Consider the following 55,404-nt stretch of genomic DNA (forward strand, 5'->3'; position numbering starts at 1 on the left):
CGACTGGGTTGATAGGCCGGATGTGGAAGACAGGACTAAAGACTGTCGGAGCTGACCGGTACTAATAAGCCGATAACTTGATAATCACTACACTCATACCGTTGTAAAGGCTGGTAGGAGTGGCCAGAGATTGCTTGCGTCCACTTTGTGGTTCCCAGAAGACGGGCACCCCGCATCCTCCTTCGGGAGGACCGGAACAATTGAATACACGCACGGCGTGTAACCCAGATTTGACCATGTGCCCTCGGGTGCGTGTGTCGCCAGGGTTACGGCGGCCATAGCGAGAGGGAAACGCCCGGTCACATTCCGAACCCGGAAGCTAAGACTCTCAGCGCCGATGGTACTGCAGGGGGGACCCTGTGGGAGAGTAGGACACCGCCGGACACCATTCACGATGGCCACCCAGAAATGGGTGGCCATCGCTGTTTAACCGGTCGGTCTCTGTTCGAGGAGGAACAGGGCCGGCTGGAGCGACGATGACCGTCGTCGCCCGACTCCGGAACGAGGAGCAGCGATGACTCAGCACGACCCGACGCCCTCTCCGGAATCGAGGCCGCTCCAGAACGGCTTCGACGTCGTGGAGGAACACGTCCTGTCAGACGAGCTCCTCCGGATCGAGCAGGCTGCGCTCAATGAGAGGGCAGCCGGATACGTTCAGCTGCAGGAGCAGCTGCGCATCCGACTCGAGAACGCGGACCGCGACCGATGACCGACGACTCGCGACTCGACTCGGCTCTCGCCGAGCGGGGCATCGCCCGGTCCCGCACCCATGCCGCTCGGATGATCGCCGACGGTCTGGTGACGGTGGACGGTGTCCCTGCACTGAAGCCCTCGATCCGCGTCCGCGACGATCAGGACGTCGCGGTCGCCGGCCTCGACCACTACGTCAGCCGGGCCGCCCACAAGCTGCTCGCCGCCCTCGACACCTTCGTGACGGTGCGAGTCGGCGGCCGGAACGCTCTCGACGTCGGGGCGTCGACGGGCGGGTTCTCGCAGGTCCTGCTCGAGCGCGGCGCCGCCTCGGTGATCGCCCTCGACGTCGGGCACGCGCAGCTCGCTCCCCGGATCCGGTCCGACGATCGCGTCCACGTGGTGGAGGGGTTCAATGCGCGGGATCTCACCGCCGCCCGGCTCGCCGAAGCCGCCAGGACCGAGATCGTGCCGGACCTGGTCGTGTCCGACGTGTCCTTCATCTCCCTGCGGATGGTTCTGCCTCCGGTCGCCGCCTCTGTGGATCCGCTCGCCGACTTCGTGGTGCTGGTGAAGCCGCAGTTCGAGGTCGGCCGCTTGGGAGTGCGGGAGGGGATCGTCCGGGATCCCGAGCTGCGTCGCGAGGCCCTCTCGGACGTCCTGTGGTCGGCGTGGGACCTGGGGCTCGGCGTCGTCGGGCTGGCCGAGTCGCCACTCCCGGGGGGCGCTGGGAATCGCGAGTATCTGGCGCACCTCCACCGCGACCGCGGAACGATTCCGACAGAATGGAGGGACGCGGTCACCGCGCTCACCACCGGGTGACGCGATCGTGTCCGCCGCTGTCGACCGACCAGAAGGACACACCCTCGATGCAGTCCCCTCGTGACGAGCGCAACATCCTCGTCGTCGCCCACACCGGACGGACGGACTCCCTCGATGCGGCGGTCCTCGTCGTCGAGCGTCTCCGGAACTCCGGCGCCCACCCGGTCCTCTGCGCCGACGACAAGGGCGACATCGTCGCGGTCGCTCCGGATCTGAGCGACGTCGCCGTGCTCGGGTCCGACGTGCCGCTCGAGTCCATCGAGCTCGTGTTCGTGCTCGGCGGGGACGGGACCATCCTCCGCGCGGCGGAGATCGTCCGGTCCGGGACGGCCCCTCTGCTCGGCGTGAACCTCGGCCACGTCGGGTTCCTCGCCGAGAGCGAGCGGGACGATCTCGACGACGCGGTCGCCCGTGCGCTCGACGGCGACTACGCGGTCGAGGAGCGGATGACCTTGCAGGTGCGCGTCAAGATCGACGAGGCCGTCGTCTACGAGACCTGGGCGCTCAACGAGGCCACCGTCGAGAAGGGCAGTCGCGAGCGGATGCTCGAGGTCATGGTGGGCGTCGACGGACGTCCGCTGTCGAGCTTCGGCTGCGACGGCATCGTCGTGTCCACTCCGACCGGTTCCACCGCTTACGCCTTCTCCGGGGGCGGCCCCGTCGTGTGGCCGACCGTCGAGGCGATGCTCCTCGTTCCGCTCAGTGCCCATGCGCTCTTCGCACGGCCCCTCGTCGTGGGTCCGTCGTCGAGCCTCGCCGTCGAGGTCAAGGAGAGGACCGACGGCGTCGGCGTCCTCTGGGCCGACGGCCGGCGCGCCTACGAGCTGCCGCCGGGAGCGCGCGTCGTCTACCGTCGCTCGCCCGTGCCCGTGCGCTTCGCGCGCCTGCACGACGCCCCCTTCACCGATCGACTCGTGCACAAGTTCGGTCTCCCCATCCGCGGATGGCGGGGGTCGGCGGAGACGGAGTAAGGCCCGATGCTCGAAGAGCTGCAGATCCGCGACCTCGGAGTGATCGCCGAGGCGACGCTCCCGCTCGGACCGGGCTTCACCGCGGTCACCGGCGAGACCGGCGCCGGCAAGACGATGGTGGTCACGGCGCTCGGCCTCGTGCTGGGCGCGCGCTCTGACGCGTCCGCGGTGCGCTCGGGAGCGAAGCAGGCCTGGGTGTCGGGGCGCTGGCTGGTCCCAGAGCAGGGCCCGGTCGCCGAGCGGGTCCACGACGCCGGCGGCGATCTCGACGGCCCGGAGCTGCTCCTCGCGCGCTCGGTCTCGGCGGAGGGACGCGGGCGAGCCGTCGTCGGCGGCCGGAGCGCACCGGTCAGCGTGCTGAGCGAGCTCGCCGATCAGCTGGTCGTCGTGCACGGGCAGTCGGACCAGATCCGCCTCCGCTCCGCCGCGGCGCAGCGTGAGGCGCTCGACCGGTTCGGCGGACCCGGTCTCGCCGACGCCCTCCGCGACTACGCGAGCGCCTTCGAGCGCTGGCGGGCCAACCGGGAGGAGCTCGACTCGCTCACCGAGGCCCGGGAGACGCGCGCCCGCGAAGCCGAACGGCTCCGCTCCGCCCTCGCCGAGATCGAGGTGGTCGCCCCCCAGCGCGGGGAGGACGTCGAGCTCGCGGCGCAGTCCGCCCGGCTCGGGAGCATCGAGCAGCTGCGGCTCGCCGCCGGCGAGGCCCGCGAGGCGATCTCGTCCGAGGAGCTGGACGGGCGGGACGCGCTCGGGCTCCTCGAGACGGCGCGGCGCGTGCTGGAGCGGGCGGCCGAGCACGACGCCGCGCTGCAGCCGACGGTCCAGACGCTCGGCGAGGCGGCGGTGCTCCTCGTCGACGCCGCCGGCGGGCTCTCCTCGTACCTGGCGGAGCTCGACCTCGACGGCGCGCACGACCTGGAGCTGATCGAGAACCGGCGGGCGGAGCTGTCTCTGCTCGCCCGCACCTACGGACCGACGCTGGACGACGTGCTCGACCTGGTGGACTCCTCCGGACTCCGCCTGCTCGAGCTCGACGGCGACGACGAGAGGATCGCGGCTCTCGAGGCCGACACCGCGGCCGACGCGGACCTCGTCGACCGCCTCGCGACCCGGCTGACCGAGCTGCGGACCGCGGCGGCCGCCGAGCTGGGGGAGCGGGTCAGCGACGAGCTCACCGCGCTGGCCATGGCGGATGCGCGCCTGCACGTGAAGGTGACGGCCGCGGGGGAGCCGAGCGTCCACGGGCGCGACTCCGTCGAGATGCTGCTCCAGCCGCACACCGGGGCCGCACCCCGGCCCCTCGCCCGCGGAGCCTCGGGCGGCGAGCTCTCGCGGGTGATGCTCGCGATCGAGGTCGTGGTCGCCGCCAACGACCCCGTGCCGACGTTCGTCTTCGACGAGGTCGACGCAGGGGTCGGCGGAGCAGCGGCGATCGAGATCGGCCGACGGCTCGCGCGGCTCGCCGAGACGTCGCAGGTCATCGTGGTGACCCACCTGGCGCAGGTCGCCGCATTCGCCACGAACCACCTCCGCGTCGAGAAGGGCTCGGACGGCGCGGTGACCTCGAGCGCCGTGACGCAGCTCGACTCCGAGGAGCGGGTGTCCGAGATGGCGCGCCTGCTCTCGGGGCTCACCGACTCGGCCAATGCTCTCGCTCATGCGCGGGAGCTCCTCGAATCGAGCCGGCGGGGCTGATAGCGAGCGGCCCGGGACGACATCGATCCGTCCCGGGCGGTCCGCCGCCGCCGTTCTGCTGTTACGGTGGAACCCCGTGGTGGACTTTACGAACGCGGGCCTTTCCTCTTCTTCTCCCTCGGATCCCGAGGGCTCCTCCGGGTCCTCGACCCGGAGCGCTTCGACGGCCGGGCAGGACGCCCCCTCGAAGATCACGAAGCACATCTTCGTCACCGGCGGTGTCGTCTCCTCGCTCGGCAAGGGACTCACGGCCGCGAGCCTGGGCAACCTGCTGACCGCGCGCGGGCTGCGCGTCGTCATGCAGAAGCTCGACCCGTACCTCAACGTGGACCCGGGGACGATGAACCCGTTCCAGCACGGCGAGGTCTTCGTGACCGACGACGGCGCAGAGACCGACCTCGACATCGGCCACTACGAGCGCTTCCTCGACATCAACCTGAACCAGGCCGCGAACGTCACGACCGGCCAGATCTACTCGAGGGTCATCGCGCGCGAGCGCGCCGGCGAGTACCTCGGCGACACGGTCCAGGTCATCCCGCACATCACGGACGAGATCAAGCGGCGCATGCGCCTCCAGTCGGAGGACGACCCGCAGCCGGACGTCATCATCACCGAGATCGGCGGCACCGTCGGCGACATCGAGAGCCAGCCGTTCATCGAGTCGGCCCGCCAGGTCCGCCACGAGCTCGGCCGCCGCAACGTCTTCTTCGTGCACGTCTCGCTGGTGCCCTTCATGGGCGCCTCCGGCGAGCAGAAGACCAAGCCCACCCAGCACTCCGTCGCGGCGCTGCGCTCGATCGGCATCCAGCCGGACGCCCTGGTGCTGCGGAGCGACCGGCCCGTCTCGGAGTCGAACAAGCGCAAGATCGCGCTGATGTGCGACGTCGACGAGCAGGCCGTGGTCAACGCCAAGGACGTCGCGTCGATCTACGAGATCCCGCAGATGCTCAACGAGCAGGGCCTCGACGCCTACATCATCGACCAGCTGGGCCTCCCGGCCGGCGAGGTCGTCTGGGACGGCTGGTCGCGACTGCTCGAGGCCGTGCACGAGCCCAAGCACGAGGTCACCATCGGCCTGGTCGGGAAGTACATCGACCTGCCCGACGCCTACCTCTCCGTGACGGAGGCTCTGCGAGCCGGCGGCTTCGCGCAGCAGACGAAGGTCGCCATCCGCTGGATCGCCTCCGACGGGCTCGAGGACCCCGAGGCTGCGGCCAAGGCGCTCTCCGAGCTCGACGGCATCTGCGTGCCCGGCGGCTTCGGCATCCGCGGCATCGAGGGCAAGCTCGGCGCGCTGCGCTTCGCGCGGGAGAACGGGATACCGACCCTCGGGCTCTGCCTCGGCCTGCAGTGCATGGTCATCGAGTACGCCCGCAACGAGGCCGGCCTCGAGGGGGCCTCGTCGTCGGAGTTCGACCCGGAGACGGAGTTCCCCGTCATCGCGACGATGGCCGAGCAGGTCGAGATCCTCGCGTCCGGGGACATGGGCGGCACGATGCGCCTCGGCCTCTACACGGCCGAGCTCGCCGAGGGCTCGATCGTCGCCGAGGTGTACGGCGCACCTGAGGCGGCCGAGCGCCACCGCCACCGCTACGAGGTCAACAACCGCTACCGCGACCGGATCGCCGAGGCGGGGCTCTGGTTCTCGGGCCTCTCGCCCGACGGCCACCTCGTGGAGTACGTCGAGCTGCCCCGCGAGAAGCACCCCTATTACGTGGGCACGCAGGCGCACCCGGAGCTCCGCTCGCGCCCGAACGCCGCGCACCCGCTCTTCCGCGGCCTCGTGACCGCCGCCCTCGAGCGCCAGGAGGCCTCGCGCCTCTTCCCGGCATCGGAGGCGGGCGCCGATGAGTGAGCCGCTGTCGGACGAGCTCGTCGAGCCGGAGGTCCTGACCAGTGAGCGCGTCTTCGACGGGATGGTCTGGGGCGTCCGCGCGGAGACGTTCCGCTACGGCGGCGGCGAGCTGCGCCGGGAGTTCCTCGATCACACGGGAGCCGTCGCGGTGCTGGCCCTCGACGACGAGGACCGCGTCGCCCTGATCAAGCAGTACCGGCACCCGGTCCGCACCCGCGAGTGGGAGATCCCGGCCGGCCTGCTCGACGTGGAGGGCGAGGATCCGCTGGTCGCCGCTCAGCGGGAGCTGGGCGAGGAGACGGACCTGCAGGCCGAGCGCTGGGACCTGCTCTCGGAGTTCGCCACCTCGCCGGGCGGCAGCGACGAGGTCATCCGGATCTACCTGGCCCGCGGGCTCTCGTCCACCGGCTCCGCCTTCGACCGCGAGGCGGAGGAGGCCGACATGGAGCTGCGGTGGGTGCCGCTGGACGAGGCGGTCGAGGCGGTCCTCGCCCGCCGGGTGCAGAACCCCTCGCTGACGATCGCGGTGCTCGCGGCGCACGCGTTCCGCTCGCGCGACTGGGACGGGCTGGGCGACGCGTCCTCGCCGTGGACGCGCCACCCGCTGGTCCGCCACCCCCGGGGGTGAGCCCCCGCGCCTGCGCCGAGGCGTACCTCCGGCAGGCGAGCGTGGAGCGCGGGCTCTCGGCGCACACGCTCGCGGCCTACCGGCGCGACCTGGAGCTCTACCTCGGCTGGCTCGAGGAGCGCGGGACCGTCGAACTGGCGCAGCTCGGACGCGTCGACGTGGGGGAGTTCTCCTCTTGGCTGGCCGCGTGCCCGGAGCGGCCGCTCGCGGCGAGCTCGCGCGCACGGATCCTCTCGAGCGTCCGAGGGCTGCACCGCTTCGCCCTCGAGGAGGGGGTCGTCGCGGACGACGTGGCCCGGGACGTGGTGCCGCCGAAGATCCCGATGACCCTGCCGAAGGCGGTCACGGTCGAGCAGATGGCGGCACTGCTCGACGCGGCGCGCGGCGAGGAGCTCGCGGACCTGCGGGACCGGGCCCTGCTGGAGCTGCTCTACGCGACGGGCGCGCGCATCTCGGAGGCGGTGGACCTGAACGTCGACGACGTGGTCGCCGCGGAGGTGGTGCGGCTGACGGGCAAGGGGTCCAAGCAGCGGATGGTGCCGCTCGGCCGCTTCGCCCGCGAGGCGGTCGACGAGTACCTCGTGCGTGCGCGGCCCGAGCTCTCGCGGAGGGGGCGCGCGACGCCGGCGCTCTTCCTGGGGGTCCGCGGGAGCCGCCTGTCGCGGCAGAGCGCCTGGCTGGTCATCCGCGCCGTCGCCGAGAAGGCCGGGCTGGACCGGGAGATCTCGCCGCACACCTTCCGGCACTCCTTCGCGACCCACCTGCTCGCGGGCGGCGCCGACGTCCGCGTGGTGCAGGAGCTCCTCGGGCACGCCTCGGTGGCGACGACGCAGATCTACACGCTGGTGACCGCGGACACGCTCCGGGACGTCTACACGTCCGCGCACCCGCGAGCGCGGCGCTAGAGCCGCGGACCCGCGCGGCGGGGCGCGGCGGCCGGGGAGCGGGGCGCCGGTACACTCGTCGGAGGCCGCGCGGGAGCGCACGCCGCCACGGAAGCGAGGACGACGCAGGTGACACGCAAGACGGACGACAAGGCCGAGCTCACCGGTCTCGAAGCCCCGACGCTCGGCCCGACCGGCCGCCCCCTGCGCGACTTCCCGCTGCCGGTGGAGCTCACCGGTCACGGCCCCGCTCGGATCATCTCCCTCTGCAACCAGAAGGGCGGCGTCGGCAAGACGACGACGACCATCAACCTGGGCGCGACCCTCGCCGAGTACGGCCGCCGCGTGCTGGCCATCGACTTCGACCCGCAGGGCGCCCTCTCGGCCGGCCTCGGGGTCACGACCTACGACGCCATCACGATCTACGACCTGCTCCTCGGCACCGTGAAGGACCCGGCCGAGGCGATCCGGAAGACCCGCGTGCCGGGCCTGGACGTCATCCCGGCCAACATCGACCTCTCCGCCGCCGAGGTCCACCTCGTCAACGAGGTCGCGCGCGAGCAGATCCTCGCCCGCGTGCTCCGCAAGGTGAGCGCGGACTACGACGTCATCCTGATCGACTGCCAGCCCTCGCTGGGCCTGCTCACGGTCAACGCGCTCACCGCGAGCCACGGCGTGCTCATCCCGCTCGAGTGCGAGTTCTTCGCGCTGCGCGGCGTCGCCCTGCTGATCGAGACGATCGACAAGGTCCGCGACCGGCTCAACCCGGTGATCGAGCTCGACGGCATCCTGCCCACGATGTACGACTCCCGCACCCTGCACTCGCGGGAGGTGCTCGACCGGGTGGTCGACGCCTTCGGCGACAGCGTGCTCGAGACGGTGATCGGCCGCACGGTGAAGTTCCCGGACGCCAGCGTGTCCGGCGTCCCGATCACCCAGTTCGCGCCCGAGCACAACGCCGCGAAGGCGTACCGCAAGCTCGCCAGGGAGCTGATCTCGCGTGGCGCGGTCGCCTGAGGTCCTCCTCGAGGAGCGCACCGCTCCCACCGGGTTCCACCTCGCGCTGACCAACTTCGAGGGTCCGTTCGACCTCCTGCTGAGCCTCATCGCGAAGCAGCAGGTCGACATCACCGAGATCGCCCTGAGCGCCGTGACGGACGAGTTCCTCTCGTACCTGCACGGGATCGACTCGCTCGAGGGGCTGGACCGCGCGTCGGAGTTCCTCGTCGTCGCCGCGACGCTCCTCGACCTGAAGATCGCCGGACTCCTGCCCCAGGGCGAGCTCGTGGACGCGGAGGACGCGGCGCTGCTGGAGGCGCGAGACCTGCTCTTCGCCCGGCTCCTGCAGTACCGGGCCTTCAAGCAGGTGTCGTCGTGGTTCGCCGAGCGGATCGCGATCGAGACCGCCCGTCATGTGCGCGACGTGCCTCTGGAGGAGGAGTACCGGTCCGCGAAGCCGGAGCTCGTCTGGACCCTGTCGCCCGCCGACTTCGCCGCCCTCGCGACCGTCGCCCTCGCTCCGCGCGAGCTGCCGACGGTGGGCCTGGACCACCTGCACGCCCCGCAGATCAGCATCCGGGAGCAGGCCGCCCACGTCGTGGCGATGCTGCGCGCCCGCGGGAGGGCCACCTTCGGCGAGCTGATCGCGGACGCCGACGAGAAGGGCGTGATCGTCGCGCGCTTCCTGGCCGTGCTCGAGCTCTACCGGCACGCTGCGATCTCGTTCGACCAGCCGGAGCCGCTCGGCGAGCTCACGCTGCGCTGGGTCGCCGAGCAGTGGAGCGATGCGAGCCTCGCCGCGCTCGGAGCGGACTATGACTCCTGACGCCGGACCCGGCACGGTCGCGTTCGAGATCGACCGGGCGATCGAGGCGATCCTGATGGTCGCGGACGAGCCGCAGCCGCTCGCCTCCCTCGCGACCGCGCTGTCGAGGCCGATCGCCGTGGTCCGCCAGTCGATCGAGCGCCTGGTCGCCGACTACGACGGCGCCGACGGGGCGACCCGACGGGGCTTCGAGCTGCGCGAGGTCGGTGCCGGCTGGCGGATCTACGTCCGCCGCGAGTACGACCCGGTGGTCAAGGACTTCGTCCTGACGCAGAACCCGACGCGGCTCTCGCAGGCGGCGCTCGAGACGCTCGCCGTGATCGCCTACAAGCAGCCGGTCTCGCGCGGTCAGGTCGCGCAGATCCGCGCGGTCAACGTCGACTCCGTCGCGCGCACCCTCCTCGGCCGCGGCCTCATCGCGGAGGTCGGCCACGACCCCGAGACGGGCGCGGTCCTCTACGGCACCACCGAGCAGCTGCTCGTGCACCTCGGCCTCACCTCGCTCGACGAGCTGCCGAAGATCTCCCCCCTACTGAGCGACGGAAGAGACGGATTCGATGAGCGCGCCTGACAGCGGCCCCGACGGCGAACGACTGCAGAAGGTCCTCGCGGCAGCGGGGGTCGCCTCCCGACGAGTGGTCGAGGAGATGATCGTGGCGCGGCGGATCCGCGTCAACGGCGAGGTGGCGGACGAGCTCGGCCGCCGCATCGATCCGGCGACCGACCGGATCGAGGTCGACGGGGTCGCGGTGCAGCTGGACACCTCGCGCCGCTACGTGATGCTCAACAAGCCGATCGGCGTCGTCAGCTCGCTGGCGGACGAGAACGGACGCACCGACCTCAGCCTCTACACGAAGAACTTCGAGGAGCGGCTGTTCAACGTCGGGCGCCTCGACGCCGAGACCTCGGGCCTGCTGGTTCTGACCAACGACGGCGAGCTCGCCCACGTCCTCGCGCACCCGTCGTTCGGAGTGACGAAGACCTACATCGCGAAGGTGCACGGGCAGGTCCTCCCGCAGACGATCGCGACGCTGACCTCCGGGATCGAGCTCGACGACGGACCGGTGGCCGCCGACAAGGCGCGTCTCCTCGGCCGGCCGGAGGGCCGCTCGAACGCCTCGCTCGTCGAGATCACCCTGCACTCCGGGCGCAACCGGGTCGTCCGCCGGATGATGGCGGCGGTCGGCCACCCCGTCATCGAGCTCGTCCGCCGCCAGTTCGGGCCGCTGCACCTGGGCACCCTGCGCTCGGGCGATCTGCGCGACCTGACCCGGGAGGAGCTGGGCGCGCTGCTGACGATCGCGCGGCAGGGCGGCGAGGCAGTGGCGGCCGCTCCCGCGGTCCCCTCGAAGAAGGCGAGCGCGGGGGCGCGGCGGCCCCGGCCGGACAGCGGCGAGCGCGGCGCCCCGGCGGAGCGCGGCTCGGCCGGGCGATCCTCCGACCGCGGCGGCTCGGCGGGACGGTCGTCCGATCGCGGCGGCTCCTCCGCCGGCGGCGGGCGGAGCGACGGTCCTCCGCGCCGGTCCGGCGCCGACAAGCAGCGCCGCGCCGATCGCTAGGCTGTCGGGGTGAACGAGCTCCTGCACCCCGCGCCGCCCGCGATGCGGACGACCGGGACGGTGCGGGTGGTCGGCTCCGGACTGCTCGGCGCCTCCATCGGCCTCGGCCTCGCCTCCCGCGGCATCGACGTCGTCCTCGACGACGCCTCGCCCGCGAGCCTCTCCCTCGCCATCGACTACGGGGCCGGCCGCGCCGCCTCCGCCGACGACCGGCCCTCCGTCGTCGTCGTCTGCGTCCCCCCTGACGTCACCGCGAGCGTCGTCGAGCGCGAGCTCGCGGCGCACCCCGGAGCCGTCGTCACCGACGTGGCGAGCGTCAAGACCCAGCCGCTGCGCGAGCTGCGCTCCCGCGGCGTCGACCTCGCCCGCTACATCGGCTCGCACCCGATGGCCGGCCGCGAGCGCGGCGGACCGGTCGCCGCGCGGGGGGACCTCTTCGTCGGCCGGCCCTGGGTGATCTGCCGCGACGGCGAGACCGCGCCCGACGCGCTCGCGCGGGTGGAGGGCCTCGCTCTCGACCTCGGCGGCACCATCGTCGAGATGGACCCGGAGGAGCACGACCTCTCGGTCGGCCTCGTCTCGCACGCCCCGCAGGTGATCTCGTCACTGCTCGGCCAGCGCCTCCTCGACGCCCCGAACGCGGCGCTCCGCCTCGCCGGGCAGGGCGTCCGCGACGTCTCGCGCCTGGCGGCCTCGGCCCCCGAGCTCTGGATGCAGATCCTGGCCGCGAACCGCGAGCACGTCGTCGCGGTGCTCGACGCCTTCCGCGACGACGTCGCCGCGGTGGCCGACGCGCTTCGCGACCTCGAGGCGCCCGGCTCGCGCCGCGTGCTCGCCGAGCACCTCGCCGCGGGCAACGCCGGAGTGGCGCGCCTGCCCGGCAAGCACGGCCAGGACCAGCGCTTCTCGACCCTGATCGTCCTCGTCGACGACTCTCCCGGAACCCTCGCGCGGCTCCTGGTGGAGATCGGCGAGGCTGGCGTCAACCTCGAGGACGTGCGCCTCGAGCACGCGCAGGGGCGCCGAGTGGGTCTCGCCGAGATCTCGGTCGTGCCCGAAGCGGTCGCGCCGCTGACCGAAGAACTGACCCTACGCGGCTGGAGGATCGCCGGATGAGCACCGAGCAGAACAGGCAGGAGGGCGGCCTGAACAGGATGACGCCCGCCCGCCGGGCACAGCAGAGCATCCCGGAGGACGGGGGCGCGGCTCCCGAGCGCGAGGCGCGCTCCGAGGCCGCCGAGCAGGGCGACTTCGGCGAGGCCGTCGTGGTCGCCATCGACGGCCCGGCCGGCAGCGGCAAGTCCAGCGTGTCGAGGGCTGCCGCCCGCCGCCTCGACTTCGAGTTCCTCGACACGGGAGCGGCCTACCGCGCGCTCGCCTGGCACGGGCTCGACCGCGGCCTCGACTTCGAGGACCAGGACGCGATCGTCGACGCGCTCGACGGCTTCGACTACTCCATCGGCACCGACCCCGAGTCGTACTCGGTGTGGGTCGGTCCGACCGAGGTGACCGCCGCCATCCGCGAGCCCCGGGTGACCGCGCGGGTCTCGGCCGTGGCGAAGGTCCCCGAGGTCCGTCGGAGGATCACCCTGCTGTTCCGGAGGATCATCGGCGAGACGCGCCGGGAGGGCATCATCGTCGAGGGCCGCGACATCACGACGGTCGTCGCACCGACCGCTCCGGTCCGGATCCTGCTGACGGCGAGCGAAGAGGCTAGAATGGCCAGGCGTTCGCGCGAGGTCACCACGGAATCCGCCGAGGCGACGGGTCAGGCGCTGCGGTCGAGGGACCGCGCCGACTCGCAGGTGGTCGACTTCATGAACGCCGCAGAAGGAGTCACTCTTCTCGACTCCACTCATCTCGACTTCGAGCAGACCGTCGACGCGGTCGTCGCCGAGGTCCGAACTTCGAGAGCAAGGGCCGGTCATGGCACAGGACACGCACGTCGGTGACGACGAGCTGAACTTCGGAGACGACGACCTCGTCGAGCGCCTCGGCGACCTCGACGAGCAGCTCGCCTCCTCGCGCGCGCAGGCGCTCCGCAGCGGACTCGAGGACTACGACCTCGACGAGGAGGACCTCGACCTCCTCGAGTTCGCCGGGGAGGACTCGGACGAGGTCCGCTACCTCCCCGCCCTCCCGGTCGTGGCGATCGTGGGCCGCCCCAACGTCGGCAAGTCCGCGCTGGTGAACCGCATCCTCGGCCGCCGCGAGGCCGTCGTCGAGGACACCCCGGGCGTCACGCGCGACCGCGTGTCCTACAAGGCGGAGTGGATCGACAGGGCGTTCACCATCGTCGACACCGGCGGCTGGGAGCCCGACGCCCGCGGCATCGACGCCTCCGTCGCCATGCAGGCCGAGATCGCCATCGACCTCGCCGACGCCGTCATCTTCGTCGTCGACGCGAACGTGGGCGCGACCGCGACCGACGAGCACGTCGTGAAGCTGCTGCGCAAGACGAGGAAGCCGGTCTTCCTCGCCGCCAACAAGGTGGACGACGCCCGCCAGGAGCCGAACGCCGCCTCGCTGTGGTCGCTCGGCCTGGGCGAGCCCCGCCCCGTCTCGGCGGTCCACGGCCGCGGCGTCGCCGACCTGCTCGACGCGGTGCTCGAGAAGCTCCCTCTGGAGTCGGCCGTCGCCAAGCGCGAGGTCGGCGGACCGCGCCGCGTCGCGATCCTCGGCCGCCCGAACGTCGGCAAGTCCAGCCTGCTCAACAAGGCGGCGGGGGAGGAGCGGGTCGTCGTCAACGAGCTCGCCGGCACCACGCGCGACCCGGTCGACGAGCAGGTCGAGATCGCCGGCAAGGTCTGGCGCTTCGTCGACACCGCGGGCATCCGCCGCCGCGTGCACCTCCAGCAGGGCGCCGACTTCTACGCGTCGCTGCGCACCTCGACCGCGCTCGAGAAGGCCGAGGTCGCCGTCGTCGTCCTCGACGTCTCGCAGCCGATCTCGGAGCAGGACGTCCGCATCATCGACCTGGTGCTGGAGTCGGGCCGGGCGCTCGTGCTCGCCTTCAACAAGTGGGACCTCCTCGACGACGAGCGCCGCCGCTACCTCGAGCGCGAGATCGAGACCGACCTCGCTCACGTGGCGTGGGCGCCCCGCGTCAACATCTCGGCCCGCACCGGCCGCCACCTCGAGAAGCTCGTGCCGGCGCTCGAGCTCGCCCTCGAGTCGTGGGACACGCGCATCCCGACGGGCAAGTTCAACGCCTTCCTCGCCGAGCTCACCGCGGCGCACCCGCACCCCCTCCGCGGAGGCAAGCAGCCCCGCGTGCTCTTCGGCACGCAGGCCTCGTCGCGCCCGCCGACATTCGTCCTCTTCACGACCGGGTTCCTCGACCCGGGCTACCGCCGCTACATCGCGCGCCGCCTGCGCGAGATCTACGGCTTCCAGGGGTCGCCGGTGAACGTCAACATGCGCGTTCGCGAGAAGCGCGCGCGCTGAGCGCAGCCGTACCGTGTCCGGCCCGTGGGAGCTCCTCCCGCGGGCCGTCCGCGTCTCCGGGAGGAGCGGTCGTCGAGTCGAGGGGGCGGATGCCGCTCCGATGCGTCTCGATCGAGCAGGTCGACCTCGTCGCGAGCGGGAGTGACGGGCGGCGCGGTGCTGCCGAAGGCTCAGCGGCCTCCTCTGGAACCGGGCGGTCGTCTCTCCGAGCGGGCGTCGGCAGGGCCGGGAGGCCGGTCAGTCGCCGGTGGCGAAGGGCCACCACGGCGGCAGGAGCCGTCGGTAGGCGGCGAGGTAGCTGCCGGGATCGCGGGGCGCGGGCAGGCGGAGCCACTGCTCCATCAGGCCGACGGAGCCCGCCGCGAGGAACGAGGCCGTCGCGTCCTCGAGGAACCCGAGCGGTGCGTCCGCGGCCGGGACGTCGAGGATCCCGGTGTCGAGCGTCGCGGAGACGGCGGTGCGGAAGTGCCCCGCGAGCATCGCGCGGAGGCCCGAGTCGCCGCCGGGGGCGTCGAAGGCGCGGAGGTAGAGGTCGCGGTGACCGTCCAGGTGGCCGAGGACGCGCGAGGTGCCCTCGCGGATGCTCGCGTCGGTCGCGGCGCCGCTCCGGAGCTGCTGGAGGTAGCCCTCGCGGATCGCGTCGAGCTCTTCCCGCAGGGCGGCGCAGAGCAGTTCTGCGGCGGAGGAGGCGTGGGCGTAGAAAGTGGAGCGGTTCACGCCGGCGAGATCCGTGATCTCGGAGACGGTGAGGGTGGCGACGTCGCGGCCGGTCGCGAGTTCGATGATGGCCCGGTGCAGGGCCACCTGTGATCGCTTCTGCCGCGCATCCACTGCTGACGCCTCCCGAGCTGCCGACGGCGCGTCGACCCGTGCCGACGCGTTCCGCGCAGCGAGTCTACGGGGCCCGCTCGTTTTCACTTCCGGCGTCGGCATCCGCTAAGGTAGTCGAGTTGCCCGGGCCTCGGCCCGGTCTGCCACGGGCTGTGGCGCAGCTTGGTAGCGCACTTGACTGGGGGTCAAGGGGTCGCAGGTTCAAATCCTGTCAGCCCGACGGAAAGCCCTGATGAGACCACTGGTCGTCGTCAGGGCTTCCGTCGTTTCCGGGCCTCGTCGTGACGCTGCGGACCGCTCACCGGAGCGCTGCGGCGACCTCGGCGAAGGCCTCGCGACGTCGAGCGGAGCGCGCCTCCCGCTCGGCGGGATCCCGTGCCCAGAGCGCCTGTCGCGACGGATGGAAGGTGCGGATCACCGTGAGGCCGCGCTCGCGCTCGATCGCCGGGTGCCGCCTGAGGAGGCGCCGCCAGCCGTGATCGGCGTCGCCGCCCTGAAGGAGGACCACCTCGACGTCGGGGGCGAGCGCGAGCAGATGCAGGACGGTCTCGACGCCGGCGTCGAGCTGCTCGGCGTTCGGCGCCGCTGCGATGTACCAGGGGTAGGCGTTCCACGGCAGCAGGTCGACGGGGGCGAGGCCCACCTCGTCCATCAGCCCGGCCATGAGCTCCGCCGTCGGGTCGTCGTTCTCGGTGCAGAGGAAGCCGCTTCCGATGCCGTCCTGAGTGGCGGGGCCGGGATCGCGGAGGACGCTGAGGACGCGCGCCTCCACTCCGCCGTGCAGGGGCGCGACGTAGGGCAGCCAGCCGCGTCCGTAGGGGTTCCGCAGCTCGTCGACCCAGCGGTTCACGGGAGCCACGTGCGGTGAGTAGCGCTGCTCCCACTGGGCGCGGCGGAAGGAGAGGTCGGCCATGGAGCGGGGCATGTCCGCACCCTAGAGGGTGACCCGGGCGGCGCGGCACCCTTCCTGGTCGTCGGCCGTGCCGGCGGCGTCCGGACTGAGAGGCCGGAGCGGCATGCACGGCGTCTCCCCGACCGCCCGCAAGGGCGGCGGCAGGCCGGCTCCCTAGCGTCGGTGGACGTGACCCACTCCGCTCCGCTCGCCCGCTGGTGGCGCGAACCCCGGTGGGCGCGGCTCACCCTCCTCGCGATCCTGTGCGGTTCGACGGTCCTCACCGGCTGGAATCTCGCCCGAGGCGGAGACGCCGTCTTCTACGAGGCGGCGGCACGGTCGATGTCGGAGTCGTGGCACGCGCTGGCGTTCGGAGCCTTCGATCCCGCCGCCACGGTGACGCTGGACAAGCTGGCGGGGTTCGCGGTGCCGCAGGCGCTGAGCATCCGGCTGTTCGGGATGTCGACGTCGTCGATCGCGCTGCCGCAGCTGCTCGAGGGGCTGATCACCGTCGCGGCGTGCTCGGTCGTCGGGCTCCGATGGGGCGGCCGGGGGCTCGGGCTGGTCGCGGCGGCCGCGGCGGCGAGCACGCCGATCTTCGTGTCGATGTTCGGGCACCCGATGGAGGACGGCCTGCTGACGGCAGCGCTCGCCGTCGCGCTGGTGTGGTGGCAGCGCGCGGTGCTGACGGAGCGGTGGTGGCCTCTCCTGTTGGCCGGAGCGTTCATCGGGATCGGCTTCCAGGCGAAGATGATGCAGGCCTGGTTCGTCCTGCCCGCCCTCGTAGTGGCGACTCTCGTCGGGGTGCGCGGGTGGCGCCGAGCGCTCGCCTGGGCGGGCGGGCTCCTGGCCGTCGCGGTGGGCGCCTCGGTGGCGTGGATGGTCGCGATGCAGGCGGTGCCGGCAGGGGACCGGCCCTACATCGACGGGTCGACGGGGAACGACGTCTTCGCGATGGTGTTCGGGTTCAACGGGCTCGACCGGCTGATCCCGGGAGCGGTGCCCGGCGCCGTCGTCGCTTCCGCCCACGTGGCGACGATGGGCGGAGCAGCGGGGTCTTCGCCGGCCAAGCTGCTGCTGGCGCAGTACGCGACGCAGGTCGGCTGGCTGTATCCCACGGCGCTCGCCGGGCTGGTGCTCGGCGCCGTGCGCTGGTGGCCGCGGCGGGGGAGGCGGGGAGGTGCCCGCGGTGCCTTCGCCCTCCTGGTCTGCCTCGCGGTGTGGCTGGTGACAGCGGCGGGCGTGCTCTCGGTGGCGACGGTGCCGCACATGGCGTACGTCGCGGCGATCGGCGTGCAGCTGGCGCTCCTCGCCGCGCTGGGCTGGGCGGAGGGGGTGCGGCTGCTCGCGTCGCCCCGGGTCGGCGCGCGGCTGGTGCTGCCGCTCCTCCTGGTCGGGCAGACGGCGTGGAGCGCGGCGCTCGCCGTGGGCGGGCAGCTGCCGTCGGTGCTGGGCCTGCCGCTCGCGGCGCTCGCCGGAGCAGGGCTCGTCGTGGTCGCGGTGGCGGCCCGGTGGAGTAGGGGCGGTGCGGCGGCGAGCAGAGGCGCGGCCCGGCATCGTTCGATCGCGCTCGCAGCGGCCGTCGTGATCCTGGCAGGGCCGATCGCGTTCAGCCTCCAGGTGCTCGACGCGTCCCTCGACGGGTCGGGCGGGGACGCGCTCGTCGGCCTGCGCTTCCCGCAGAGGGCCGAGACCTCGGCTCCGTTCGCGGTCTCGTCGCCGGACGCGGTCGGCGGGCACGACTCGATGACCGCCGACGAGACCGCACTGGTCGCCGCTGCTCGTGCCGCCGGCGGCGGGGTGGACGGAGCGCCCCTGTTCCTCACCGACTCCTGGGCGATCTCGGCGCCGATCATCACGGCGACCGGCGCGAGCGTGCTCACCGACGGCGGCTACTCCGGCCAGGCGCGGGTCTTCACCGAGCAGGACGTCGCCGGGATGATCGCGGCAGGACGCACGCCTCTGCTGGTTCTGAAGAACTCGGCGCCACCGACCGAGTCGGTGCGGAAGGCCGTGGTGGCGGACGGATGCACACAGCTGCAGGAGTGGGGGCCGGCGGCGACGGAGTCGGGAGAGCGCGCCTCCGCGGTCACCGGGTTCTCGTTGTGGCGGTGCGTGGCGATGCCGCACGGCTCGGCGGGCGGGGTGTCGGGTGCCGGCCAGTGACGCCGTAGGGCAGTTCTCGCCTGGACGAGATCGGCTCCCGCCGGAACGATCGCCCTCGTCCTTGCGCTCGACGGGTCAGGCCAGGCCGAGGAGGTCGAGCGTCCAGGCGTGAGCGAGGACGTTCTCCTGGTGGGACTCCTCGGGCGTCAGTCCGCTGAGGTGACCGCCCGAGGTCGCACGGAGGACGACGTGCGCGGGATCGTCGCGCTCAGCCACTGCCCGGTAGGCGCTTGCGAATTCCGCGATCGCCGACGCGTCGACTCGGGCATCGCGGAGACCGGCTCGAATCCACGCGCGCGGAAGCGGTCGGCTCCGCCCCACCATTGTGGCGATCGTCGCGAGTGGAGAGAGCCCGCTCGCGAGGATCCAGTCAGGGTCACCGAACTCCTCACGGTCGGACGCCGCCGCGGCTGCGGAGCGATCATCGAGCGCGCCGACGGGATCGAGGAAGGGATGCACGAGGTGGAGGCCACGGAGTTCTGCGGGGCGACGGAGGCAGACCGTCGCAGCGACCAGCGCGCCCGCGCTCGCCGCGGTGAGAAGGAGCCGGTGCGAGTCGATCCCTGGAAGCTCACGAAGCAACGCCAGGCAGGCGAGGAGGTCCTCGATCGGGCGCTCGCGGCCGAGGCCGGTCGCCTGCCGATGCCACTCCGGGCCGTTCTCTCCGCCCCCGCGGACATGGCAGTAGGCGATCGCGGCTCCGCGCGCGAGGAGGTCGTCCGTGAAGGGATCGAACGGCCCCTCGAGGCTGATGCCGTAGGCGCCGTAGACGTGGACGACGACGGGACAGCTGTCGGCGCCGTCAGGAGTCATCAGGGTGAGCGGGACGAGGGTGCCGTCCCGGCTCGGCGCAGTGAGTGACGTGACCTTCATCCGTTCTGTGACCTCGGTGGCGAGTGCCTTACCCGGTACAGGGGTGACGCAGTGGACGCGGTGAGCAGGGGAGGAGACGAGCATGATCGGGTGGCGGGTGATCGGATCGACGGCGGGAACAAGGGTCCCGGCCGCCGGCGCGAGCCAGAGCGCGTCTGCCCCGCCGCCGGGCAGCCACACCGCTCTCCTGCCGGACGACCGACCGAGTACGAAGAGCTCACCCTGGGCCTCCTGCAGGTGCTCCGCCTGAAGGGCCTTCGGAACGGGAACCTCGAGAGGACGCGTCGAGCCGGTCATCCGGACGACTCCGTGCCGTCGATACAGGACCGCGAGGCCGCCCCTGCAGGCGGAGACATCCGCGTTCTCCGTGCCGAGGTCGAGGCGACGGCACGTCGGGGCACTGCTCTCCTCTCCGGTCAGCACCCAGTACCGGGAGTCGCGCGCCCCTCTCGATGCGAGTACGGCGATCGCCCCGGCGACGCTGCGCAGATCGAGCCTCCGAGCCTGATCGGGCTCTTCGAGCGGCACGTGGGGAGTCGTCAGGCTGCGATGCCACCAGACCGCCTGCCAGGGCCGACCCGCGTCGTTCCGCCTTATCCAGAGGAATCCGTCCGAGAACGATCGGATGCGCGGGGAGACGGGGCGCTCGTCCTGAACGATCTCGACGGCTCCGCTCCTGGTCGCGACGGCGACGCGGATGCGGTGATGCTCATCACCGTCCTGATCGCTCACAAGTGCGAAAGCGGCGGCGCCCGGCGAGAGCACCAGAGACTCCTGCGGTGCGATGACGAGGGTGTGCTGCACGGGGCGCCCGTCGGGATCCCGGAGGAGCACCTGCCGGGGGCCTGTCGGCTCCGCGGCTGCGCTCGACGGCTGCAGAGCTGCGAGATGTCGCAGCCGTCCGGCGATCGCAGAAACCCGAGGCGGCAGTGCGTCGCGACCCGTGATCACGTCAGACACCCTGCTCACGCAACCTCGGTCCAGGGGGACGGCGAAGCCGAGCCTGCGCGGGAATCAGGAGGATCAGCGAGAGCACGATCCACGAGCCGATGAGGCCGAGAACGACGCTCGGGACCGGCCAGATCACTACCCCTTCGCCCAGTGCTGCGCGACTGACGAGCCAGCAGACCGCGCCGGTGGCGGCGACGGGTGCGGCAGCTGCTGTGGAAGCGGCGAGGGACATCGCGAGGCTCTCGGAGACGACGAGCCCGATGATCTGTCGGCGCTGCAGGCCCGCTGCCTGGAGCAGGGCGATCTCGCGCTCGCGGTTCTGCGCAGAGAGAGCGACGACAGTGGCGCTGGTGGCGAGCATCGACACGGCTACGACTGCGACGATCGTCAGAACATCGGTGAGATCGGCGCGGGTCCCGGGCCGGACCGCCGTCGTCATGGCGACGACGGACTCCACCGCGCACAGGAGCACGGCGATCGCCCCCAGCCCTGCCGTGAGCGGCGCGATCGTGGCGGTGCTGACCTGCACCCGGGCTGCTGCCGCGCGGATTCCGAGAGCCGCGACGACGAGACCCGATCGGGCGGAGAGCGCGTGCAGAGCCCGGAAGACGAGCGCGATCACCTCCGGGCAGAGGAGGTAGACGGCCACGAGGACGCTGCCTCCTACGTCGACGGCCAGGTTGAACATCGGCGCCGGTCCGGTCGCTCCGAGTTCTCGAGCAGAGGCGGATGCCGTGACAAGGCCGGAGGCGATGAGGAGGAGGGCGATGCCGCAGCCGATCCGCACCGCGCGCATCGCCGTACCCGGTCGACCGCTCCCGACTTCACGCAGCGCGGCGCTCGGCGGCGTGCGGGCGGCGCGGCGCGCGGGCAGGACTCCGCCCGCCAGAGCGGTGAGCGTGCCGAGCGCCAGCGTGACCACCGGAGCCCAGGGCGCGAGCGAGAAGCTCGGAAGATCGACCTCGGACGAGACGGCACCGTTGAATGCGGGAACCGCCCAGAACGCCAGCAGTGTCGAGAGGAGCGCTCCGATGCCGGCGCCGAGGAGACTCACGATGCCGAGCACGAGGAGAGTGACGACGAACACCTGGGCTCGGGAGGCGCCCAGCAGGAGCCAGAGCGCGTGCGTGCGTCCTGTGGCCAGAACGCTCGCTCGGCCGACGATCGTCAGGGCGACCCAGCCGACGAGCGCCACGACAGTGTAGATCGTGATCGAGAGGATCCGGAACTCCCCGAGCGCGACGCCGGCCTCCGTGACAGCGGCGGTGAATGCGGGGTCGCCGGTAAAGGCGAACTGCTGAACGCACAACCCGATCAGCGTCGCCATCAGGGCGACCACAGCGATCGCGGGAGACCATCGGCGCCACTCGTCGGCGAACAGGCGTACGACGTAACGGGACACGAGTCAGGCCCCGGCCTCTTCGAGGATGCTCAGCAGCTCATGGCTGGTGCAGCGTCCGGTCGTCCGCACGGTCCGACCATCGTGCATCACCACGACCGTGTCCGCGAGGGCTGCGGCGTCGAGATCGTGCGTGACCATCACGATCATCTGGCCCTCGTCCGCCATCGTCCTCAGAGTCGACAGGACGACCCGCGAGCTCTGCGAGTCGAGGGCGCCGGTCGGCTCGTCGGCGAAGACGATGCCGGGCCGCCGTGCAAGGGCGCGGCAGAGAGCGGTCCTCTGCTGCTCACCTCCCGAGAGCGTTCGCGCCGGCGCACGGCGCCGGTCGCGCAGGCCGAACGATTCCACGAGTCCACCGATCAGGTCGTGCGGCACGGGTGATCGGTCGAGCCTGAAGGGGAGCGCGATGTTCTCCTCGACATCGAGGAAGGGCACGAGGTTGTACTGCTGGAACACGAACCCGATCTGGGCGCGGAGCATGCGAGCGCGATCGGCCGCTGACAGCCTGTTCACGTCCCGGCCGTTGACCTCGACGACGCCGGACGTCGGCCGGTCCAGTCCGCTGAGGCACATCAGGAGAGAGGACTTGCCGGAGCCGGAGCGGCCGACGACAGCGGTGAGCCCGCCCCCTTCCAGATCGATGTCGCAGCCCCGCAGGACGGTCGTCCGCTGCCGGCCTACGGTGATGACCTGCTCGACGGCTCGAGCCTGGAGGGTGGGGATCATGAGCGTTTCTCCTCGACGAAGGTGGGGACGTCTTACTCGTGAGACGCCCGCGATCCACGTCATGCTGGATCGCGGGCGCCCGGTAGCGACTGTCAGCAGTTGCCCCACGTGATCGAGCTGGGCCAGCCCGGGCACGGCGAGATGACGCTGAAGGTGCTGACGCGCGCGGCGTCGTGCGCGTCGGCCTCACCTTCGAGGGTCTGGAAATCGAGGATCCGGTTCATGTGATCACCTCCTCTCCTCGTCTCGGGCCGACTCGGTCAGAGTCCGAACGGCAGGGCGGAGCGTCCGGTCTCGAGCTCGTCGAGCGCTGCGAGCACTCCGAGCGAGCCGGTCAGGTAGTCCGACGAGAGTCGGAGGTTCTGGTTGCCGCGGAAGAAGACGCCGGTGTCGTCGAGCACGGCGTGCAGGCGCAGCGACCGGACGTGCGAGCGGAGGATCTCCTCGAGTTCCGCGCTCGGGCGGTGCAGTACGCGGCGGCGGAGGTAGACGAGGAATCCGGACAGACCGTGGGCGAGTGAGGCCTGCGCGCACTGCTGGTAGGACGCGGCGGCGTCGATGGACGCGAGGGGATCGGCGAAGAGCTCCTCGCCCGTGACCCGCCGCAGCTCCAGGATCGCCAGGCCGGGCCCGGTCGAGCCGATCCCCAGGTAAGGAAGAGTCCTCCATCCCTCATCGAACTCGAGAGTGTTGTTCCGGGTGATCGCACAGCGCGCAAGATCGGCGTCGACGGCTCGTATCGCGAGCGTGATGTACAAGTCGTCGCCAGTGGCTTCGTGGAGTCGGGCGAACAGGATCGCGGCCGCAGACCATCCGTGCAGGAGGCCGACGGAGGCTCCTCGGACGTCCTCATCGAGCAGCGTGGTGAGATGGTGGGCCGCCTCCGACGGGTCCCCTCCGTCTGCGAGCTCGGCGAGCCCTGCACCGGCCCACCCCGACCACAGCGTCGGACCTGAAGGGGCGGCCGAGAGCCTGCGGTCGAGGACCTCGAGTGTGCGCGCGAGTCCTGCCTGGCGAGCCGCGTAGCGAATTCCCTCGCGTCCGCAGAGACCACGCGACCGCACCTGGGCCACGCGAGCGGCGAGCCAGTGATCGGCGGCCTCGAGGTCGACATCTCCGGATCGTCCTAAGACAGCGGCGACTCCAGCCGCGCCGTAGGGGAATCCGGCACGGTCGTCCGCGCTGTCGCGGGCGAGGACAGGGATGTCTCCGGGAACGACCGGCGAGTCGTCCGTCCACTGAAGCACCGATGCGACACCGCGGGCGATCTGGCCGCGCAGCTGGTCGTCCGAGAGGGCGGCGAGTCGACCGACGTCTTCGTCGATCGACCTCTGACCGGAGGCGGGGAGTACGTCGAGGGTGGAGGTCCTGATCGACCGCAGCACGGCGGGCGGAACTGCGAGATCGTCTGCGGCTGCTCGGAGGAGCTGCTCGATCTTCGCGACGTTGCCCTGGTCGGCGATCGTCGCTTGGGGGAAGAGGAGATCGAGTTCGAGGATGCCGAGCGACCACTCGTCCGCTTCCGTCCCCTTCAGGCCTTCCAGGGGCTCGTAGCCGGGCGCTCCCTGGCGACAACGCCACTCCGGATCCATTCGATGCGCGAACTCGAAGTCGAGGAAGCACGGGTGCGTGCCGTTCCGCATGATGACGTTCTTCGGGTGGATGTCGCCGAGCAGCCATCCTGCGCGGTGCACGGAGGCGAGAGCGGCGTCGAGGCGAGCGACGGTCGTGGTCAGCCAGGAGGTGTATGCAGGGTCACCGACGCGCCACGGTGCTGGTCGGAGCAGCGGAGTCCTCGTCATCCATTCGCGCTTCAGATCGTTCCCCTCGATGTGCTCCATGACCAGGTATCGGTGCTCCCAGGCCGTGAAGGATCCGTAGAAGACGGGTACGCAGTCCAGGGACTGCAGATCGACGAGCACCTCCTCCTCATGAGCCAGGCGAGTCACGGCGTCGACTCCGTCGGCGTCCAACCCGGCGTGCGGGCGCGCCTCCTCGAGGACCACGATCGTCCCGATCGGCACGAATTCGTCGGTCGTCGCTTCAGCGAGATAGACACCACCACCGTTCGAGAAGTGCAGCGCTGAGAGCATCGTGAAGCCGAAGGCGACCTCTTCCTCGTTCTCCGCCCCGACAGTGACGGACTCCGGTAGTGAAGCCCACGGGGGAGGTGTGAACGTCGGCCGCCGGACGTCCTCCACCTCGTTCCCGTCCGGGTCGAGCACCGTCGAGACGAAGCCGCTCTCCGTCTCGGACGGGACGAAGGCGCCGTAACGGAAGTGCACAGGCCCGGACTTCCACCGCCGGTCGGACAGTACGTACGGGCCTCTGAACCCGCGAAGACGGACGTCGAGGTCCTCCAGCGTTCGGGCGAACTCGTCGTCCGAACCGGGATACACGGTGATGAACTTCCCAGCTCCCGCTCGATCGGCGTACTTGCCGTTCTGCATCAGAAGGTGAGAGGTGGTCGAGAGATGCTTGAAAGGCAGTCGGGAGGCTAAGCAGTAGCGTGCAGCAGCGGCGAGGACCTTCTCCGCGTCATCGAGTGTCGACGAGAGGTGGAGCTTCCATCCCTGACGAGGGAGGAGGCGACCGTCCGGCATCCAGTTCCGCCACGGCCGCGACTCCCTCACCTGCCAGTCCTCCGGAGCGAAGGACGCGACGTCGAAGGCGTCGCCATCGATGTCGTCCCCCTCCTCGGCGACCGCGTAGAACGGGTTGCCCGGGCGGCAGTACCGGAGATATTCGAGGTCGAGCGGCATCGCTTCCCTTTCCTGTCCGACTTGTCTCGCGGTGCGGGATGCGGCTCCCGGCGCTGACTTCGAGGCTAGGAAGGTCCGCAGTCGACCACCTCCCGCCGAAGTCACGGATGAGGATGACCGGAGTCACGGTGAGGGCGTGACTGCGGTCACGGGTCGGCATCCCGGAGTCGGAGCTACAGTTGTCGACATGGGCTCAACTCCGGAGACGGCGGCGGAGATCTCCGCGCCGTCAGCGGCAGGACACGAGCGGGTCGCGGTCGCGCCGTCCCCGTCGAGCACCGTGGACATGACCGTCATCGCACTTCAGGCGATCGCCCTGTGCTGCCTCGTCCTGGCAGGGATCCTGGGCGTCGTGGACTCCGCGCAGAGAGGCACGGGTGCAGCGGTCGCGGTCACATGGCTCGCGCTGGTGCCTGTGATCGCCGGGCTCTGGGCCGTCCGGCCCCGACTGATCCGAGCGGGACACGGGGTCGCCGTGACGACGGTGTCCATCGTCGCGGCGACGCCGGTCGTCGTCTTCGGCCGGCTCGATTTCACGATCCCGGTCCTCCTCCTCGTCGTGGCGTTCGCGGTGGTCGACGTCTCGCTCCGCGCAGGGGCGCACGCGATGATCTGGATCGCCTCCGTCGGACTGGCCCTCCATGTCGGGGGCGCCGTCGGCTCGGGGAGGGCGCTGCTCTCCGGAGTGCTCGACGGTCTGCTCAACGTGGTGCCCGTGGCCGTGCTGATGTGCTTCGGGATCGCCCTGGGACTCTCTCTTCGCGGCTTCGAGAGCGAGCGATCCGCCGACCAGCGTGTGATCAGGCGGTTGCATCGCGCCTCCGAGACGGAGAAGGAGCTGCTGCTGTCGGACGAGCGCGCCCGGAGCGCACGCGAGCTCCACGACGGCCTCGGGTACAAGCTGACCCTCGTCTCGATGAGTCTCGAGCTCGCTGATCGCCTGCGCTCCGCCGATGCCGAGCAGGCGTGGGCCGAGGTCCGCACCGCCCGATCCACGTCGAGCGAGGCTCTCGCGGACATGCGGATGTGGGTACGAGCGCTCAGTCCCTTCCGGGACGCGGGCGCCCGCGGCCTGGCTGCGCTGGAGTTGATCGCGGAGTCCTTCCGCGGCACGGGCGTGACCGTGGATGTGGTCGGCGACGAGGCGTCGGACCGTGTGCTCACCAGCGACGATGAGACCGCGCTCGTCGTCTACCGAGGCGTGCAGGAAGGGCTGACGAACGCTCTGCGGCACGGCGCTGCCCGCAGAGTCCGCATCGATATCGAGACGGACGACGTCCGGCTCGAGCTCTCGCTGCTCAGCGACATCGGCGCGGGAAGGAGCAACGGGATCAGCGACGGCGAGCCTGTGCTGGGGTTCGGGCTGCGCGGCCTCGACGATCGCGCGACGGCTCGCGGAGGTCGGTTGACGGCGCGGCGCATCGGCGACCGGTTCCTCCTGCGCCTCTCGATCCCTCTCGGAGGCGCCGACGGGGAACGGGAGAGCCGCGCCTCGTGACGGAGACGACACCGAGGCGAGTGCTGCTGGTGGAGGACCAGCAGATGATCCGCCGTGGGCTGGTCATGCTCCTCTCGACGGTCGAGGGTGTCGTGGTCTCGGCCCAGGCCGAGAACGGACAGGCTGCTCTGCACATTCTGCGCACGACGGAGGTGGACGTCGTCGTCACCGACGCGCGGATGCCGGTCATGGGCGGCGTGGAGCTCGCCGCCGAGTGTGCGCAGCTCCATCCGCGTCTGCCCGTCCTCCTTCTGACGACCTTCGACGACGACGCGCTCGTGCAGGCGGCCCTCTCGGCCGGCGCTTCCGGATTCCTCCTGAAGGACACCTCGGTGGAGGGTCTCGTCGTGGCCCTCGACGCGGTGATCGCCGGCGGGATGGTGATCGATCCGCGCGTCGCCCGGCCGGCCGTCCAGCCGGGTCGCACCGGCGAGAGCCCGCTGACGCTGCTCACGCGGAGCGAGCGGGTGGTCGCCGAGCTGGTGGCCGAAGGGCGGAACAACAGGGAGATCGCGGCCGCCCTCGTGCTCGCCGAGGGCACCGTGAAGAACCACGTCTCGGCGCTGCTGCGCAAGCTCGGCCTCCGCGACCGCACCGCCCTCGCGCTCACGCTCTACAAAGGCTTCCGCCCCGACGGCGCCTGAAGGCGCTGGTCGGATTGCGGCCCAGGCGCGGCCGTCCTCGGGCGCCCGACCCGCCGCCTATCCTTGAGGGCGATGTCGAACTCCCGCGCCGAGGCCGCCTACCTGCGCTCCCTCGGCGCCTTCCGGACGCCGACCCTCGATCTCCTCCACGGCCGCTACGCGCCGTTCGTCGTCGCCGCCCTGTCGCTCGTGTTCACCGTCGACCGGCAGGCCGTGGCGGTCGCCGACGCGCACGCCGAGGTGGGGGAGCTGCTCGAGGAGCTGCGCTCGGCCGGGTACGACGAGGGCGAGCGCGCTCTGCCGAGCGGCACGGCGCGCGAGGTGTGCCGCTACTGGGTCCGCGTCGGCTGGCTCGTGCCGCAGATCGAGGGCGAGGCCGAGGTCTACCGGCTGAGCGCCCACGCCGTGAGCGCCCTCGAGATCACCGGGCGCACCGGAGGTGGACGCACGCGCGTCTCGAACTCGCGGGTGCGCACCCTGCTGGAGGCGGTCGAGCGGCTGGCCGCGGACGTCGATCCCGACCCGGAGGCCCGCCTCTCGCGGCTCCGCGAGGAGCGGGCGCGCCTGGACGCCGAGATCGCCGCCCTCGAGGAGGGCGCCGGTCTCGAGCCGGCCGACGACGAGCAGCTCCTGGAGGAGGCCGAGAACGTGGTGCACCTCGCCCGCGAGCTGCCGGCCGACTTCGCGCGGGTGGCGGAGTCGATCAAGGCGATGCAGCGCGACGTGGTCGCGGACCTGCGCCGCGACGTCCGCCCGACCGGCGAGGTGCTGCGGGAGTACCTCGAGCGAGGTCAGCACGTGATGCAGGCCACCAGCGAGGGCCGTGCGTTCGCCGGAGCCCTCCGCCTCCTGGGCGACCCCGAGCGGATCGATGCGCTCGCCGATCAGCTGCACACCGTGCTCGTGCAGCCGTTCTCCCGCCTGATGGACCCGGCCCAGCGCGGGGAGCTGGCCGCGATCGGCCGCCGGGTGGAGCTGGGCGTGCAGGAGGTCCTGACCGCGCAGCGCCGCGCGTCCCACGTCATCACGGGCCAGGTCCGCACCCACGACCCGGCTCGCGACCGCCAGGTGGACGAGCTGCTGCGCGACGTGATGGCGGGGCTCCAGGAGTGGACGGGCGGGATCTCGCCGGACGCGCCGGTCGCGCCGCTGCGGCACCTGCCCGTCGCCGGGATCGGCCACCTGCGCCAGACCCTGGGAGACGTGCGTCCGGCCGGCGGGCCGGCGCCCCTGGCCGGAGACGACGGCGACGCCGAGTTCGTCGGCGACGACAGCCGGGCCTGGGGCGGTCCCCGCTACGCGGAGCTGGAGGCCTACGTGGCGGAGCTCGGCGACGAGTTCGATCTGGCGGACGCGTTCAGCGCGGCTCCGGAGGACACGCGACGGCCCGTCGACCTGCTCGGGCTGCTCGAGATCGCGCACCGGACGGGCCTCGTCGACCGCGACGGCTACTCCGTCGTGAGTACGCGCCGACCCGACGGGACCGTGCGCCGCTTCGCCTTCGGATCCGTGACCGCCCGCACCGAGGAGGAGACCGACGATGAGTGACACCCTGGCGACCGACGGGACCGCCGCCGATCCGTTCATCGCGCCCGTGTCGATGGAGGAGGACCCCGACGAGCTCTTCCCCGGCGACCGCGGCGTCCTCGACACCGAGGTGCGCCGGGTGCTCGTGCACGTGCTGCAGCGCCGCTTCCTCCTCGCCGACCGCCACCGCGAGCAGTGGGCCGTGCTCCAGGAGCACCGGCAGCTGATCGAGTCGCGGCTGAACGACCTGTTCGTGCGGCTCGTCGTCGACCACGAGCGCGGGGTCGCCTACAAGCAGCAGGTGCGCTCCGACGAGGTGGAGATGCCGGTGCTGCTGCGCGACCTCCCCTACACCCGCGCCGAGACGCTGGTCCTGGTGCACCTGCGAACGGTCCATCAGCGGGAGTCGGCGGCCGGCGAGGCGTCGGCGCGCGTGGACGTCGAGGAGGTCGAGCAGACGGTGCTCAGCTACTTCGCCGACGCCGAGCGCGACACCGCCCGCCGGCAGCGCATGGTCCGCAAGGCGCTGGAGCGGCTCGGGCGCGACGGCATCGTCGACGAGGAGTCCGCAGGGCGGTACCGGATCAGCCCGATCGTGGAGATCGTGCTGAGCGCGCCGAAGCTGCGGGAGCTGAGCGACTGGCTGCGCGGGCGGGCGGGCGAAGACGCTTCCTCGGTGGTCGCAGAAGCGGCGCCCGCCGAGGAGCCCGGCTCCGACGATCCGGAGCAGGTGGACGACGACGCGCTCGAGGACGACGGCCTCGACGAGGAGGCGGACCCGCCCACGGACGGCGTCCTGCCCGGAGCCGATGTCGCGGACGACGAGCCGCTGGACGACGAGCCGACCGACGACGACACCCCCGACCCGGAGGACGACCCCCGATGACGATGCTCGACACCCTCTTCGGCCTGATCCCCGCCGCCTCCCGCGGTCAGCAGTGGCTCGCCGAGGACCTGCAGCTGGTCAACTGGGGCGGCTACGACGGCGCGCACCGGGTCCGCTTCTCGCCCGGCGCCACGCTCCTCTGCGGCGGCTCCGGCTCCGGCAAGTCCACGCTGATGGACGCCTACATCGCCCTGATGATGCCGCACACCACGCCGTTCAACGGCGCCTCGAACGGCGGAGTGACGGGCCGTCCGCGCGGCGAGGACCAGCGCAACATCCTCTCCTACGCGCGCGGCAAGCTCGACGAGTCGCGCACGGACGAGGGCACGACCATGCGCGTCCTGCGCGGCGACGGAGTCGACACCTGGACCGCCGTCGCGATGACCTGGGTCGACCACGACGGCTCGCGCTTCAGCGCGGTCCGCGCCTGGTACGTCCCGGCCGGCTCCCGGGTGCTCGAGGAGACCGTGCGGATCCGCGCGAGCGCCGAGGGCCCGGTCGACCTCGCCGCGCTCGACCGGGCGGCGGCGCACCGCTTCTCCGACGCGTCGCTGCGCGCGGCGGGCCTGGATCCGCTCGGCACCGATCGCGAGTTCTCGGCGCGTCTGCACGCGGTGCTCGGCATCGGAGCGGCGGGAGCCGGATCGAAGGCGATGAGCCTGCTCGCCCGCATCCAGGCCGGTCAGCAGATCACGACCGTCGACGACCTCTACAAGCGGCTCGTGCTCGAGGAGCCCGAGACCCTGGCCTCCGCCGACGCGGTCGTCGCCCACTTCGACGAGCTCGAGAGCACCCGGCAGCGGATGCTCACCGCGCGCCAGCAGGTCGCGGCACTCGAGCCGTTGCGGGGCCTGCGCCTGCGCATCGCCGCGTCCGCGGAGCGCGTGCGCCTCATCGACGCACTCGGGGAGTTCGATGCCCCGGTGTCGCCGGCGGCCCTGTGGCGCGCTGAGCAGCGCCTCGGCCTGCTGCGCGACGTCGAGGCCGAGCTGCGCGAGCGCACCCGCGCCGTCGACGCCGTGCTCCGCGAGAAGCGGGCCCTCGCCGAGGCGGCGGAGTCGGAGCGGGACGGGCTCGCCGAGGTGCTGCGGGCCTCCGGCGGCGACCGCCTCGAGACGGCCCAGCGCGAGCTCCGCGAGGTGGAGCGGCGGCTGGGCGCGGCGCGCGAGAACCGCGCCCGGCTCGAGGAGGACCTGCGCGCTCTCGGCGAGCCGGAGACCACCCGCGAGCGGTTCGAGGCGGTGCTCGCCCGGGCTGCGAGCGCGGCCGACGCCAAGCGCAGCACCCGTGCGGCCTGGTCGGACGCAGTCGCCGAGCGGAAGGCCGCGGCGCGCGATCTCGCCGAGCTCGAGGCGGAGCAGCGCTCGGCCTCGGACCGTCGGGACAGCATCCCCCGGCCTCTGCACGAGGCGCGCGAGCGGATCGCGGAGGCAGCCGGCCTCACCGCCGACGACCTGCCCTTCGTCGGCGAGCTGGTCGAGGTGCGTGCCGAGTTCGAGCCCTGGCGCGAGGCGTTCACGCTCGCCCTCGGCGGCTTCGCGATGACGCTGATGATCGACTCCGCCCACCTCGACCGCTTCCGCCGCGCCATCGACTCCCTCCGGCTCCCGGTCCGGCTCCGCTACGAGGGCGTGGAGACCGGGCTCGAGGAGGTGCGGGGCCTCGACCCGCAGACGCTGCCCGGGCGCCTCGACTACCGAGCCACCGCCTTCACCGGCTGGCTGCAGGACCGGCTCGAGGACCGCTTCGGCTACGTGTGCGTCGACAGCGCTGCGGAGCTCGGGCGCCACCGGCTCGCCCTGACCCTCACCGGTCAGCTCTCGCAGGGGCAGCGCGGTGCGCACGGCGGCCACGGCGCCGCGAACGTCCTCGGCTTCTCCAACACCCGTCGTCTCCGCGAGCTGAACGCCCTGGTCGAGGCGGCCCGGGCCCGCAGCGCGGCGGCCGTCTCGGCGGCGTCGGCGGCGGAGGAGGCCCTCGATGCGCTCGACGACCGGATGACGCGCCACGCCCGCCTCGCGCTGGTGAGCTGGGAGACGGTCGACGTCGAGTCGCTGCTCGCCGAGCAGGAGCGCTGGGAGGCGGTCGGCGCCGAGGCGGCGGAGGCGAACCCCGAGCTCGCCGGGCTGCAGGAGCAGATCGACGGGCTGCGCGGCCGCCTCGAGCGCCTCCGCCAGGAGATCGCCCGCGCCGGTGTGGAGCGCGAGCGGATCGAGGCGGAGTGGGCCGTCGTGGTCGACGACGTCGACGCGAGCCAGGCCGTTCTCGATGCGGCGGAGCGCGCAGGACGCGAGCTCGACGACGACCAGCGCGCCTTCCTGGACGCCCGGTTCACGCTGACCGAGGCCGCGGCGTCCGGCAGCGCCTCGGACGTCCTGGTCCGCTTCGACGCAGCGCTCGCCACGGCGGCGCAGCGACTGGCGGAGGACCGCCGCTCCGCGGCCGAGTCGCACGAGCAGCAGCGCGAGAGCGCCGGCCGGATCATGGCCGGCTTCCTCGACCGCTGGCCGAATCCCAACCTGCTCGCGGACCCCGAGGCGTCCGCGGGCGACTTCGAGCGGCTGCTCGCCGCCCTCGAGACCAGCGGCCTGCACCGGCTCGAGACCGAGTGGCGCGACAGCCTGCTCACGCTCTCCGGCAACGACCTCACGAGCTTCGACTCCACGCTCGGCCGCTCGCTGCGGGAGATCCGCGAGCGGATCGAGCCGATCAACGTGATCATGCAGGATCTGCCGTTCTACGACGACGGCCACCGCCTGCAGATCACGACGCGCGAGAACCAGTCGGAGGTGCGCCGTCGCTTCCGCCGCGAGCTCCGCGAGGTGCGCGCGCAGATCCAGGCCGTGTCCGCGGAGGAGGAGCGCGAGCAGGTCTACCGGCGGATGTCCCGGCTCATCCAGCGGCTGCGGCGCACCGCGCCCGACTTCGGCGACCTCGTCGACGTCCGCAACCACGTCCGGGTCAGCGCCGAGCGCGTGGACGCCGTCACCCGAGCGCACGTGGCGCTGTACGACCACATCGGCGAGAAGTCCGGCGGGGAGTCGCAGGAGCTGATCGCCTTCATCGTCGGGGCAGCGCTGCGCTACCAGCTCGGCGACGCGGGAGCCGACCGTCCCCGGTACGCCCCGGTCTTCATGGACGAGGCGCTGATCAAGGCCGACGCCCACTTCACCAAGCGGGCGATCGGTGCGTGGCGCGGTCTCGGCTTCCAGCTCGTGATCGGTGCCCCGAACGACAAGTACAGCGCGATCGAGCCGCACGTCGAGGTGGAGTACGACATCCTCAAGGACACGCGCGGACGCTCCTGGGCCAGGCCGAAGGTGGGCCTGGCCCCCTAGGGCTGCTCGCCGATCTTCGCGTGGCTGCGCGAGTAGGCGAAGTAGATCGCGAAGCCCACGGCCAGCCAGATCAGGAAGCGCAGCCAGGTCTCGATCGAGAGGTTGAGCATCAGGTAGGTGCAGATCAGGGCCGAGAGCAGCGGGAGCCACGGGTTCAGCGGGACCCGGAAGCCGCGCTTCAGGTCGGGCCGCTTGCGGCGCAGCACCACGACGCCGACCGAGACCAGCACGAACGCCGAGAGCGTGCCGATGTTGACCATCTCCTCGAGCACGCCGATCGGAGTGAGCCCGGCGAGCAGCGCGACGACGATGGTCACGACCACGGAGGTGAACCACGGCGTGCGCAGGCGCGGGTGGACGGTGGCAAGGCGCCGGGGGAGGAGTCCGTCGCGCGCCATCGCGAAGATGATGCGCGTCGCTCCGATCAGCAGCGTCAGCACGACGGTGGTCAGACCGGCGACGGCGCCGGCCGAGATGACCGTCGCCATCCAGGTCTGCCCGTGGTAGGCGAACGCGTTGGCGAGCGCGGCCGACGGGTCGAGCTCGCGGTAGGGGACCATGCCGGTCACGACGAGGGCGACGGCGCAGTACAGGACCGTGCAGATGATCAGCGAGGCGATGATGCCGATGGGCAGGTCGCGCTGGGGGCGGCGGGTCTCCTCCGCGGTCGTCGCGACGACGTCGAACCCGATGTAGGCGAAGAACACCAGGGAGGCGCCGGCGATGATGCCGCCGACCCCGAACGTGGCCGGCTCGATGCCCGAGAGGAACTGGAGCAGCGGCTGGGTCAGACCGGACGCGGACGGCGAGGGCTCGGCGGCGGGGACGAACGGGGTGTAGTTGGCGGTGTTCACGAACTGCAGGCCCGCGATGATGACGAACAGGACGATGAACAGCTTGATCGCGACGAGCACCAGGTTGACGCGCAGCGATTCCTTGATCCCGAAGGTCATCAGCGCGCCGAGCACGAGGACGAGCAGGATCGCCGGCACGTCGACCACGCCGCCGTAGGTGAGCGCCGGCGGGAGGATCACTCCCAGCTGCTGCAGCAGCGACCCGAGGTACGCGCTCCACCCCTGCGCGACCACGCTCGCTCCGAGGAACAGCTCGAGGATCAGATCCCAGCCGATGATCCAGGCGAAGAGCTCGCCGAGGGAGGCGTAGGAGAAGGTGTAGGCGGAGCCCGACACCGGGACCGTGGAGGCGAACTCGGCGTAGCACATGGCCGCGAGGGCGCAGGCGAAGGCGGCGACGACGAAGCTCAGGACGATCGCCGGTCCGGCGATGTCGTGGGCGGCGCGGCCGGTGAGGGTGAAGATGCCGGCGCCGATGACGACTCCGACGCCGAAGACCGTGAGATCGAGCGCGGTCAGCGACTTCTTGAGCTTGTACTCGGGCTCATCGGTGTCGGCGATCGACTGCTCGACGGACTTGGTGCGGAGGAGGCTCACGGTGGTTCTCTCTGTGGGCTGCGGGGTGGAGGCGCGAGGGCCACTGGGGAGGATAGCGGGGCGGGCGCCTCTGCCGCGCCGGGCGTCGCGCGAGTACGCTTCCCGGCCATGAGCAGGATCTTCTCCGTGGCGTTCGCCGACGTGCACCCCCTCTACGTGGCGAAGGCGGAGCGCAAGGGCCGGACGAGGGAGGAGGTCGACGAGGCGGTCCGCTGGCTCACCGGCTTCTCGGACGAGGAGCTGGCCCGGCACCTCGAGAGCAGGACGACCTTCGAGGAGTTCTTCGCGGCGGCGCGCCTGCCTCCGCAGGCCTCGGCGATCACGGGGGTGATCTGCGGCGTGCGGGTCGAGACGATCGAGGATCCGCTGATGCAGCGCATCCGGTACCTCGACAAGCTGATCGACGAGATCGCGAAGGGACGGCCGATGGCGAAGGTGCTGCGGGCTCCCGCGGCCGGCTGAGCCGCCGGCCCCGGACGCTCCTCCACAGGCGCCGATCCGCTCCGGTTCTCCCCGGTCCGGGCCGGCGGGATCTCGCGCCGCCGGCGACGCGAGCAGGGTGTCGGACATGACATCCACACAGCGAACCCCTGCTCCTCCGTCCCGCCGCCGCGATCCCGAAGTCCTGCGGGCGAGCGCGATCCAGGACCTCCTGGCGGCCGCCCCCTCCATCATCGGCATCCGTCCGGAGGAGTCCGTCGTGGTGGTGCCGTTCCTCGGCACGCGCGCCGGAGGCGGCTTCCGGATCCCGCTCCCGGAGACGTTGCGCGGGATGGAGGCGGAGGCGCTGGCGGGCGGCTGCGCAGCCATGATGGAGACGATGCCGCGGGCCACCGGTGTGCTGGTGGTGGTCTGCACCCGTGCGGGCTACGCCGAGGAGCGGGGGATCCCGCATCTCGACCTCGGCCGCGCGGTGCTCCGGCGCCTGGAGCGCACGCGCCTGGACATCATCGCCGTGGCCTGCATCGCCGCCGACGGATGGGGGCGCTACACGGACGCCGAGGAGTGCCGCAGGCCACGTCCGCTCCTCGAGATCGAGCGGAGCGAGACCGGCGTCCTCGCCCGAGCGGTGGCCGACGAGCCTCTGGACATCGACGCGCTCTCCGTGCTGCCGCCGGTCGTCGAGGAGGATCGCGCGCTCGTCGCGGAGGTGCTCCGCCGGCCGCCCCTGGTCGGCGACACGGAACGGCTCGTCGAGCGCTGGCTCAGCGGACCGCGGGACGTCCGCCGCGAAGGACTGATCGTGCGGACCCTGCAGTCGCCGCCCCTCCGAGACCGGGTGACCGTGCAGATCGCGCGGAGCCCGCAGGCGGGAATGGGAGTGCCGCCCGGCGCGGTGGGCGACGCCCGCGCCGGAACGGACGACAACCACGACCTCGAGCTGTCGGCCCTGCTGCTCGGCAGCGGGCGTGCTCCGGAGCGCGGCCGTCTGGCGCGGGCGACCGGGCTCCTCGCCCGTGCCGCCGCGCTGGCGCCGGAGGAGGCGCGCTCCTCCGTGCTCACCGTTCTCGCGTGGTGCTGGTGGGCGAGGGGTGTCTCGAGCCTCGCCGGGCTCCACCTCGACGAGGCGCTGCGGCTCGACCCCGACGACTCGATGGCCCGGCTCTACGCCTCGCTGTTCGCGGCCCGCCCCCTGCCGGACTGGGTGCTCGCGGCCGCTGCTGAGGCGCTCGACGCCGCGAGCGCCTGAGGTCGGGCGCCGGCCGGTGCGCTCGTCCCGGAGACGGATGCTCTTGCGCGGGGGAGGGGACGGCCCTAATGTGCAACCACATGGTTGTACGAACGGACGCCGACATCGACCTGCTCTTCCGGGCGCTGGCCGACAGCACCCGCCGCGACATCGTCGCCCGGGTGCTGGTCGGCGAGCAGTCCGTCTCCGCACTCGCGGCGCGCTACGAGATGTCGTTCGCGGCGGTGCAGAAGCACGTGGCCGTCCTCGAGCGGGCGGCACTCGTCCGCAAGCGGAGGAGCGGGCGGGAGCAGCTGGTGCAGGGCGAGGTCGCCGCAGTGCGGCGGGCGTCGCGCCTGCTCGACGCCTACGAGCAGCTGTGGGCGGGGAGGGTCGACCGCATGTCGGACCTCCTCGACGAGGAGTGACACCCGCGAGCCGACCGGTGCGCGGGACCTGCTGGAGGGAGAGGCGCGATGAGCGTGCTGCAGTCCGTGAAGGACATCGAGGAACTGACCCTGACCGTGACCGCCGAGTTCGACGCGGGGATCGAGCGCGTCTGGCTCCTCTGGACGGATCCGCGCCGCCTCGAGCGCTGGTGGGGGCCGCCGACCTGGCCGGCGACCTTCGAGCGGCACGAGCCGGTCGAGGGCGGACGGAGCGCCTACGTCATGACGGGACCGGACGGCGAGCAGGCGCGCGGCTGGTGGCGCGTGACCCGGGTGGAGGAGCCGACGCGGTTCGAGTTCGAGGACGGCTTCGCCGACGAGCGCGGCGACCCGGTCGACGCGCTGGGGATCACCCGGGCCACGGTCACCCTCGACGAGATCGAGCCGGGGCGCACGCGGATGGTCCTCAGCAGCCGTTTCGAGTCGGTCGAGCAGCTCGAGCAGATGGTCCAGATGGGCATGGAGGAGGGACTCCGCCAGGCGATGGGGCAGATCGACGCGATCCTGCTCGAGGACTGAGTCGGCGCCCATGGAGGCTCAGCGCTCGCCGCGCCGAGCCTCCGGGCGGAGGAGCCGTCCGCGCTACTGCTCGGGGTCGGTGAGGGCGGCGGCGTAGGCGCGGACGGAGCGCTGGTACCGGGGGAGCCCCGGAGCCAGCGCCTCCAGCGCGATCCGCAGGGCCTCGTCGACGCGCCCGGCGCTGTGCAGGGCGAGCGCGAGGAACACCTCCCGCGCGGAGCCCACCGCGGGGTGCGCGGCGGCGCCGGCGAGGAGGTCGATCGCCTCATCGGTGCGGCCGAGGTTCCGGAGTGTCGAGGCGTACTGGATCGTCAACCGCGCCCGCCGCTCGTCATCCAGGCCGGCGGCGAGGGCGCGCTCGTACTCGACCGCCGCCTCCGCCTCGTGTCCCGCGCTGTCGAGGGCGCCACCCAGCTCGAAAGCGGCGACTCCGTCGTGTCCCGGGTAGCGGGCTGCGAGGACGCGCATCCGCTCGACGACGCCGTCGGGGTCGTCCTGAGCGTCGAGGCGCTCGACCGCCGCGAGCCAGAGGGCGAGCGCGTCGGTCTCGGGGCGGTCGGGGTCGGAGGCGCGTGTCTCGATCACGCCTCCGACGCTACCGCGCCCGCACAGTGCGGGGAGCGGGGCTACGAGGCGGTCGAGTCGGCGCCGTCGTCGTCCGACCCGCCGTCGTCGGAGCCGGAGGTGCCCGCTCCGACCGGCGCGGCGCGTCGCCCGGCCTCGATCAGGGCGGTCGACGCAGCCGCTCCGCCGATCAGGGCGAACAGCGCCCAGCCGGCTCCCCACTTGCGCTTGCCGAACAGGGCGTCGAACGAGAGCGCGCCGGGGCCGTCCGCGACGATCGCGGCCGTCGCCGCGACGAGGACGGCGTTGTACTCCCACCCGCCGCCCGCGTTCCACAGGCCGTTGCTCCAGTGCACCTTGCGCACGGCGGTGACCATCGTGGCGACGAGTCCGGCGGCGGCGAGCGGAGTCGCGGCGCCGAGGGCGAGAGCGGCGCCTCCGGCCGTCTCGGTCACCGCTGCGGCGACGGCGTTGCGCCGGGCCGGGTGCATCTCCAGGCTCGACATCATCTGCTCGGTGCCGTCGAGGCCGGGGCCGTCGAACGAGCCCCGCAGCTTCTGCAGACCGTGTCCGACGAAGAGCCCGCCGACGGCGAGACGGAGAACGAGTGAGCCGACCTTCATGGTGACCTCCGGGGTGGGGTGGGGACGTGTAGTGCGAGGGTCCCGGCTGCGCCGCGCCCGGTCAAGGGGTCGCGCCCGGTGAGCGGGCCGCGCGGGAGGCGTGCGCGCTCGGCGAGGGCTCAGAGCAGCGTGTAGGCGGACGCGTCCATCATCACGGTGCCGTCGGTGCACACCTGGAGCTCGGCCGGGGCGCGGACCGCGCCGTCCGGGGCGTCGAGGACCTCGGCGACGAGGTACGCGGAGGTCCCGACCGCGCAGCCGTAGGCGCCGGGGGAGTGCCAGGCGACCCGGACGTCCGCCCGGGCGCCGGGGACGAGGATCACGGGAGCATCGGGGTTCGGGCCGGACGCGTCGGCGACCGCGCTGATCCGGTTCCCGTCGGCGTCGGTCGCGTAGACGCCGGGGATGCCCGCGAGAGCGCAGTCCGAGGAGGAGGTGCTGGTGAGCACGAGGTCGAAGGCGCTGTTCCCGGCACCCGACGCGTCGGGGTCGGGCCGGTACTCCATCGTCAGGTCGGAGCCCGTGCAGCGCGCCGCCGCCGGATCCGCGGCGGGAGAACCGGTCGACGAGGGCTCGGGGGTCGCCGTGACCGTCACGGTCACGGTGGGAGTCGGCGTCGGAGCGGGAGTCGGCGAAGACGTCGGGGTCGCGGTCGCGGTCGGCGTCGGGAGCGGCGTCCGCGCGGACGGGGCTCCGCCGCTGCCCGCGCAGCCGGAGAGGACGAGGACGAGTGCTGCTGCTGCCGGCGCGGAGGCGCCGGTCCGGTGCGAGAACGTGCTCATGTCCGCAGTCTGCCACCGCCCGGACCGATCGGCCCCGCGGATCCGCGAGCATTCTCGGAGGTCCCGGTCAGGGAGGCGGAGGACGGGTGCGGCGGGCGTCCGGAGGTGCCCCTCCCCGCGCCCGCCGCACCGGGGTCGGCGCTAGACGCGGACGACCATCTTCCCGGTGTTGCCGCCGCGCATCATCGAGAGGAACGCGTCCACGGCGTGGTCGATGCCGTCGACGACGGTCTCGTCGTAGGCGATCTCTCCGTCGGCGAACCAGCCGGCCATCAGCCGGTTGAACTCCGGCGCGTGGTCGAGGTAGCCGGACAGCGTGAATCCGCGCAGCGTGAGACCGCGGGTGATGATGTTCGCCATGTTGTCGGGGCCGGGCGTCTTCTCGGTGCTGTTGTAGCCGGCGATCGCTCCGCAGAGCGCCGCGCGGCCGCCGTCGCGGAAGGCGTCGAGGGCCGCCTCGAGGTGGTCGCCGCCGACGTTGTCGAAGTACACGTCGATCCCGTCGGGCGCGGCCTCGGCCAGCTGCTCGCGGACCGGGCCGGAGTGGTAGTCGAAGGCGGCGTCGTAGCCGTACTTCTCGGTCAGCAGGGCGACCTTCTCGGCCGAACCCGCGGATCCGACGACCCGCTCGGCTCCGAGGAGGCGCGCGATCTGGCCGGCGGCCGAGCCGACGGCTCCCGCGGCGCCCGAGACGAAGACGGTGTCGCCCTCCTTCATGCCCGCGATGGCGGTGAGCCCGACGTACGCGGTGAGTCCGGTCATCCCGAGGATGCCGAGGCGGAGCGAGAGCGGCACTCCGGGGATCTCGGGGACGACGCGGAACTGCGACGACTCGGCCTGCACGACGTCGCGCCAGCCGAGCTGGTGCAGGACCGCGCTGCCGACGGGGAACGCGGGGTCGTCGGAGACGGTCACCCGGCCGACGGCACCGCCGGTCATGGTCTCGCCGAGGGCGAAGGGCGGGGTGTAGCTCTTCACGTCGTTCATGCGGCCGCGCATGTAGGGGTCGACCGAGAGGAAGGCGTTCTCGACGCGGATCTCGCCCGCGGCCGGATCGCCGTACTCGACGGTCGCGGTCCGGAAGTCCTCGGCGACGGGCCAGCCGTCGGGGCGGCGGACGAGCTGGATCTGGGTGCTGGTGACGGTGCTCATAGGACCTTTCGTGGTGGTGGAGCGGAGGGGATCAGAGTGAGAGGCCGACGGCGAGAGCGATCACCGCGAGCAGACCCGGAGTCATCTGGGTCAGCGCGGCGCGGCGCTTGGTCGGAGCGGAGAGGAGCAGGACGAGTGCTGCGGCGACCATCGATCCGGCGCCGGCGAACATGAGGGCCGCGCCGACGGCGGTGGCGCCGATCGCGACGGCGACGATGCCCGCCACGGTGACGACGGCGAGGAAGAGGTTGTAGAAGCCCTGGTTGTAGGCCATCTCCTTCGTCGCCTCCGCCTCGCCGGCGGTCGTGCCGAACGTCGATCGGGCGCGCGAGGTCGTCCAGAGGACCGACTCGAGCACGAAGATGTAGACGTGCAGCGCCGCGGCGAGAGCGGCGAGCACCAGTCCGAGAACGATCACGGCGGGCCTCCAGGCGATGGTCGCGATGCGGAGGGCTCCGCACCGATTGTGTAACGACCAGTCCACAATATACTGGAGCGAGCGGTCCGCGCCAGTGCGGCGCCGCAGCTGTCACCCCTCAGGAGGAGCACCGTGGGTCGCACGCAGGGCTTCGACACCGAGCAGGTCGTCCGCGCCGCCCGCGCCGTCTTCTGGGAGAGCGGCTTCGAGGAGGCGTCGCTCCCGGACCTGGAGTCCGCGACCGGACTGCGCCGCTCCAGCCTCTACCACGCCTTCGGCAGCAAGCGCGGGCTCTTCGACGCTGCCGTGCAGAGCTACCTCGACGAGGTGGTGCGGCCCCGGCTCGCCCCGCTCGTCGATCCGCGAGGGGCGTCGCCGACGGCGCTCGAGGAGTACTTCACCGGGCTGCGGGCGGCGCTCGCCGACTCCCGCACGCTCTCCGCGAGGAGCGGCTGTCTGCTGCTCAACGCCGCGGGCGCGCCGATCGCGCGCGACGACGCCGTGCGCGAGGTGATCGCCGACTACCGGGCCGAGCTGCTGGGCGCACTGCGCGCCGGAGCGCTGGCCCGCTGGCCCGACGCGCAGGCGTGGGCGTCGGCTCAGGCGGACGTCCTCGTGTCGCTCCTGGTGGCCGCGCTCGTGCTGGCCCGCGTCGATCCGGCGCAGTCGCTCGCCACCGTGGACGCCGCGCTCGCGCTCGTCCGATCCTCCGCGCCCTGACGGCCGTCGCGACGAACGCCGGAGCACCGCTCTCGCGCCGGGCCCGCCCTCGCACCCGGCGCGCCGGGTCGGCCCGCACAGCACGACGCCCCCGTGCGCCTCGCGTCCCGGTGGGACGGATGCGCGCGGGGGCGTCGGACGGGCGGGGTCAGTCGGTTCCGGCGTCGAACGCCGCACCCTCCGAGGCCAGGTCGGTGGCGCGTCCGAGCGCATCGGCCGCTGCGGACCCGCCGCCCTCGGTGATCGCGTCGGCCTCGCCGATCTCGAGCTCGCCGACGAGCTCGGCGGTCGGACCGCCGACGAGGCCGGCGGCCGCGTACTGCTCGAGCCGCGAGCGGGAGTCGGCGATGTCGAGGTTGCGCATCGTGAGCTGCCCGATGCGGTCCTCGGGGCCGAAGGCGGCGTCGCCGACCCGCTCCATCGAGAGCTTGTCGGGGTGGTAGCTCAGCGCGGGGCCGGTCGTGTCGAGGATCGTGTAGTCGTCGCCGCGACGCAGGCGCAGGGTGACCTCCCCGGAGACGGCCGAGCCGACCCAGCGCTGGATGGACTCGCGCAGCATCAGCGACTGCGGGTCGAGCCAGCGGCCCTCGTACATCAGGCGGCCGAGACGGCGGCCCTCCGAGTGGTACTGGGCGACGGTGTCCTCGTTGTGGATCGCGTTCAGCAGGCGCTCGTAGGCGATGTGCAGCAGCGCCATGCCGGGGGCCTCGTAGATGCCGCGGCTCTTGGCCTCGATGATCCGGTTCTCGATCTGGTCCGAGACGCCGAGCCCGTGGCGTCCGCCGATCGCGTTCGCCTCGAGCACGAGCGCGACGGCGTCCGAGAACTCGACGCCGTTCAGCGCGACGGGACGGCCGGCCTCGAAGCGCACCGAGACGACCTCGGAGGCGATCTCGACCTCGTCGCGCCACGACGCGACCCCCATGATCGGCTCGACGAGCTCGAGGCCGCTGGAGAGCTCCTCGAGGCGCTTGGCCTCGTGGGTGGCGCCCCAGATGTTGGCGTCGGTCGAGTAGGCCTTCTCGGTGGCGTCGCGGTAGGGGAAGCCGCGGGCGACGAGCCACTCCGACATCTCGGTGCGGCCGCCGAGCTCGTTGACGAACTGCACGTCGAGCCAGGGCTTGTAGATGCGCAGGCGGGGGTTGGCGAGCAGGCCGTAGCGGTAGAACCGCTCGATGTCGTTGCCCTTGTAGGTCGAGCCGTCGCCCCAGATGTCGACGCCGTCCTCGCGCATGGCGCGGACGAGGAGGGTGCCGGTCACGGCGCGGCCGAGGGGGGTGGTGTTGAAGTAGGTCTTGCCGCCGGAGCGGATGTGGAAGGCGCCGCACTGCAGGGCGACGAGCCCCTCCTCGACCAGCGCGCTCTTCGCGTCGACGAGGCGCGAGATCTCGGCGCCGTACTGGGCCGCGCGGGACGGGACGCTCTCGATGTCGGGCTCGTCGTACTGGCCGATGTCGGCCGTGTACGTGCAGGGCACCGCGCCCTTCTCGCGCATCCAGGCGACGGCGACGGATGTGTCGAGGCCTCCCGAGAATGCGATTCCGACACGCTCGCCCACGGGCAGACTGCTCAACACTTTCGACATGACTCCGATTTTAGGAGGAACGGGGACCTCCTCCGTGCCGCGGGAGGTCCGAGCCGCCTCCCGGGGCGCCCGCGCGGGGTGCGCTCCGGCCGTGGGAGCACGTCCTCCGTCGATCCGCGTCGATCGCCGACAACCCCGACCGGGGCGCGCGAGCCGGCCGGACGCTCCGTGGTCCGGAGGCGGCGCCCGCGCAGCCGGCGCGGATCGCCCGCTCCGGCTGAGTAGTTCCGCGCGGCCCGGATGGACGGCCGTGGCGAGCGCCTGCCAGGCTCCGCTCGACCACAGCTTCCGCCGCCGCCGCCTCCGAAAGGGCTCTCCGTGCCACGACCTCCTCATCGCCTCGCGGCGATGGCCCTCGCCTGCCTGCTCGCCGCGGGCGGTTCCGCCGCTCTGGCGCCGTCCGCCCTCGCGACGCAGGCCGTCGCCGAGACTCCGACCGCCTTCGTCCCGGGGGAGACTCCGCCCGCAGAGGCGCGCGGATCGCAGACCTACACGAACGCCCTCCTCGGCGGCGACTCGCTCGACGCGGGCGAGCGCATCTTCTCGAACGGAGACTCCGCGAGCTTCGAGATGCAGGCGGATGGCAACGCCGTGATCTACGACGCCGGGCGCCGCCCCGTCTGGAGCACCAGGACCCAGGGCACCGGAGCGACCACGGTGCGGATGCAGGAGGACGGCAACCTCGTCGTCGTGACCGGCTCCGGCACGCCCGTCTGGGCGTCCGGGACCGCGGGAGAGACCGGCGCGCTCGCCCTCATCCAGGACGACGGGCAGCTCGTGCTCGTCCGCCCGAACGGGGACACGGCCTGGTCCTCGGCCGACGAGCAGGAGCCCGAGCCGGAGCCGATCGCCGACGTCCTCGACAGCGGGCGCGAGCTCTCTCCGGGACAGCAGCTGACCGCCTCCGACGGCCGCTCGCGCGCCGCGATGCAGAGCGACGGCAATCTCGTCGTCTCCGTGGACGGATCGCCGCGCTGGAGCTCCGTCACCTCCGGAGCGGGCAACCGCCTCGCGATGCAGACCGACGGGAACGCGGTGGTCTCGGCCCCCGGGTCCGGCGTGCGCTGGCAGGCGGGAACGCCCGGGAACCCGGGCGCGCGGATGCGGATGCAGAACGACGGCAACCTGGTGATCACCGCCGCCTCCGGACGGCCGCTCTGGGCGAGCTCGACCTCGCGCGCGCCTGAGATCCGCGACGTCCTCTCCTCCGGCTCGCGGCTCAGCCGGGGACAGCAGCTCACTTCGCCGGACGGCCGGTCGCGCGCCTCCCTGCAGGGCGACGGCAATCTCGCGGTCTACTCGCGGGGGGACGTCCGCTGGGGCGCCGGCACCCAGGGCGAGGGCGAGACGCTCTCGATGCAGTCCGACGGCAACGCCGTGGTCACCTCCGCCTCGGGCCGACCCCTCTGGGCCTCGGGTACGGCGGGCAACCCGGGATCCCGCCTGCAGATGCAGAACGACGGCAACCTGGTCGTCTACTCCGCCTCGGGCCGCGCGCTGTGGGCGAGCGACACTCCTCCGGCGCCGCCCGCGCCCGCCGTCCGGGACACCCTCTCCTCCGGGAACCGGCTGACCGCCGGTCAGCTGCTGCGCTCCTCCGACGGAGGGAGCGAGGCGGTCATGCAGGGCGACGGCAACCTCGTCGTCTACTCGCGCGGCTCGGCCCGCTGGGCGGCCGGCACGTCCGGAGGCGGCAACCGGCTCGAGATGCAGTCCGACGGCAACGCCGTGGTCTACGCGGGGTCCGGCGGAGCGCGCTGGCAGTCCGGCACGGCGGGCAGCCCGGGCTCCCGGATGGTCATGCAGAACGACGGCAATCTGGTGATCTACTCGCCGCAGGGCCGCGCACTCTGGGCGAGCACGCAGGCCGCGGCACCGGCACCGGCGCCCGGCGGCAACCCGCCCCCGCGTCCCGCCGATCGGGACTGCCGGGACTTCAGCAGCCAGCAGGAGGCGCAGGCGTTCCTGGAGTACTGGGCGCAGTGGTACGGCGACTTCGCCCGACTCGACGAGAACCGTCCTCCGAACGGTGTCGCCTGCGAGGACTACCCGTACTGACACTCCGAGATCGCATTCGATCGTGTACGAAGGCCCGCCCCGCCCTGCCGGAGGGCGGGCCTTCGGCCGTCCTCCGACGACGAGAGCCTCACCCTCCTCTCTCAGGCCCGAGCGGTCCCCTGCAGGCCTCCGGGCCACGCTCGCGGGTATCGAGTGGCGAAGACGACCCGCCTGCGCGAGAGGCTCTCCGGCGGACGACCATCGACGAGGCGCCTTGAGCGCCGACGCTCCGCTGCCGCGCGAGCTCCCTCGCCGCCGGGCGACCCGGCATGCTGGGGCAGGACTCCGCCGACGACGCGGATCGGAAGGACGCCATGACCCCGACGCCCCCCTCCAGCCGCGAGAGCCTGCTGGTCACCCCCGACGAGCTCGCCGAGCTGATGGCCTCCACCGAGCCGCCGCTCGTCCTCGACGTGCGCTGGCGCCTCGACCGGCCCGACGGCCGCCCGGAGTACCTCGCGGGTCACCTGCCCGGCGCGGTGCACGTCGACCTCGATCACGAGCTGGCCGCCCACGGCGAGCCGGAGGAGGGGCGCCACCCGCTGCCTCCGATCGAGGTGCTGCAGGAGGCGGCGCGCGGCTGGGGGCTCCGCCGGGGCCGGTCCGTCGTCGTGTACGACGACGCGCAGAGCGTCCCGGCCGCGCGGGCCTGGTGGCTGCTGCGGGCGACGGGAGTGGAGGACGTCCGCCTGCTCGACGGGTCGCTCGCCGGCTGGATCCGCTCCGGGCGGGAGCTCGAGACGGGCGACGTCCCGCGCGAGCGGGGCGACGTCGAGCTGGCCTACGGTCGGCTCCCGGTGCTGGACATCCACGAGGCGGCGGCGCTGCCCTCGGCGGGCGTCCTGCTCGACGCCCGCGCCCCTGAGCGGTACCGCGGCGAGGTCGAGCCGATCGACCCGCGGGCGGGCCACATCTCCGGCGCTCGGAACGCTCCGGCGTCCGCGGCGCTCGACTCCGAGGGGCGGTTCCGGCCCGCCTCGGACCTGCGCGCGGGATTCGAGGCGCTCGGCGTGCGGGAGGACGCCCCCGTCGGCGTGTACTGCGGCAGCGGTGTCTCGGCCGCGGTCGACGTCGTCGCGCTCACGCTCGCGGGCTTCGCGCCGGCGCTCTATCCGGGCTCCTGGTCGCAGTGGTCGAGCACGCCGGGCCGGACGGTGGCGACCGGCCCGGAGGCCTGAACCGCCTGCTCCGGAGCGCCCGCGGAGCTCAGCTGAGGCGGGAGTGCTCGCCGAGGTGGTGCCAGGTGCGGTTGTGGTAGACGAGCGGCGCCGTGGTCTCGGAGTCCTCGGGCACGTGGGCCTCGAGGGCGTGCACGGCGACGATCGTGGACGATCCCGCCTCCATGCGGTTGATCACCGTGCCGCGGATCCAGGCGGCGGCGCCCGGGAAGAACGGCTCGCCCGTGGGCAGCCGCGACCAGAGCGACGTGTCGGCGAAGCGGTCGATGCCGCTGGTCGAGCCCAGACGCGCCAGGTCGAGCTGCTCCGCCCCGAGCAGGTGCACGACCAGCGTCTCGGACGCCTGGATGGCCGGAGAGCTGGACGAGGCGGACGAGAGCGAGAAGACGAACAGCGGCGGCTCGGCGCTCACCGAGAAGACGGAGGTCGCGGTCAGGGCGACCGGGCCGGTGCCCGGGTCGGCGGTGATCAGCGCGACTCCGGCGGCGTGGTTGCGGAACGCGAGCTTGAAGTCCTCCGGGGAGAGTCCGGCGAAGGCGCGGTGCTCCGGCTCGCGGTCCGGGGTGGTGGCGAGGTTCTCGCGGCTCATCGGAGACTCCTGATCGATCGAGGATGCGGCACGGGGTGGTGGCCCGCCGTCGCGCCGCAGCACGGCTCCTCCAGACTGGCGCACCGGCCGGGGGAGGGCCGCCCCATTGCGGAGTATGACGCCGCCACCTCGGGGAACGCCGATCCGCCGCTCCCTGTTCCCGATCACGCCGGATCTGCGGCCCGTCGTCGGCGCGGCCTCCGCGCACCCGTCGCTCGCCCTCAGCGCAACCCGTCGCCGCGGCCGCGGTCTGCGCGCAGACTCGAGGGCATGGCCCACCGTCAGCGCACGTCTACCGCGCACCCCGAGAGCAAGACCTGCGCCTCCTGCGGTCGCGAGATCGAGTGGCGCGTGAAGTGGGCACGGGACTGGGAGGACGTCCGCTACTGCTCGGACGCCTGCCGCCGTCGCGGAGTCGGACCGGAGGAGGCGCGCCTCGAGGAGGAGATCCGGACCGTCCTGCTCGCGCGAGCGGCGTCGTCGACGGCGTGCCCGTCCGAGGTCGCGCGCCGAGTCGGCGGCGAGGAGTGGCGGCCGCTGATGGAGCCCGTGCGCCGGGCCGCGCGCCGCCTGGTCGACCGGGGCGAGATCGACATCGTGCAGGGCGGACAGGTCGTCGACCCGTCGCGGGCGAAGGGCCCGATCCGGCTGCGGCGGCGCCCCGGTGGACCCCTGTCGCCGGGCGGCGCCGCGGGCTAGCCTCAGCAGATGCCCAGCAGCGACGCCGTCGTCCTCACCGTCCCCGGACCGCACGGCGACCGGGAAGTGCGGATCTCGAGCCCTGAGCGAGTGCTCTTCCCGGAGCCGGGCATCACCAAGCGCGAGGTCGCGGAGTACCTGATCGCCGTCGGCGAGCCGTTCGTCGCGGCGAACGGCGGCCGCCCCGTCTCGCTGCAGCGCTTCTCCTCCGGGATCGAGGGCGAGCAGTTCTTCTCGAAGAACCCGCCCAAGGGCGCGCCCGAGTACGTCCGGTCCGTCCCGGTGACGTACCCGAGCGGGCGGGTGCATCCGCAGCTCGTGATCGACGAGCCCGCGGCCGCCGTCTGGGCGGCGCAGATGAACACCGTCGTCTTCCACCCGTGGGCGTCCCGCGCCGATGCGCCCGACCTGCCCGACCAGCTCCGGATCGACCTCGACCCGCAGCCCGGCACCGACGTCGCTGACGCGGTCGTCGCCGCGCACGCGCTGCGGGAGGTCCTGCGGGAGGCCGGCCTCGACCCGTTCGTGAAGACGTCCGGCAACCGCGGCCTGCACGTCTTCGCGCCGATCGTCGCCGAGCACGAGTTCCTCGACGTCCGCCACGCGGTGATCGCCGCGGCGCGCGAGCTGGAGCGGCGGATGCCCGAGCAGGTCACGACGGCGTGGTGGAAGGAGGAGCGCGGCGAGCGGATCTTCGTCGACTTCAACCAGGCCAACCGCGACCGGACGATCGCCGGTGCCTACAGCCCGCGGCCGCTCGCGCACGCTCCCGTCTCCACTCCGCTGGACTGGGACGAGCTCGACGGCGTCGACCCGCGGGCCTTCACGATCCGCACGGTCCCGGTGCGCCTCGCCGAGCGCGGTGATCCGTGGGCCCGGATGCACGACGCCCCCGGCCGCCTCGACGCCCTGCTCGGCTGGTGGGAGCGCGATGTCGCCGCCGGCCTCGGCGAGCTGCCGTTCCCGCCCGACTTCCCCAAGATGCCGGGCGAGCCGCCCCGCGTGCAGCCCAGCCGCGCGAAGAAGGCCTAGCCGAGGACGTCGCCGAGGTCGTACGCGGTCGGCTGCTCCAGCTGCTCCATGGTGCAGGAGGCGGCGTCGCGGTCAGGGCGCCAGCGCTCGAACTGCACGGTGTGCCGGAAGCGGTCGCCCTCGCGCTGGTCGTAGCGGACCTCGAGCACGAGCTCGGGACGCAGGTGCACGAAGGAGGTGTCGCGGCCGCTCGAGAACCGGCTCCGCTCGCCCTCGCCGCGCACCGGCGCTCCCCCCGCGTCGCGCTCGACCGCGGGTGCGAGCTCCTCCAGCAGCTGCACGCGACGCTCGTCGCTGAAGGCCGAGGCCCCGCCGACCTGGCGGACCTCTCCGTCGTCGCCGTGCAGGCCGAGCAGGATCGAGCCCACGCCCGGCTTGGAGGCGTGCTCGCGGTACCCGATCGCGATCACGTCGGCCGTGCGGTGGTGCTTGACCTTGAGCACGGCGCGCTTCCCGGGGGAGTAGGGCGCGGCCAGGGGCTTCGCCACGACGCCGTCCAGTCCTGCGCCCTCGAAGCGCTCCAGCCAGTCGCGCGCCAGGGCCTCGTCGTCGGTGGCGCGGCCGAGGTGCAGCGGATGCGGGACGCCGGCCATCACCGCGGCGAGCGCCTCCCGCCGCGCCGAGTACGGCTCCTCGAGCACGCTGCGCCCGTCCACGGCGAGCAGGTCGAAGGCGACGAGCATCGCCGGGGTGGTCTCCGCCAGCATCCTCACGCGGCTCGCGGCCGGATGGATGCGCTGCGAGAGCAGGTCCCAGTCGAGCCGCTGGGCACCCGGCTCGCCGGTCGCCAGGACGATCTCGCCGTCGAGCACGCAGCCGTCGGGGAGCAGCCGGAGGAAGGCCTCGACGAGCTCGGGGAAGTACCGGGTCAGCGGCTTGGAGCCGCGGCTCCCGATCTCGCACTCCCCGCCGGAGACCGAGACGATCGCGCGGAACCCGTCCCACTTCGGCTCGTAGGAGTATCCGCCCGCGACGGCGGTCTGCTCCGGCACCGCCGGAACGGCCTTGGCGAGCATCGGGGCGAGGGGGAGCGCGAACGGGAGGTCCATGCCCTGATCATCCCGGCCGCGGTCTCGGACCGCACCCCCTTCCGGAAGGCTGTGGACCGGCACGTTCCGGGCCCGCCGCGGAGGTTCGAGGCGTAGCGTTCCCGGCATGAGCATTGACTGGAAGCGCTGGACGCCCGTCGCCGTCGTCCCCGCGGTCGTCGTCGCCGCGGCCGTCGCCCTCCCCCTCTCGGCGAGCGCCGCGGGAGACCTCCCCGAGAAGTCCGCCGCCGACCTCCTCGCCTTCGTCGCCGAGAGCGACACCACGGCGTTCTCCGGCGAGATCCGGCAGACCTCGGACCTCGGCCTGCCCGACCTCTCGGCGCTCGGCGGCTCCGCCGGCTCGGCGTCCGCCGACCCCGCCGACTCCCTCGTCGAGCTCGCCACCGGCTCGCACCAGGCGCGCGTGTACGTCGACGCCGAGAAGGGCGCGCGCCTCCAGGTGCTCGACCGGCTGGCCGAGCGCGACATCGTCGCCTCGACGACCGACGGAGTCTGGATCTACGACTCGAGCGCGAACACCGCCACCCACCTCGTGCCTCCCGCGGGCGGAGCCCCCGAGGCCTCGCCGGGCGATCAGGTCGTGACGCCGTCGTCGGCCGCCGAGCAGCTGCTCGCCGCGATCGACCCGACGACCACGGTCGCGGTCGGCTCGGACGTCAGCGTCGCCGGGCGCGACGCGTACGAGCTCGTGCTCACGCCCCGCGACGGCGGCACTCTCGTGGGCTCCGTGACCGTCTCGGTCGACGGCGAGACGGGCCTCCCGCTCGGGGTAGCAGTGACCGCCCGCGGGGGCACCGCGCCCGCGTTCAGCGTCGCGTACACGAGCATCGACTTCTCGACGCCCGACGCGTCCCTCTTCTCCTTCACGCCCCCGGCCGGCGCCGAGGTGACGGAGCAGGCCGCTCCGGTCGACGACGAGGCGGACGCCTCCGACGCGCCCGCCGCGGATACGGCCGAGCACTCCGACGTCGTCACCACGGGCTCCGGCTGGACGAGCGTCGTCGAGCTGCCCGCCGGTGACGCCGACGCGCTCTCCTCGCTCGACGCGGTCACCACTCCGGTCGACGGCGGCCGCATCCTCTCCTCCGCCCTGCTGACCGTCCTCGTCACCGACGACGGACGCGTCCTCGCCGGCGCGGTCCCGGCCGAGACGCTCCGCGACGCGGCCTCCGCTCGGTGACGGCGGGCGAGCTCGCAGTCGAGACGCGGGGCCTCACCAAGCGCTTCGGGCGCCAGGAAGCGGTCTCCGGTCTCGACCTCGCCGTTCCCCGCGGCGCCGTCTTCGGCTTCCTCGGCCCGAACGGCTCGGGCAAGACCACGACGATCCGGATGCTGCTCGCCCTCGCCGCGCCGACCGCGGGCAGCATCACCGTCCTCGGGCAGGCCATGCCCCGGCGCGCGGCCGAGGTCCTGCCCCGAGTGGGGGCGCTGGTCGAGGGGCCGGGCTTCTACCCGTTCCTCTCCGGAGCGGCCAACCTCCGGCGCTTCGACGCCGCGGAGGCGGGCACCTCGTCCCGCACCCGCGACACCCGCGCGAAGGAGGCCCTCGCCCGCGTCGGCCTCTCGGCCGCGGCGCGCAAGAAGGTCGGCTCCTACTCCCTGGGCATGAAGCAACGGCTCGGCATCGCGGTCGCCCTCCTCTCGCCGCGCGACCTGATCGTGCTGGACGAGCCCACGAACGGCCTCGACCCGCAGGGCACCCGCGAGGTCCGCGCCCTCGTGCGCGGACTGAACCAGGACGGCACGACCGTCCTCGTCTCCAGCCACCTCCTCACCGAGATCGAGCAGCTCTGCACCCACGCCGCCGTCATGCGCACAGGGCGCCTCGTCGCCCAGGGCGGGCTGGACGAGCTGCGCGGGGACGCCGCCTCGGTCGAGCTGCTGACGCCCGACCGCGAGCGCGCGATCGTGGCCCTGCACACCCGGGGTCTGGAGCCGCGCACCGCGCCGGGCCCGCACCCCGCCGATCCGCCGCTGGTCGTCGCCGCTCTGCCGCCCGGGCTCGAGGCCGAGACGCTGGTCGCCGACCTCGTGCGGGCCGACGTCCGCGTCCGCGGGTTCGCCGTCCGCCGCCCCTCGCTCGAGGAGCGCTTCGTCGAGCTGACCGGGGAGGGTTTCGATGTCGAGCGCTGACGCGACCGTCCGCCGCGCGGGGATCGGGTCCCTGCTCGCCTCCGAGCTCGCCCTGCTCTTCCGCCGGCGCCGCACCTGGGCGCTGCTCGCGGCCCTGGCCGCCATCCCGATCCTGCTCGCCGTCGCGGTGCGGCTCTCGGGCGGCGACGGAGGCGGGCCGTCCTTCGTGGGAGCGATCGCCGGCAACGGCCTCTTCACCGGCTTCGCGGCCATCACGGTCGCCGTCCCGCTGTTCCTCCCGCTCACGGTCGGGGTCGTCGCCGGCGACGCGATCGCGGGCGAGGCCTCGCTCGGGACGCTGCGCTACCTGCTGGTCAGCCCCGTCGGCCGCGTGCGGCTGCTCGCGGTGAAGTTCGCCGCCTCCCTCGCCTTCTGCCTCGCCGCAGCACTCACCGTCATGGTGGTCGGGATCCTGATCGGCCTGGCGCTCTTCCCGGCGGGACCGGTGACGCTGCTCTCCGGCAGCACCGTCCCGCTCGCCGACGCGATCGGCCGGGCCCTGGCGATCGCCGTGTACGCGGCGCTCTCGCTGGTCGGGCTCTCGGCGATCGGCCTCTTCATCTCGACGCTGACCGATGTGCCGGTCGGCGCCATGGCGGCCACCGTCGTCGTCTCCATCGCGGCGCAGATCGTCGGCTCGCTCTCGCAGCTGGACGCCCTCCACCCGTTCCTGCTGACCGATCGGTGGTTCGACTTCGCCGACCTCCTGCGCGACCCGATCGCGTGGAGCTCCTTCGGCGAGAACGCGCTGCTCCAGCTCGCCTACGTCGCCGTGTTCGGGTCGCTCGCGATCGGCCGCTTCACCACCCGCGACATCCTCTCCTGATCCCGGGGACGACGGAGGCCGCCCTCCCGCACTGCGGTGGGGGCGGCCTCCGATGTCGACGGGGTCAGTCCTGGGGAGCGATCCCGAAGCTGACGGAGCCGCCCTCGTCCACCTGCGCGTCGAGGACCTTGTCGCCGAGAGCGACGGAGGCGGCGACATCGAGGAACACGCGCGCTCCGTCCTGCTCCACGACGGCGTCCGTCGTCTCGGGGGCTGCGGCGACCGCGACAGCGAAGTTGCGGGCGTCGAGATCGGTGCCGCTGATGCGCAGGCCTCCCTCGACAGGGGTCTCGGTCTGCCCGGTGATGGTCTTGACGACGGTGCTGGCGTTGTCGGTGAGCGTGAGCATCGGGTCGTTCCTTCCGTCCGTGGTCGATGGGGGGGCCACGTTGCCGGGATCCGGCGGCACCCTCAAGGCGGCGGACCGGATGTGGAGGGGATGCACACCTGGACGGCCCGGGGAGTCGCGGCGCTCGCCGGAGCCGCGCCGGGCCGGGGGCGCCGCATCGCCTGCCACACTGGCCGGATGCATCCCGCCGACTCCTGCCCCTGCGGAAGCCGCCGCCACTACGCCGACTGCTGCCGCCCCGCCCACCTCGGCGAGGAGCCCTCGCCGACGGCGGAGCGCCTGATGCGCAGCCGCTACAGCGCTAACGTCCTCGGCAGCGCCCCCTACCTGCTCGGGAGCTGGCACCCCTCGACCCGGCCGCGCCGCATCGACCTCGATCCCGACGTCCAGTGGCGCCGGCTCCAGATCGTCGACACCTCGTTCGGCGGGGAGGGCGACGAGGAGGGCCTGGTCGAGTTCCGCGCCTCCTACCGCTCGCCCGTCGGCCCCGGCCTCGTGCACGAGCGCAGCCGCTTCCTGCGCGAGGACGGTCGCTGGCTCTACGTCGACGGCGAGATGCTCGGCGACGAGGCCTGATCCGTCCGGGCCGTCCTACTCTGGAGGCATGGCCAAGGACTTCCGCCGGGCGGACGACGCGTCGCGCTACGAGCTCCACCTCGACGGCGCCCTGGTGGGCGTCCTCGACTACCGCGAGGCGCCCGGCAGCGTCTCCCTCGTCCGCTCCTTCACGACCCCGCCCTTCCGCGGCCGTGGGCTCGCAGGGGAGCTCGTCTCCTTCGCCGTCGACGACATCGAGGCCGCCGGCGGGCGGAGCGTCGTGCCGATGTGCTGGTACGTCGGGCAGTGGTTCGAGCAGCACCCCGAGAAGGCGCACCTCCTCGCTCCCTCCTGAGCCGCTCGCTCACTCGCGGACCGCGGGCTCCACTCCGGCCAGGTCTGGGCCGAGGCCGATGTCGACCAACCGCAGACGGCCCGCGTAGGAGTCGCCCGGAGGCAGCAGCAGACCGGCCTTGATCGCGCCGAAGGCGACCGTCACATCGGCGCGCAGCACGGTGGGATCGGGGACCGACCCGTCGTCGGGATGGATGCCGCTCGGCAGGTCGACCGCGACGACCACCGGGCGCTCGGCCCGCCGCTCCAGCGCGTCGAGCACCGCCTCGACGACGACGCGCGGCCGCCCCCGCAGCGCGGGCTCCGTCGCTCCGATGCCGAGGATCCCGTCGACCAGGACGTCCGCCCGCGCCACCGCCGCGGCGAGGCCGGGCGCGTCGTCGGCCGGCACCTGCCCGCAGCCCTCGTCGAGCGCCACGGCGAGGCCCCGGCGGTGCACCCGCTCGGCCGTGAGGACGAGGACGACGTCGGTTCCGGAGGAGGAGAGCTCGGCGGCCGCGTAGAGCGCGTCACCGCCGTTGTCGCCCGGACCGACCAGGACGAGCACCGAGGCCGGACGGGAGCGGTCGGAGCGCCCGGCGAGCACGAGACGCAGCTCGCGGGCGAGGCCGTCGGCGGCGCGCTGCATCAGCGGCTCCCGCCGGGCCAGGTGCGGAGCCTCGGCGGCCCGCACCTGCGCGGACGTGTATCCCTCGACCATGCGCTCCACTGTGCGCGCGGCGCTGCGGGCGTGCAACCCCGTCAGCTCTCCTGCACCGCCCGGTCCGACTCCTCGACGATCGCCCGCATCGCGGCCTCCGCAGCGTCCGCGTCGCCCGAGGCGACGGCGGCGGCCACCGCCCGGTGCAGCCGCACCGCGGTGGAGTCGGCCTCGCGCGGCATGAGCGCATTGCGGGTGCGGCCGGCGAGGACCTCGGCGACCAGATCGCCCAGCTGCGCGAGCATCCGGTTGCCGGACGCGGCCAGGAGGGAGCGGTGGAATGCGGTGTCGGCGGCGAGGTAGGCGGACTGGTCGGCTGCGCGGGAGTGGGTGGAGAGGGCGTCGCCCGCCTCCGTGAGCGCCCGCCGCTGCTCCTCGGTCGCGTTCGCCGCTGCGAGCCGGGCGGCGAGCGGCTCCACCCCGAGTCGGAGCTCGCTGAGCTGGTGCAGCTGGCGCCGCCGGTCCGGGCCGTCCAGTCCCCACGCGACGACCCGCGTGTCCAGGGCGTTCCAGCACTCCGGAGGCTGGACCCGCGTCCCCGCGCGGCGGCGGGACGTCACGAGCCCGAGCGTCTCGAGGACGCGCACCGCCTCCCGCATCACCGAGCGGGAGACCCCGCGCCGCTCCGCTCGCTCGTCGGCGCTGAAGGTGGTGCCCGGCGCTAGCTCGCCGCGCACGATCTGCGAGCCGAGCTCGTCCAGCACCGAGTGGTGCAGCGAGGGCGTCGGCGCGGGCATGCGGTCATCCTGCCATCGCCGGAGTCGCGCCCCGGCCGATCTTCGGGCATGATCGGGACACACGCAGGTTATGTCGGACAAAAGCCGGCCGCTGGCCGTCGGCTCGACCAAGGACGCTCATGACACCGACCCTCCTCCCCGCCCTCCGCGCCGCCGCCGGGGACGCCCCCGCCACCACCGCCGGGCAGGGGCAGCTGATCCTCGCCGCCGTCGTCGGCATCGCCGTGATCGTCGTGCTGATCACCTGGCTGAAGCTGCACCCCTTCGTCTCCCTGCTGATCGGAGCGCTGACCACGGGCCTGATCGCGGGGCTCGCGGCGGCGGACGCGGTCGCCAGCTTCGCGCTGGGGTTCGGCAAC

The 55,404-nt window shown here is 72.7% G+C and carries 53 protein-coding genes, 1 tRNA gene, 1 rRNA gene and 1 pseudogene (1 of these 56 only partly in view); 37 read left to right on the top strand and 19 right to left on the bottom strand.

From position 1 onward, the window contains the following. Positions 1-267: 267 nt before the first annotated feature. The 15 genes and pseudogenes from rrf (at position 268) to der (ending at position 14,376) form a co-directional block, all read left to right on the top strand. A 5S ribosomal RNA gene (gene rrf / locus C5D66_RS07935) occupies positions 268-384 on the top strand. Between the two features lie 130 nt (positions 385-514). Further along, the gene (locus tag C5D66_RS07940; protein ID WP_104255449.1) at positions 515-709 is read left to right on the top strand and encodes a hypothetical protein; all 195 of its coding nucleotides are present in this window, start codon (positions 515-517) and stop codon (positions 707-709) included. Then, complete coding sequence (locus tag C5D66_RS07945) at positions 706-1,512, top strand: TlyA family RNA methyltransferase (protein WP_104255450.1); 807 nt, start codon at positions 706-708, stop codon at positions 1,510-1,512. The genes C5D66_RS07940 and C5D66_RS07945 overlap by 4 nt, the downstream gene beginning before the upstream one ends. Positions 1,513-1,559: 47 nt before the next feature. After that, on the top strand, positions 1,560-2,483 hold the full coding sequence (locus C5D66_RS07950) for an NAD kinase (protein ID WP_104222498.1): 924 nt from the start codon (positions 1,560-1,562) through the stop codon (positions 2,481-2,483). 6 nt (positions 2,484-2,489) lie between these two features. Beyond that, positions 2,490-4,178: a DNA repair protein RecN gene (gene recN, locus C5D66_RS07955; protein ID WP_104250718.1), complete on the top strand. Its 1,689-nt coding sequence runs from the start codon at positions 2,490-2,492 to the stop codon at positions 4,176-4,178. 190 nt (positions 4,179-4,368) lie between these two features. Next, on the top strand, positions 4,369-6,033 hold the full coding sequence (locus C5D66_RS07960) for a CTP synthase (RefSeq protein WP_104222604.1): 1,665 nt from the start codon (positions 4,369-4,371) through the stop codon (positions 6,031-6,033). Continuing rightward, positions 6,026-6,661 (top strand): NUDIX hydrolase, encoded by a 636-nt coding sequence (locus C5D66_RS07965; RefSeq protein ID WP_104255451.1) that lies wholly within the window; start codon positions 6,026-6,028, stop codon positions 6,659-6,661. Before C5D66_RS07960 ends, C5D66_RS07965 begins: the two co-directional genes overlap by 8 nt. Next, a complete protein-coding gene (gene xerD, locus C5D66_RS07970) occupies positions 6,658-7,566 on the top strand; it encodes a site-specific tyrosine recombinase XerD (protein ID WP_104255452.1) in 909 nt (302 codons plus the stop codon). Before C5D66_RS07965 ends, xerD begins: the two co-directional genes overlap by 4 nt. A gap of 108 nt (positions 7,567-7,674) precedes the next feature. Beyond that, positions 7,675-8,562: a ParA family protein gene (locus C5D66_RS07975; RefSeq protein WP_104255453.1), complete on the top strand. Its 888-nt coding sequence runs from the start codon at positions 7,675-7,677 to the stop codon at positions 8,560-8,562. Then, a complete protein-coding gene (locus C5D66_RS07980) occupies positions 8,546-9,370 on the top strand; it encodes a ScpA family protein (RefSeq protein ID WP_104255454.1) in 825 nt (274 codons plus the stop codon). Before C5D66_RS07975 ends, C5D66_RS07980 begins: the two co-directional genes overlap by 17 nt. Then, a complete protein-coding gene (gene scpB, locus C5D66_RS07985) occupies positions 9,360-9,941 on the top strand; it encodes an SMC-Scp complex subunit ScpB (protein ID WP_104247181.1) in 582 nt (193 codons plus the stop codon). The genes C5D66_RS07980 and scpB overlap by 11 nt, the downstream gene beginning before the upstream one ends. Beyond that, positions 9,928-10,698: pseudogene (locus tag C5D66_RS07990) on the top strand (pseudouridine synthase); the annotation flags it as partial. The gene scpB and the pseudogene C5D66_RS07990, both read left to right, overlap by 14 nt. A gap of 273 nt (positions 10,699-10,971) precedes the next feature. Beyond that, positions 10,972-12,045 carry a prephenate dehydrogenase gene (locus C5D66_RS07995; RefSeq protein ID WP_104233408.1) on the top strand — a complete coding sequence of 358 codons (1,074 nt, stop codon included), beginning with the start codon at positions 10,972-10,974 and terminating at the stop codon, positions 12,043-12,045. Further along, a complete protein-coding gene (gene cmk, locus C5D66_RS08000; RefSeq protein ID WP_244229618.1) occupies positions 12,042-12,881 on the top strand; it encodes a (d)CMP kinase in 840 nt (279 codons plus the stop codon). Before C5D66_RS07995 ends, cmk begins: the two co-directional genes overlap by 4 nt. After that, entirely contained in the window at positions 12,856-14,376 is a 1,521-nt protein-coding gene (gene der, locus C5D66_RS08005) for a ribosome biogenesis GTPase Der (protein ID WP_104255455.1), read from the top strand. Before cmk ends, der begins: the two co-directional genes overlap by 26 nt. Before the next feature lie 237 nt (positions 14,377-14,613). On the opposite strand, the gene C5D66_RS08010 is transcribed toward der, so the two are convergent. After that, positions 14,614-15,180, bottom strand: coding sequence for a TetR/AcrR family transcriptional regulator (locus C5D66_RS08010; protein WP_104255456.1), 567 nt, complete (start codon positions 15,178-15,180; stop codon positions 14,614-14,616). A gap of 173 nt (positions 15,181-15,353) precedes the next feature. On the opposite strand from C5D66_RS08010, the gene C5D66_RS08015 reads away from it, so the two are divergent. Further along, positions 15,354-15,427, top strand: a tRNA-Pro gene (locus tag C5D66_RS08015). Positions 15,428-15,505: 78 nt separating this feature from the next. On the opposite strand, the gene C5D66_RS08020 is transcribed toward C5D66_RS08015, so the two are convergent. Beyond that, the gene (locus tag C5D66_RS08020) at positions 15,506-16,132 is read right to left on the bottom strand and encodes a uracil-DNA glycosylase (RefSeq protein WP_104255457.1); all 627 of its coding nucleotides are present in this window, start codon (positions 16,130-16,132) and stop codon (positions 15,506-15,508) included. A 156-nt stretch (positions 16,133-16,288) separates the two neighbouring features. Here C5D66_RS08020 and C5D66_RS08025 point away from each other — a divergent pair, with 156 nt between their 5' ends. Further along, the gene (locus tag C5D66_RS08025; protein WP_104255458.1) at positions 16,289-18,265 is read left to right on the top strand and encodes a glycosyltransferase family 39 protein; all 1,977 of its coding nucleotides are present in this window, start codon (positions 16,289-16,291) and stop codon (positions 18,263-18,265) included. A gap of 75 nt (positions 18,266-18,340) precedes the next feature. On the opposite strand, the gene C5D66_RS08030 is transcribed toward C5D66_RS08025, so the two are convergent. From C5D66_RS08030 to lanKC, 5 genes are all read right to left on the bottom strand, one after another. Then, on the bottom strand, positions 18,341-19,903 hold the full coding sequence (locus C5D66_RS08030; protein WP_146086959.1) for a prolyl oligopeptidase family serine peptidase: 1,563 nt from the start codon (positions 19,901-19,903) through the stop codon (positions 18,341-18,343). 187 nt (positions 19,904-20,090) lie between these two features. Next, positions 20,091-21,491: an FtsX-like permease family protein gene (locus tag C5D66_RS08035; RefSeq protein ID WP_104255460.1), complete on the bottom strand. Its 1,401-nt coding sequence runs from the start codon at positions 21,489-21,491 to the stop codon at positions 20,091-20,093. Between the two features lie 3 nt (positions 21,492-21,494). Further along, positions 21,495-22,217 (bottom strand): ABC transporter ATP-binding protein, encoded by a 723-nt coding sequence (locus C5D66_RS08040; RefSeq protein ID WP_104225415.1) that lies wholly within the window; start codon positions 22,215-22,217, stop codon positions 21,495-21,497. A gap of 92 nt (positions 22,218-22,309) precedes the next feature. Then, positions 22,310-22,441 (bottom strand): hypothetical protein, encoded by a 132-nt coding sequence (locus C5D66_RS17450; protein WP_258059251.1) that lies wholly within the window; start codon positions 22,439-22,441, stop codon positions 22,310-22,312. 36 nt (positions 22,442-22,477) lie between these two features. After that, positions 22,478-24,979, bottom strand: coding sequence for a class III lanthionine synthetase LanKC (gene lanKC, locus C5D66_RS08045; protein WP_104326883.1), 2,502 nt, complete (start codon positions 24,977-24,979; stop codon positions 22,478-22,480). Positions 24,980-25,166: 187 nt separating this feature from the next. Here lanKC and C5D66_RS08050 point away from each other — a divergent pair, with 187 nt between their 5' ends. The 5 genes from C5D66_RS08050 (at position 25,167) to C5D66_RS08070 (ending at position 32,872) form a co-directional block, all read left to right on the top strand. Next, the gene (locus C5D66_RS08050; protein WP_104255462.1) at positions 25,167-26,477 is read left to right on the top strand and encodes a sensor histidine kinase; all 1,311 of its coding nucleotides are present in this window, start codon (positions 25,167-25,169) and stop codon (positions 26,475-26,477) included. Next, positions 26,474-27,121 (top strand): response regulator transcription factor, encoded by a 648-nt coding sequence (locus tag C5D66_RS08055; RefSeq protein WP_258063688.1) that lies wholly within the window; start codon positions 26,474-26,476, stop codon positions 27,119-27,121. Before C5D66_RS08050 ends, C5D66_RS08055 begins: the two co-directional genes overlap by 4 nt. 72 nt (positions 27,122-27,193) lie before the next feature. Continuing rightward, positions 27,194-28,669, top strand: coding sequence for a DUF3375 domain-containing protein (locus C5D66_RS08060; protein ID WP_104255463.1), 1,476 nt, complete (start codon positions 27,194-27,196; stop codon positions 28,667-28,669). Continuing rightward, entirely contained in the window at positions 28,662-29,534 is an 873-nt protein-coding gene (locus tag C5D66_RS08065; RefSeq protein WP_104255464.1) for a DUF4194 domain-containing protein, read from the top strand. The genes C5D66_RS08060 and C5D66_RS08065 overlap by 8 nt, the downstream gene beginning before the upstream one ends. Continuing rightward, positions 29,531-32,872: an ATP-binding protein gene (locus C5D66_RS08070; RefSeq protein WP_104326884.1), complete on the top strand. Its 3,342-nt coding sequence runs from the start codon at positions 29,531-29,533 to the stop codon at positions 32,870-32,872. The genes C5D66_RS08065 and C5D66_RS08070 overlap by 4 nt, the downstream gene beginning before the upstream one ends. Here the strand turns inward: C5D66_RS08070 and C5D66_RS08075 are convergent. Further along, complete coding sequence (locus tag C5D66_RS08075) at positions 32,869-34,323, bottom strand: amino acid permease (RefSeq protein ID WP_104255466.1); 1,455 nt, start codon at positions 34,321-34,323, stop codon at positions 32,869-32,871. The two genes, C5D66_RS08070 and C5D66_RS08075, sit on opposite strands and share 4 nt — an antisense overlap. Before the next feature lie 108 nt (positions 34,324-34,431). Between C5D66_RS08075 and C5D66_RS08080 the strand changes: the two genes are divergently transcribed. The 4 genes from C5D66_RS08080 to C5D66_RS08095 all read left to right on the top strand — a co-directional run bounded on the left by C5D66_RS08080 (position 34,432) and on the right by C5D66_RS08095 (position 36,960). Further along, complete coding sequence (locus C5D66_RS08080) at positions 34,432-34,785, top strand: DUF2200 domain-containing protein (protein WP_104225408.1); 354 nt, start codon at positions 34,432-34,434, stop codon at positions 34,783-34,785. Positions 34,786-34,891: 106 nt separating this feature from the next. Then, positions 34,892-36,013, top strand: coding sequence for a DUF4192 family protein (locus C5D66_RS08085; protein ID WP_104255467.1), 1,122 nt, complete (start codon positions 34,892-34,894; stop codon positions 36,011-36,013). A gap of 80 nt (positions 36,014-36,093) precedes the next feature. After that, entirely contained in the window at positions 36,094-36,420 is a 327-nt protein-coding gene (locus C5D66_RS08090) for a helix-turn-helix domain-containing protein (protein WP_104255494.1), read from the top strand. Between the two features lie 48 nt (positions 36,421-36,468). Further along, entirely contained in the window at positions 36,469-36,960 is a 492-nt protein-coding gene (locus tag C5D66_RS08095; RefSeq protein ID WP_104222538.1) for an SRPBCC domain-containing protein, read from the top strand. A 63-nt stretch (positions 36,961-37,023) separates the two neighbouring features. Here the strand turns inward: C5D66_RS08095 and C5D66_RS08100 are convergent, their stop codons facing one another. The 5 genes from C5D66_RS08100 to C5D66_RS08125 form a co-directional block, all read right to left on the bottom strand. After that, a complete protein-coding gene (locus C5D66_RS08100) occupies positions 37,024-37,545 on the bottom strand; it encodes a tetratricopeptide repeat protein (RefSeq protein ID WP_258063453.1) in 522 nt (173 codons plus the stop codon). 41 nt (positions 37,546-37,586) lie between these two features. Beyond that, complete coding sequence (locus tag C5D66_RS08105) at positions 37,587-38,147, bottom strand: DoxX family protein (protein WP_104238585.1); 561 nt, start codon at positions 38,145-38,147, stop codon at positions 37,587-37,589. 119 nt (positions 38,148-38,266) lie between these two features. Further along, positions 38,267-38,929, bottom strand: coding sequence for a DUF4232 domain-containing protein (locus C5D66_RS17140; protein ID WP_181067933.1), 663 nt, complete (start codon positions 38,927-38,929; stop codon positions 38,267-38,269). Positions 38,930-39,070: 141 nt separating this feature from the next. Continuing rightward, entirely contained in the window at positions 39,071-40,081 is a 1,011-nt protein-coding gene (locus tag C5D66_RS08120; RefSeq protein ID WP_104222542.1) for an NADP-dependent oxidoreductase, read from the bottom strand. 31 nt (positions 40,082-40,112) lie between these two features. Next, positions 40,113-40,499, bottom strand: a complete 387-nt coding sequence (locus C5D66_RS08125; RefSeq protein ID WP_104255470.1) for a DUF1304 domain-containing protein — start codon at positions 40,497-40,499, stop codon at positions 40,113-40,115. Between the two features lie 132 nt (positions 40,500-40,631). On the opposite strand from C5D66_RS08125, the gene C5D66_RS08130 reads away from it, so the two are divergent. Next, positions 40,632-41,219: a TetR/AcrR family transcriptional regulator gene (locus tag C5D66_RS08130; RefSeq protein WP_104255471.1), complete on the top strand. Its 588-nt coding sequence runs from the start codon at positions 40,632-40,634 to the stop codon at positions 41,217-41,219. A 148-nt stretch (positions 41,220-41,367) separates the two neighbouring features. Here C5D66_RS08130 and argG read toward each other — a convergent pair whose 3' ends face one another. After that, positions 41,368-42,804: an argininosuccinate synthase gene (argG, locus tag C5D66_RS08135; RefSeq protein ID WP_104222545.1), complete on the bottom strand. Its 1,437-nt coding sequence runs from the start codon at positions 42,802-42,804 to the stop codon at positions 41,368-41,370. 348 nt (positions 42,805-43,152) lie between these two features. Between argG and C5D66_RS08140 the strand changes: the two genes are divergently transcribed. Together C5D66_RS08140 and C5D66_RS08145 are read left to right on the top strand one after the other, a co-directional pair. Further along, a complete protein-coding gene (locus tag C5D66_RS08140) occupies positions 43,153-44,862 on the top strand; it encodes a hypothetical protein (RefSeq protein ID WP_181067934.1) in 1,710 nt (569 codons plus the stop codon). A gap of 314 nt (positions 44,863-45,176) precedes the next feature. Next, complete coding sequence (locus tag C5D66_RS08145; protein WP_104326889.1) at positions 45,177-46,040, top strand: sulfurtransferase; 864 nt, start codon at positions 45,177-45,179, stop codon at positions 46,038-46,040. A gap of 28 nt (positions 46,041-46,068) precedes the next feature. On the opposite strand, the gene C5D66_RS08150 is transcribed toward C5D66_RS08145, so the two are convergent. Further along, positions 46,069-46,629, bottom strand: coding sequence for a flavin reductase family protein (locus C5D66_RS08150; RefSeq protein ID WP_104222547.1), 561 nt, complete (start codon positions 46,627-46,629; stop codon positions 46,069-46,071). A gap of 270 nt (positions 46,630-46,899) precedes the next feature. On the opposite strand from C5D66_RS08150, the gene C5D66_RS08155 reads away from it, so the two are divergent. Next, positions 46,900-47,328 carry a DUF2256 and DUF3253 domain-containing protein gene (locus C5D66_RS08155; protein WP_104255473.1) on the top strand — a complete coding sequence of 143 codons (429 nt, stop codon included), beginning with the start codon at positions 46,900-46,902 and terminating at the stop codon, positions 47,326-47,328. Positions 47,329-47,337: 9 nt separating this feature from the next. Beyond that, positions 47,338-48,360, top strand: a complete 1,023-nt coding sequence (ligD, locus tag C5D66_RS08160) for a non-homologous end-joining DNA ligase (protein WP_181067935.1) — start codon at positions 47,338-47,340, stop codon at positions 48,358-48,360. Here the strand turns inward: ligD and C5D66_RS08165 are convergent. After that, the gene (locus C5D66_RS08165; RefSeq protein WP_104326885.1) at positions 48,357-49,409 is read right to left on the bottom strand and encodes an ATP-dependent DNA ligase; all 1,053 of its coding nucleotides are present in this window, start codon (positions 49,407-49,409) and stop codon (positions 48,357-48,359) included. The two genes, ligD and C5D66_RS08165, sit on opposite strands and share 4 nt — an antisense overlap. A 106-nt stretch (positions 49,410-49,515) precedes the next feature. Here C5D66_RS08165 and C5D66_RS08170 point away from each other — a divergent pair, with 106 nt between their 5' ends. From C5D66_RS08170 to C5D66_RS08180, 3 genes are read left to right on the top strand one after another with little or no spacing between them, the layout of a single operon-like run. Further along, positions 49,516-50,589 (top strand): DUF2092 domain-containing protein, encoded by a 1,074-nt coding sequence (locus C5D66_RS08170; protein ID WP_104255475.1) that lies wholly within the window; start codon positions 49,516-49,518, stop codon positions 50,587-50,589. Continuing rightward, positions 50,586-51,542 carry an ABC transporter ATP-binding protein gene (locus C5D66_RS08175; protein WP_104255476.1) on the top strand — a complete coding sequence of 319 codons (957 nt, stop codon included), beginning with the start codon at positions 50,586-50,588 and terminating at the stop codon, positions 51,540-51,542. Before C5D66_RS08170 ends, C5D66_RS08175 begins: the two co-directional genes overlap by 4 nt. After that, complete coding sequence (locus C5D66_RS08180) at positions 51,529-52,368, top strand: ABC transporter permease (RefSeq protein WP_104255477.1); 840 nt, start codon at positions 51,529-51,531, stop codon at positions 52,366-52,368. Before C5D66_RS08175 ends, C5D66_RS08180 begins: the two co-directional genes overlap by 14 nt. A gap of 64 nt (positions 52,369-52,432) precedes the next feature. On the opposite strand, the gene C5D66_RS08185 is transcribed toward C5D66_RS08180, so the two are convergent. Next, positions 52,433-52,717, bottom strand: coding sequence for a hypothetical protein (locus C5D66_RS08185; protein ID WP_104222553.1), 285 nt, complete (start codon positions 52,715-52,717; stop codon positions 52,433-52,435). A 177-nt stretch (positions 52,718-52,894) separates the two neighbouring features. On the opposite strand from C5D66_RS08185, the gene C5D66_RS08190 reads away from it, so the two are divergent. Together C5D66_RS08190 and C5D66_RS08195 are read left to right on the top strand one after the other, a co-directional pair. After that, complete coding sequence (locus tag C5D66_RS08190) at positions 52,895-53,293, top strand: YchJ family protein (protein ID WP_104255497.1); 399 nt, start codon at positions 52,895-52,897, stop codon at positions 53,291-53,293. A gap of 28 nt (positions 53,294-53,321) precedes the next feature. Then, positions 53,322-53,609: a GNAT family N-acetyltransferase gene (locus C5D66_RS08195; protein WP_104222554.1), complete on the top strand. Its 288-nt coding sequence runs from the start codon at positions 53,322-53,324 to the stop codon at positions 53,607-53,609. A 9-nt stretch (positions 53,610-53,618) separates the two neighbouring features. On the opposite strand, the gene C5D66_RS08200 is transcribed toward C5D66_RS08195, so the two are convergent. Beyond that, positions 53,619-54,308 carry an NAD(P)H-hydrate epimerase gene (locus tag C5D66_RS08200; RefSeq protein ID WP_104225395.1) on the bottom strand — a complete coding sequence of 230 codons (690 nt, stop codon included), beginning with the start codon at positions 54,306-54,308 and terminating at the stop codon, positions 53,619-53,621. Positions 54,309-54,349: 41 nt separating this feature from the next. Beyond that, entirely contained in the window at positions 54,350-55,045 is a 696-nt protein-coding gene (locus C5D66_RS08205; protein ID WP_104225394.1) for a FadR/GntR family transcriptional regulator, read from the bottom strand. A 119-nt stretch (positions 55,046-55,164) separates the two neighbouring features. Between C5D66_RS08205 and C5D66_RS08210 the strand changes: the two genes are divergently transcribed. Beyond that, a protein-coding gene (locus tag C5D66_RS08210; protein WP_104255478.1) for a GntP family permease crosses the window boundary here: on the top strand, positions 55,165-55,404 show its beginning. The gene runs 1,167 nt beyond the window's last position; the window shows 240 of its 1,407 coding nt (coding positions 1-240); it begins with the start codon at positions 55,165-55,167; the stop codon falls past the right edge of the window.

It is taken from the genome of Rathayibacter sp. AY1B4, assembly GCF_002932815.1.
GTDB lineage: Bacteria > Actinomycetota > Actinomycetes > Actinomycetales > Microbacteriaceae > Rathayibacter.

What these genes read in the sequence shown, in the direction of transcription:
- C5D66_RS07940 (WP_104255449.1), top strand. Translation starts at nt 515, where the DNA reads ATGACTCAGCACGACCCGACGCCCTCTCCGGAATCGAGGCCGCTCCAG.
- C5D66_RS07945 (WP_104255450.1), top strand. Translation starts at nt 706, where the DNA reads ATGACCGACGACTCGCGACTCGACTCGGCTCTCGCCGAGCGGGGCATC.
- C5D66_RS07950 (WP_104222498.1), top strand. Translation starts at nt 1,560, where the DNA reads ATGCAGTCCCCTCGTGACGAGCGCAACATCCTCGTCGTCGCCCACACC.
- recN (WP_104250718.1), top strand. Translation starts at nt 2,490, where the DNA reads ATGCTCGAAGAGCTGCAGATCCGCGACCTCGGAGTGATCGCCGAGGCG.
- C5D66_RS07965 (WP_104255451.1), top strand. Translation starts at nt 6,026, where the DNA reads ATGAGTGAGCCGCTGTCGGACGAGCTCGTCGAGCCGGAGGTCCTGACC.
- scpB (WP_104247181.1), top strand. Translation starts at nt 9,360, where the DNA reads ATGACTCCTGACGCCGGACCCGGCACGGTCGCGTTCGAGATCGACCGG.
- C5D66_RS07995 (WP_104233408.1), top strand. Translation starts at nt 10,972, where the DNA reads ATGCGGACGACCGGGACGGTGCGGGTGGTCGGCTCCGGACTGCTCGGC.
- cmk (WP_244229618.1), top strand. Translation starts at nt 12,042, where the DNA reads ATGAGCACCGAGCAGAACAGGCAGGAGGGCGGCCTGAACAGGATGACG.
- der (WP_104255455.1), top strand. Translation starts at nt 12,856, where the DNA reads ATGGCACAGGACACGCACGTCGGTGACGACGAGCTGAACTTCGGAGAC.
- C5D66_RS08020 (WP_104255457.1), bottom strand. Translation starts at nt 16,132, where the DNA reads ATGCCCCGCTCCATGGCCGACCTCTCCTTCCGCCGCGCCCAGTGGGAG.
- C5D66_RS08040 (WP_104225415.1), bottom strand. Translation starts at nt 22,217, where the DNA reads ATGATCCCCACCCTCCAGGCTCGAGCCGTCGAGCAGGTCATCACCGTA.
- C5D66_RS17450 (WP_258059251.1), bottom strand. Translation starts at nt 22,441, where the DNA reads ATGAACCGGATCCTCGATTTCCAGACCCTCGAAGGTGAGGCCGACGCG.
- lanKC (WP_104326883.1), bottom strand. Translation starts at nt 24,979, where the DNA reads ATGCCGCTCGACCTCGAATATCTCCGGTACTGCCGCCCGGGCAACCCG.
- C5D66_RS08050 (WP_104255462.1), top strand. Translation starts at nt 25,167, where the DNA reads ATGGGCTCAACTCCGGAGACGGCGGCGGAGATCTCCGCGCCGTCAGCG.
- C5D66_RS08060 (WP_104255463.1), top strand. Translation starts at nt 27,194, where the DNA reads ATGTCGAACTCCCGCGCCGAGGCCGCCTACCTGCGCTCCCTCGGCGCC.
- C5D66_RS08065 (WP_104255464.1), top strand. Translation starts at nt 28,662, where the DNA reads ATGAGTGACACCCTGGCGACCGACGGGACCGCCGCCGATCCGTTCATC.
- C5D66_RS08070 (WP_104326884.1), top strand. Translation starts at nt 29,531, where the DNA reads ATGACGATGCTCGACACCCTCTTCGGCCTGATCCCCGCCGCCTCCCGC.
- C5D66_RS08080 (WP_104225408.1), top strand. Translation starts at nt 34,432, where the DNA reads ATGAGCAGGATCTTCTCCGTGGCGTTCGCCGACGTGCACCCCCTCTAC.
- C5D66_RS08085 (WP_104255467.1), top strand. Translation starts at nt 34,892, where the DNA reads ATGACATCCACACAGCGAACCCCTGCTCCTCCGTCCCGCCGCCGCGAT.
- C5D66_RS08090 (WP_104255494.1), top strand. Translation starts at nt 36,094, where the DNA reads ATGGTTGTACGAACGGACGCCGACATCGACCTGCTCTTCCGGGCGCTG.
- C5D66_RS08095 (WP_104222538.1), top strand. Translation starts at nt 36,469, where the DNA reads ATGAGCGTGCTGCAGTCCGTGAAGGACATCGAGGAACTGACCCTGACC.
- C5D66_RS08105 (WP_104238585.1), bottom strand. Translation starts at nt 38,147, where the DNA reads ATGAAGGTCGGCTCACTCGTTCTCCGTCTCGCCGTCGGCGGGCTCTTC.
- C5D66_RS17140 (WP_181067933.1), bottom strand. Translation starts at nt 38,929, where the DNA reads ATGAGCACGTTCTCGCACCGGACCGGCGCCTCCGCGCCGGCAGCAGCA.
- C5D66_RS08120 (WP_104222542.1), bottom strand. Translation starts at nt 40,081, where the DNA reads ATGAGCACCGTCACCAGCACCCAGATCCAGCTCGTCCGCCGCCCCGAC.
- argG (WP_104222545.1), bottom strand. Translation starts at nt 42,804, where the DNA reads ATGTCGAAAGTGTTGAGCAGTCTGCCCGTGGGCGAGCGTGTCGGAATC.
- C5D66_RS08140 (WP_181067934.1), top strand. Translation starts at nt 43,153, where the DNA reads ATGGCCCTCGCCTGCCTGCTCGCCGCGGGCGGTTCCGCCGCTCTGGCG.
- C5D66_RS08145 (WP_104326889.1), top strand. Translation starts at nt 45,177, where the DNA reads ATGACCCCGACGCCCCCCTCCAGCCGCGAGAGCCTGCTGGTCACCCCC.
- C5D66_RS08150 (WP_104222547.1), bottom strand. Translation starts at nt 46,629, where the DNA reads ATGAGCCGCGAGAACCTCGCCACCACCCCGGACCGCGAGCCGGAGCAC.
- C5D66_RS08155 (WP_104255473.1), top strand. Translation starts at nt 46,900, where the DNA reads ATGGCCCACCGTCAGCGCACGTCTACCGCGCACCCCGAGAGCAAGACC.
- ligD (WP_181067935.1), top strand. Translation starts at nt 47,338, where the DNA reads ATGCCCAGCAGCGACGCCGTCGTCCTCACCGTCCCCGGACCGCACGGC.
- C5D66_RS08165 (WP_104326885.1), bottom strand. Translation starts at nt 49,409, where the DNA reads ATGGACCTCCCGTTCGCGCTCCCCCTCGCCCCGATGCTCGCCAAGGCC.
- C5D66_RS08170 (WP_104255475.1), top strand. Translation starts at nt 49,516, where the DNA reads ATGAGCATTGACTGGAAGCGCTGGACGCCCGTCGCCGTCGTCCCCGCG.
- C5D66_RS08180 (WP_104255477.1), top strand. Translation starts at nt 51,529, where the DNA reads ATGTCGAGCGCTGACGCGACCGTCCGCCGCGCGGGGATCGGGTCCCTG.
- C5D66_RS08185 (WP_104222553.1), bottom strand. Translation starts at nt 52,717, where the DNA reads ATGCTCACGCTCACCGACAACGCCAGCACCGTCGTCAAGACCATCACC.
- C5D66_RS08190 (WP_104255497.1), top strand. Translation starts at nt 52,895, where the DNA reads ATGCATCCCGCCGACTCCTGCCCCTGCGGAAGCCGCCGCCACTACGCC.
- C5D66_RS08195 (WP_104222554.1), top strand. Translation starts at nt 53,322, where the DNA reads ATGGCCAAGGACTTCCGCCGGGCGGACGACGCGTCGCGCTACGAGCTC.
- C5D66_RS08200 (WP_104225395.1), bottom strand. Translation starts at nt 54,308, where the DNA reads ATGGTCGAGGGATACACGTCCGCGCAGGTGCGGGCCGCCGAGGCTCCG.
- C5D66_RS08205 (WP_104225394.1), bottom strand. Translation starts at nt 55,045, where the DNA reads ATGCCCGCGCCGACGCCCTCGCTGCACCACTCGGTGCTGGACGAGCTC.